The 57,134-nt window shown below is 47.1% G+C and carries 58 protein-coding genes and 2 pseudogenes (2 of these 60 only partly in view); 36 read left to right on the top strand and 24 right to left on the bottom strand.

The annotated features are described in order from the left end of the window. The 5 genes from BQ5591_RS08380 to BQ5591_RS08360 all read left to right on the top strand — a co-directional run. Positions 1–143, top strand: partial view of a hypothetical protein gene (locus BQ5591_RS08380; protein WP_007215944.1) — the final stretch only. It extends 160 nt beyond the left edge of the window; the window shows 143 of its 303 coding nt (coding positions 161–303); its start codon lies off the left edge, out of view; its stop codon occupies positions 141–143. Next, positions 127–384 (top strand): hypothetical protein, encoded by a 258-nt coding sequence (locus tag BQ5591_RS08375; protein WP_022209415.1) that lies wholly within the window; start codon positions 127–129, stop codon positions 382–384. Before BQ5591_RS08380 ends, BQ5591_RS08375 begins: the two co-directional genes overlap by 17 nt. Before the next feature lie 788 nt (positions 385–1,172). Beyond that, on the top strand, positions 1,173–1,556 hold the full coding sequence (locus tag BQ5591_RS08370) for a single-stranded DNA-binding protein (protein WP_005807219.1): 384 nt from the start codon (positions 1,173–1,175) through the stop codon (positions 1,554–1,556). Between the two features lie 355 nt (positions 1,557–1,911). Continuing rightward, entirely contained in the window at positions 1,912–2,226 is a 315-nt protein-coding gene (locus tag BQ5591_RS08365; RefSeq protein WP_032529489.1) for a hypothetical protein, read from the top strand. 28 nt (positions 2,227–2,254) lie between these two features. Beyond that, on the top strand, positions 2,255–2,536 hold the full coding sequence (locus BQ5591_RS08360; RefSeq protein WP_005807216.1) for an LPD11 domain-containing protein: 282 nt from the start codon (positions 2,255–2,257) through the stop codon (positions 2,534–2,536). A 356-nt stretch (positions 2,537–2,892) separates the two neighbouring features. On the opposite strand, the gene BQ5591_RS08355 is transcribed toward BQ5591_RS08360, so the two are convergent. Next, a complete protein-coding gene (locus BQ5591_RS08355) occupies positions 2,893–3,507 on the bottom strand; it encodes a recombinase family protein (RefSeq protein ID WP_008781633.1) in 615 nt (204 codons plus the stop codon). Positions 3,508–3,745: 238 nt separating this feature from the next. Here BQ5591_RS08355 and BQ5591_RS08350 point away from each other — a divergent pair, with 238 nt between their 5' ends. The 7 genes from BQ5591_RS08350 to BQ5591_RS08320 all read left to right on the top strand — a co-directional run bounded on the left by BQ5591_RS08350 (position 3,746) and on the right by BQ5591_RS08320 (position 10,236). Next, complete coding sequence (locus BQ5591_RS08350) at positions 3,746–4,786, top strand: hypothetical protein (RefSeq protein WP_071148971.1); 1,041 nt, start codon at positions 3,746–3,748, stop codon at positions 4,784–4,786. 18 nt (positions 4,787–4,804) lie between these two features. Continuing rightward, the gene (locus BQ5591_RS08345) at positions 4,805–5,251 is read left to right on the top strand and encodes a hypothetical protein (protein ID WP_005815981.1); all 447 of its coding nucleotides are present in this window, start codon (positions 4,805–4,807) and stop codon (positions 5,249–5,251) included. 13 nt (positions 5,252–5,264) lie between these two features. Continuing rightward, positions 5,265–5,666, top strand: a complete 402-nt coding sequence (locus tag BQ5591_RS08340; RefSeq protein WP_005807212.1) for a hypothetical protein — start codon at positions 5,265–5,267, stop codon at positions 5,664–5,666. 74 nt (positions 5,667–5,740) lie between these two features. Beyond that, complete coding sequence (locus BQ5591_RS08335; RefSeq protein ID WP_225678910.1) at positions 5,741–6,235, top strand: hypothetical protein; 495 nt, start codon at positions 5,741–5,743, stop codon at positions 6,233–6,235. A 1-nt stretch (position 6,236) separates the two neighbouring features. Then, positions 6,237–7,082 carry a helix-turn-helix domain-containing protein gene (locus BQ5591_RS08330; protein WP_005807210.1) on the top strand — a complete coding sequence of 282 codons (846 nt, stop codon included), beginning with the start codon at positions 6,237–6,239 and terminating at the stop codon, positions 7,080–7,082. Positions 7,083–7,301: 219 nt separating this feature from the next. After that, on the top strand, positions 7,302–8,759 hold the full coding sequence (mobV, locus tag BQ5591_RS08325) for a MobV family relaxase (RefSeq protein WP_071148970.1): 1,458 nt from the start codon (positions 7,302–7,304) through the stop codon (positions 8,757–8,759). 52 nt (positions 8,760–8,811) lie between these two features. After that, the gene (locus tag BQ5591_RS08320) at positions 8,812–10,236 is read left to right on the top strand and encodes an OmpA family protein (protein ID WP_008781640.1); all 1,425 of its coding nucleotides are present in this window, start codon (positions 8,812–8,814) and stop codon (positions 10,234–10,236) included. 92 nt (positions 10,237–10,328) lie between these two features. Here BQ5591_RS08320 and BQ5591_RS08315 read toward each other — a convergent pair whose 3' ends face one another. After that, on the bottom strand, positions 10,329–10,502 hold the full coding sequence (locus BQ5591_RS08315; protein ID WP_005807207.1) for a histone H1: 174 nt from the start codon (positions 10,500–10,502) through the stop codon (positions 10,329–10,331). Between the two features lie 425 nt (positions 10,503–10,927). Between BQ5591_RS08315 and BQ5591_RS08305 the strand changes: the two genes are divergently transcribed. The 6 genes from BQ5591_RS08305 to BQ5591_RS08280 all read left to right on the top strand — a co-directional run bounded on the left by BQ5591_RS08305 (position 10,928) and on the right by BQ5591_RS08280 (position 14,479). After that, positions 10,928–11,509, top strand: a complete 582-nt coding sequence (locus tag BQ5591_RS08305; protein WP_005807206.1) for a hypothetical protein — start codon at positions 10,928–10,930, stop codon at positions 11,507–11,509. A gap of 426 nt (positions 11,510–11,935) precedes the next feature. Further along, the gene (locus tag BQ5591_RS08300) at positions 11,936–12,421 is read left to right on the top strand and encodes a hypothetical protein (protein WP_005807200.1); all 486 of its coding nucleotides are present in this window, start codon (positions 11,936–11,938) and stop codon (positions 12,419–12,421) included. Between the two features lie 85 nt (positions 12,422–12,506). Continuing rightward, complete coding sequence (locus tag BQ5591_RS21795; protein ID WP_071148968.1) at positions 12,507–12,701, top strand: hypothetical protein; 195 nt, start codon at positions 12,507–12,509, stop codon at positions 12,699–12,701. A 52-nt stretch (positions 12,702–12,753) separates the two neighbouring features. After that, on the top strand, positions 12,754–13,044 hold the full coding sequence (locus tag BQ5591_RS08290) for a hypothetical protein (protein WP_071148967.1): 291 nt from the start codon (positions 12,754–12,756) through the stop codon (positions 13,042–13,044). Between the two features lie 194 nt (positions 13,045–13,238). Continuing rightward, on the top strand, positions 13,239–13,676 hold the full coding sequence (locus BQ5591_RS08285; protein ID WP_071148966.1) for a DUF2867 domain-containing protein: 438 nt from the start codon (positions 13,239–13,241) through the stop codon (positions 13,674–13,676). Between the two features lie 41 nt (positions 13,677–13,717). Next, positions 13,718–14,479, top strand: coding sequence for a class I SAM-dependent methyltransferase (locus BQ5591_RS08280; protein ID WP_071149386.1), 762 nt, complete (start codon positions 13,718–13,720; stop codon positions 14,477–14,479). A 121-nt stretch (positions 14,480–14,600) separates the two neighbouring features. Here the strand turns inward: BQ5591_RS08280 and BQ5591_RS08275 are convergent, their stop codons facing one another. The 16 genes from BQ5591_RS08275 to BQ5591_RS08200 all read right to left on the bottom strand — a co-directional run bounded on the left by BQ5591_RS08275 (position 14,601) and on the right by BQ5591_RS08200 (position 30,332). After that, complete coding sequence (locus tag BQ5591_RS08275; protein ID WP_071148965.1) at positions 14,601–16,289, bottom strand: zincin-like metallopeptidase domain-containing protein; 1,689 nt, start codon at positions 16,287–16,289, stop codon at positions 14,601–14,603. A gap of 5 nt (positions 16,290–16,294) precedes the next feature. Then, positions 16,295–16,906 (bottom strand): hypothetical protein, encoded by a 612-nt coding sequence (locus tag BQ5591_RS08270; protein WP_071148964.1) that lies wholly within the window; start codon positions 16,904–16,906, stop codon positions 16,295–16,297. 79 nt (positions 16,907–16,985) lie between these two features. Then, positions 16,986–17,177, bottom strand: coding sequence for a hypothetical protein (locus tag BQ5591_RS08265; RefSeq protein ID WP_005815998.1), 192 nt, complete (start codon positions 17,175–17,177; stop codon positions 16,986–16,988). After that, entirely contained in the window at positions 17,174–18,724 is a 1,551-nt protein-coding gene (locus tag BQ5591_RS08260) for a glucosaminidase domain-containing protein (RefSeq protein ID WP_071148963.1), read from the bottom strand. Before BQ5591_RS08260 ends, BQ5591_RS08265 begins: the two co-directional genes overlap by 4 nt. A 4-nt stretch (positions 18,725–18,728) precedes the next feature. Beyond that, on the bottom strand, positions 18,729–21,113 hold the full coding sequence (locus tag BQ5591_RS08255; RefSeq protein ID WP_071148962.1) for a MutS N-terminal domain-containing protein: 2,385 nt from the start codon (positions 21,111–21,113) through the stop codon (positions 18,729–18,731). 25 nt (positions 21,114–21,138) lie between these two features. After that, entirely contained in the window at positions 21,139–22,935 is a 1,797-nt protein-coding gene (locus BQ5591_RS08250; RefSeq protein ID WP_071148961.1) for a hypothetical protein, read from the bottom strand. Positions 22,936–22,942: 7 nt separating this feature from the next. Continuing rightward, on the bottom strand, positions 22,943–23,227 hold the full coding sequence (locus BQ5591_RS08245) for a hypothetical protein (RefSeq protein WP_025068803.1): 285 nt from the start codon (positions 23,225–23,227) through the stop codon (positions 22,943–22,945). A 23-nt stretch (positions 23,228–23,250) separates the two neighbouring features. Beyond that, positions 23,251–24,081 carry a M23 family metallopeptidase gene (locus BQ5591_RS08240; protein WP_071148960.1) on the bottom strand — a complete coding sequence of 277 codons (831 nt, stop codon included), beginning with the start codon at positions 24,079–24,081 and terminating at the stop codon, positions 23,251–23,253. Positions 24,082–24,105: 24 nt separating this feature from the next. After that, positions 24,106–24,771, bottom strand: coding sequence for a hypothetical protein (locus tag BQ5591_RS08235; RefSeq protein ID WP_008781610.1), 666 nt, complete (start codon positions 24,769–24,771; stop codon positions 24,106–24,108). Between the two features lie 12 nt (positions 24,772–24,783). Next, positions 24,784–25,467 carry a hypothetical protein gene (locus BQ5591_RS08230; RefSeq protein WP_005816003.1) on the bottom strand — a complete coding sequence of 228 codons (684 nt, stop codon included), beginning with the start codon at positions 25,465–25,467 and terminating at the stop codon, positions 24,784–24,786. A gap of 11 nt (positions 25,468–25,478) precedes the next feature. Further along, positions 25,479–26,174 carry a hypothetical protein gene (locus BQ5591_RS08225; protein ID WP_005807186.1) on the bottom strand — a complete coding sequence of 232 codons (696 nt, stop codon included), beginning with the start codon at positions 26,172–26,174 and terminating at the stop codon, positions 25,479–25,481. Continuing rightward, complete coding sequence (locus tag BQ5591_RS08220; protein WP_005816004.1) at positions 26,155–26,643, bottom strand: PH domain-containing protein; 489 nt, start codon at positions 26,641–26,643, stop codon at positions 26,155–26,157. Before BQ5591_RS08220 ends, BQ5591_RS08225 begins: the two co-directional genes overlap by 20 nt. Positions 26,644–26,655: 12 nt before the next feature. Next, positions 26,656–27,807 carry a toprim domain-containing protein gene (locus tag BQ5591_RS08215; protein WP_005807184.1) on the bottom strand — a complete coding sequence of 384 codons (1,152 nt, stop codon included), beginning with the start codon at positions 27,805–27,807 and terminating at the stop codon, positions 26,656–26,658. 4 nt (positions 27,808–27,811) lie between these two features. Continuing rightward, complete coding sequence (locus tag BQ5591_RS08210; protein ID WP_005807183.1) at positions 27,812–29,311, bottom strand: hypothetical protein; 1,500 nt, start codon at positions 29,309–29,311, stop codon at positions 27,812–27,814. Positions 29,312–29,336: 25 nt separating this feature from the next. Beyond that, complete coding sequence (locus BQ5591_RS08205; protein WP_005807182.1) at positions 29,337–29,561, bottom strand: hypothetical protein; 225 nt, start codon at positions 29,559–29,561, stop codon at positions 29,337–29,339. Between the two features lie 12 nt (positions 29,562–29,573). Further along, the gene (locus tag BQ5591_RS08200; protein WP_005807181.1) at positions 29,574–30,332 is read right to left on the bottom strand and encodes a DUF4099 domain-containing protein; all 759 of its coding nucleotides are present in this window, start codon (positions 30,330–30,332) and stop codon (positions 29,574–29,576) included. A gap of 236 nt (positions 30,333–30,568) precedes the next feature. Between BQ5591_RS08200 and BQ5591_RS08195 the strand changes: the two genes are divergently transcribed. Further along, positions 30,569–31,219 carry a M23 family metallopeptidase gene (locus BQ5591_RS08195; RefSeq protein WP_005807180.1) on the top strand — a complete coding sequence of 217 codons (651 nt, stop codon included), beginning with the start codon at positions 30,569–30,571 and terminating at the stop codon, positions 31,217–31,219. Here BQ5591_RS08195 and BQ5591_RS08190 read toward each other — a convergent pair. Further along, positions 31,214–32,053: a phosphoribosyltransferase gene (locus BQ5591_RS08190; RefSeq protein ID WP_005807179.1), complete on the bottom strand. Its 840-nt coding sequence runs from the start codon at positions 32,051–32,053 to the stop codon at positions 31,214–31,216. The genes BQ5591_RS08195 and BQ5591_RS08190 overlap by 6 nt on opposite strands. Positions 32,054–32,416: 363 nt before the next feature. Here BQ5591_RS08190 and BQ5591_RS08185 point away from each other — a divergent pair, with 363 nt between their 5' ends. From BQ5591_RS08185 to BQ5591_RS08170, 3 genes are all read left to right on the top strand, one after another. Further along, positions 32,417–32,641 carry a DUF7688 family protein gene (locus BQ5591_RS08185; RefSeq protein ID WP_005807178.1) on the top strand — a complete coding sequence of 75 codons (225 nt, stop codon included), beginning with the start codon at positions 32,417–32,419 and terminating at the stop codon, positions 32,639–32,641. A gap of 99 nt (positions 32,642–32,740) precedes the next feature. Then, positions 32,741–33,382: a hypothetical protein gene (locus BQ5591_RS08180; protein WP_005807177.1), complete on the top strand. Its 642-nt coding sequence runs from the start codon at positions 32,741–32,743 to the stop codon at positions 33,380–33,382. A 430-nt stretch (positions 33,383–33,812) separates the two neighbouring features. Then, the gene (locus BQ5591_RS08170) at positions 33,813–38,798 is read left to right on the top strand and encodes an N-6 DNA methylase (RefSeq protein ID WP_071148959.1); all 4,986 of its coding nucleotides are present in this window, start codon (positions 33,813–33,815) and stop codon (positions 38,796–38,798) included. A 300-nt stretch (positions 38,799–39,098) separates the two neighbouring features. Here BQ5591_RS08170 and BQ5591_RS08165 read toward each other — a convergent pair whose 3' ends face one another. The 3 genes and pseudogenes from BQ5591_RS08165 to erm(F) all read right to left on the bottom strand — a co-directional run bounded on the left by BQ5591_RS08165 (position 39,099) and on the right by erm(F) (position 42,132). Beyond that, positions 39,099–40,385 carry a retropepsin-like aspartic protease gene (locus BQ5591_RS08165; RefSeq protein WP_068690204.1) on the bottom strand — a complete coding sequence of 429 codons (1,287 nt, stop codon included), beginning with the start codon at positions 40,383–40,385 and terminating at the stop codon, positions 39,099–39,101. A gap of 184 nt (positions 40,386–40,569) precedes the next feature. Next, positions 40,570–40,781, bottom strand: a pseudogene (locus BQ5591_RS21790) (mobilization protein); the annotation flags it as partial. A gap of 550 nt (positions 40,782–41,331) precedes the next feature. Next, complete coding sequence (gene erm(F), locus BQ5591_RS08160) at positions 41,332–42,132, bottom strand: 23S rRNA (adenine(2058)-N(6))-methyltransferase Erm(F) (protein ID WP_004359035.1); 801 nt, start codon at positions 42,130–42,132, stop codon at positions 41,332–41,334. Between the two features lie 193 nt (positions 42,133–42,325). Between erm(F) and BQ5591_RS08155 the strand changes: the two genes are divergently transcribed. The 9 genes from BQ5591_RS08155 (at position 42,326) to BQ5591_RS08110 (ending at position 48,574) form a co-directional block, all read left to right on the top strand. Continuing rightward, positions 42,326–43,306: an IS30-like element IS4351 family transposase gene (locus BQ5591_RS08155; RefSeq protein ID WP_005794072.1), complete on the top strand. Its 981-nt coding sequence runs from the start codon at positions 42,326–42,328 to the stop codon at positions 43,304–43,306. Positions 43,307–43,592: 286 nt separating this feature from the next. Next, on the top strand, positions 43,593–44,006 hold the full coding sequence (locus tag BQ5591_RS08150) for a DUF4313 domain-containing protein (RefSeq protein WP_068690200.1): 414 nt from the start codon (positions 43,593–43,595) through the stop codon (positions 44,004–44,006). An 804-nt stretch (positions 44,007–44,810) separates the two neighbouring features. Further along, on the top strand, positions 44,811–45,224 hold the full coding sequence (locus BQ5591_RS08140; protein WP_005807140.1) for a single-stranded DNA-binding protein: 414 nt from the start codon (positions 44,811–44,813) through the stop codon (positions 45,222–45,224). Positions 45,225–45,458: 234 nt separating this feature from the next. Continuing rightward, complete coding sequence (locus BQ5591_RS08135; protein WP_071148958.1) at positions 45,459–46,214, top strand: ParA family protein; 756 nt, start codon at positions 45,459–45,461, stop codon at positions 46,212–46,214. A gap of 7 nt (positions 46,215–46,221) precedes the next feature. Further along, positions 46,222–46,476 (top strand): hypothetical protein, encoded by a 255-nt coding sequence (locus BQ5591_RS08130; RefSeq protein ID WP_007215995.1) that lies wholly within the window; start codon positions 46,222–46,224, stop codon positions 46,474–46,476. A gap of 22 nt (positions 46,477–46,498) precedes the next feature. Further along, positions 46,499–47,119, top strand: a complete 621-nt coding sequence (locus tag BQ5591_RS08125) for a CatA-like O-acetyltransferase, family 2 (RefSeq protein ID WP_071148957.1) — start codon at positions 46,499–46,501, stop codon at positions 47,117–47,119. A 2-nt stretch (positions 47,120–47,121) separates the two neighbouring features. After that, positions 47,122–47,661 (top strand): GNAT family N-acetyltransferase, encoded by a 540-nt coding sequence (locus tag BQ5591_RS08120; RefSeq protein ID WP_007215997.1) that lies wholly within the window; start codon positions 47,122–47,124, stop codon positions 47,659–47,661. Positions 47,662–47,681: 20 nt separating this feature from the next. Then, positions 47,682–48,080 (top strand): SRPBCC family protein, encoded by a 399-nt coding sequence (locus BQ5591_RS08115; RefSeq protein ID WP_007215998.1) that lies wholly within the window; start codon positions 47,682–47,684, stop codon positions 48,078–48,080. Beyond that, on the top strand, positions 48,077–48,574 hold the full coding sequence (locus BQ5591_RS08110) for a GNAT family N-acetyltransferase (protein WP_071148956.1): 498 nt from the start codon (positions 48,077–48,079) through the stop codon (positions 48,572–48,574). Before BQ5591_RS08115 ends, BQ5591_RS08110 begins: the two co-directional genes overlap by 4 nt. Before the next feature lie 105 nt (positions 48,575–48,679). Here the strand turns inward: BQ5591_RS08110 and BQ5591_RS08105 are convergent. Together BQ5591_RS08105 and tet(Q) are read right to left on the bottom strand one after the other, a co-directional pair. After that, positions 48,680–49,654: pseudogene (locus BQ5591_RS08105) on the bottom strand (hybrid sensor histidine kinase/response regulator); the annotation flags it as partial. Then, a complete protein-coding gene (tet(Q), locus tag BQ5591_RS08100; protein ID WP_071148955.1) occupies positions 49,654–51,579 on the bottom strand; it encodes a tetracycline resistance ribosomal protection protein Tet(Q) in 1,926 nt (641 codons plus the stop codon). The gene tet(Q) and the pseudogene BQ5591_RS08105, both read right to left, overlap by 1 nt. Positions 51,580–51,988: 409 nt before the next feature. On the opposite strand from tet(Q), the gene BQ5591_RS08095 reads away from it, so the two are divergent. The 5 genes from BQ5591_RS08095 to BQ5591_RS08075 form a co-directional block, all read left to right on the top strand. Further along, positions 51,989–53,245 carry a transposase gene (locus BQ5591_RS08095; protein WP_071149385.1) on the top strand — a complete coding sequence of 419 codons (1,257 nt, stop codon included), beginning with the start codon at positions 51,989–51,991 and terminating at the stop codon, positions 53,243–53,245. 312 nt (positions 53,246–53,557) lie between these two features. Continuing rightward, the gene (locus BQ5591_RS08090; RefSeq protein WP_007216000.1) at positions 53,558–53,815 is read left to right on the top strand and encodes a hypothetical protein; all 258 of its coding nucleotides are present in this window, start codon (positions 53,558–53,560) and stop codon (positions 53,813–53,815) included. A gap of 45 nt (positions 53,816–53,860) precedes the next feature. Continuing rightward, a complete protein-coding gene (locus BQ5591_RS08085; RefSeq protein WP_071148954.1) occupies positions 53,861–55,591 on the top strand; it encodes a ParB/RepB/Spo0J family partition protein in 1,731 nt (576 codons plus the stop codon). Positions 55,592–56,013: 422 nt separating this feature from the next. Further along, the gene (locus BQ5591_RS08080; RefSeq protein WP_022209715.1) at positions 56,014–56,457 is read left to right on the top strand and encodes a JAB domain-containing protein; all 444 of its coding nucleotides are present in this window, start codon (positions 56,014–56,016) and stop codon (positions 56,455–56,457) included. 531 nt (positions 56,458–56,988) lie between these two features. After that, positions 56,989–57,134, top strand: partial view of an RNA-binding protein gene (locus BQ5591_RS08075; protein ID WP_005807124.1) — the 5' portion only. Its footprint extends 133 nt past the window's final position; only the first 146 of its 279 coding nucleotides appear in the window; it begins with the start codon at positions 56,989–56,991; its stop codon lies off the right edge, out of view.

The raw sequence follows: 57,134 nt of genomic DNA, 5'->3' as shown, positions 1-57,134 counted from the left end.
GAAGTGAGGCTTTGCGTGATACTTCCGAGCTTTTGTTTCCCGAAGAAAACGATGGTTACTCGACTATTGAGATTTTCAACCAGGAAGGAGAATCTATCATGACTAATGCACTAAACGAAGACAATTATGAACGTAACGATTGAACACCCTTTTTGCCCTTACTGCAGCGAAGTGACAAATCTATATTTCAGAATTATTAACACGCTTCTTTTCTCAAAAGACGAAAACGAACTTCGCACAAGCATGGAGAGTCTAAAGAAAGAGACCCGGCTTGACGAGTATTTCACGTTCGGCTATGGGGCACACCATCTTTGGATATGCCAACGAAAACCGAGCGACAAAAACAAAATCTTTCCACACCGCATCATGATGATCCAATTCTGACATGGAGCCTCTGTACTATACGGACTGGAGTTGAATATTCAGTTCCAGCCCGTAACTTCATTTACCGCAATAACCTTTTATATCCAAAACTTCATTGAGACGCAGATGGCCATTGGCCAGACAATGATTTTTGCCGGATTATCCATTTATATTCTCTTTTGGCTGCGCCATATCCCTTTATAAAATAGAAGCTGAAACTCGCATAACGCGCCCGTTCCGCTTTGTCTCCCAATCGGGCTTCAGCCCTTTTTTCATTTTGCCTTCTTTTCCCTCATTTCTCTTGCCGGATAAAGGCTGCAACACCGATACGCCAGCACCCCTTTGCCAATTCTTCGTCTTACGGCCTTTCCCACGCCGCAGCTTATACGCTTACTGCCAGTACGGCATATCATCCTTGCCGCTTCAAATCATGAGACATGGTGCTGTTTCCCGCCAGAAGCTCTTCTTCCTATGCCAGCCGAGAGTTGAAACCAATTCGTGCCCATTGACAGCACCGTCCGTCTTTATTATTCCTTTAACCAGTTGCCAATTGTTTTTCCTCTTCTTTTTCGTGACTGCTTTCTATTGAAGTCGCCATATCGTTTTTCGTTGCAAAGTTAGTATGCAGCCGGGCGCGACCCATGGTCTTGACCAATGGCGTAACAGTACAAATCTTCCTTTATCAAGCCTCCGGTTTGGGAGAACCCCAAAATAAAGAGTATTTATACGTTATCCTTGGTGCATCCCTTTACTGCACCTACTTTTTATGCACCGTAAAACTGATTTATTAACTTCAAAAAGCAATCGAAATGAAAAAGTACGAGAACAATTTCGCAGTAACCGGTTATGTCGCAAAAGACGCCGAGGTTTATCAATTCACCAACACAAGTGTTGCACGTTTCCCTCTGGCTGTTGCCCGCCAGGAGAAGATCGGCGAAGAAACCAAGCGCATATCCGCTTTCATGAACATTGAAGCGTGGCGCAAGAATGAAAATTCCGGGTCGTTTGACCAGCTTACCAAAGGTACGCTGCTGACCGTGGAAGGCTACTTCAAGCCTGAAGAATGGACTGACAAAGATGGAGTGCAGCACAACCGCATCGTGACGGTTGCAGTCAAATTCTATCCGGCTGTCGAGAAGGAGGAAGAAGTTCCTTCGAAACCGGCAAAAGAAGCGAAAAAGGGCAAGAAGTAATCCCTGTTTTCCTGACAAAGCGGCTTTCGGGCCGCTTTTGTTTTGCTCGAAGCCTTCCGTAATATAGCCTTTTGTATTTCACGTTTTCCCCTTTTATTGCAATGCCTGAAATTCCCTACACGCCTATTTCGAAAGCCCGGTTATTTATTCTGCAAAGTTTGATTGCCGGTTGTTTGTCCTGTCAAGGAACGCTTATGCTTGCTGCTGAAAAATCTTCCTTTCCGACATGTCGGAAAGAGTATTTTTCGCATCCTCCTTGCCTGACAGACCGCCAATCTTGTGGGCAGAAAAATAATCAACCTTCCGATACAGGATGTATCAGAGGGAAATAAAAACAACTAAAAATTTTAATGATATGACATTCAGAGCATTTATGGCAGAGAACGGGTATAACGTACAGACTACTTTTTGGGAAGATTTTTCAGCGGCCGACATTTTCGGGTTATCGGCTATTCAGGACACTTTCAACCGTGCCTTTGAAGAGTGGAAAGGCAACTGCAAGTACCTTACGGAATTGGTGTTGGTATTGAATCACAAGATATGGCAGCACTATAAAACGAAACCGAATGTGGCGGCGTTGTATGATACACTCTGGAGACAGGCAGACCAGTATGCGGTTGAGAATCTGAAGGACGAAGAGTTAAGCTATTATTATGACGTAACGGACTGATTGTATAACAAGTTAATGTAAATTGAGTATGAACACGAATAACAAGCCAAGCACAGCAGGAAGGACAACGGCTGATGATATATTGCAACGAGACGCACGGTTCAGATATATGCTGTTAGCCAGGATGCAGTCAGATTGTGAGTATTATTTGGATTACGGAGGCAGAGACCCCAAACGCCTGTGGGCAGGTGATGAAGAACGGCAAATCGATTTAATGATAAAGTTGCACGACAGCTTCAAGGAAGGAGAAAAGCCGCAGTGGCTGACAATGGACAAGATTTTGGAATACAAAAAGGAAATGAATAAATGACACCAAGCCCCCTAAAAGTCAAGCAAAACCTTTGGGGGGCTTATATTGATATAACGAGGACGCTATTCATGACGCAGTTTTCCTCTTTTAGTTTTCCTTTTTTACTGTTCCCTTGCGTGAACAGTTGGCAGCAATGATTATTTATCATGACGGAAGCTGCTTTTGCTGAATCCGCCGAATATGCCCTTCACGATTTTGCAAAAGACATAAAGTACCAATACTACGACTATAATTTCTCCCATATCCTTTTTTATATTTAGCGTTACAAATTTCCAATAAGGGTCAGAGGCTTCCCTAAATATACTTAAACTGACAGGCAAATCCGTCACTAATATGGCATCGGTTGCCTTGACTTCCTATTTCCGATTTCCAGGTACGCGGCCAGGTTTCCTGCTGAGTGCCACATTGTACTTGCCTAAAATTTGGTACACAGTACTTTTGCTCTTGACATTGCAATGCGCCATGATTTCATTGACTGAATACCCGTTGTTGTACATGTCCACAGCTATTTTATCCCGCTCGGTCTTGCTCAACATTTTGCTCGTCTTCACCGGTACACTGATACTCTGTTGCAGGCGTATCACCCGGTCAGATGACTTGCGTAATACAGCCACTTCTTCCGGAAGAGATCCGAACATGGTCAGCACCTCCGCCGCCGTCGTGTCCGGAAACAATTCACCACGGGAGTCAATCTTGTCATGGATGGAAATAATGCGGACCACTTTGATCCGGCATAACTCTATCAATGCGGCCAACTCCCTCAAACCGCGCACGGCGTTACTGAATTTCGAGACAACCAGTTCGTCCCCTCTCTCAAGATTTGTCATGAGCTGTTTCCAGCGAGGTCTGAGCGTCTCGTGCTGGACTGATTCCTCTATCACTTGTACACAACCGTACTGGCACATCCATTCCTTGTCCGCATCATATTCATCATACGAATTTGCCTTAAATATATAACCAACTTTTGCCATGTCAATATCCAATACAAATGATAACAAGTGCAAATATACAAGTTTTATTTGAGTGGCCAAATCAAACCATTATAAAAATCGAACTATTTATTTTTTCGTCCTTTTTCCTTTCACTTGTTTTCATTGATAATCATACTATTAAGTACGATATTGAAAAATGCACAAAATACAGTTCCAATGGTATTAAGTATAGAAAATTATATATAGTTTTGCGTGAAATAGTACGAAAACATATAGTATGAAAATTCAAAAAACGAACCTTAAAGCATCAAGTTTTTTACACATGATAGCTGCCGCTTCAATTACGGTATGCATGTTCACATCATGTAATGGCGGATTGACTGAACAGTCCGAAAGCGATCCTGCCGGTACATACAGAAATTATCTGCTCGAAGTAAGGAAGATGAAATCTATTTCATTTGAAGAGCTGTCAGAAAACCTTTGCCAATGGCAAGCCATAAGAGATTCCGTTTTTAACCATGTCCGGCAGGACACGGTTGGGACCCATGGTCAAGACCTTCGTAAAACATGCGAAGGCATACATGATTCCCTACGCCTGGAGTTCTCGCGTCTGGCTTTGTCAAGGCCACGTTCCTATCAGGAGTTATTCCTATTGAAAAGAAAACTTTCATCTAATGACAAAGACAATGGATTAATCCGGACCGTGGAAAAGATCCGTCCATTCTTTGAGTCATTAGATAAACGCCCAATCCATAAGGGAGACAGGAAGCAAATCATTTCGGATTATCGTACTTTGCTGGCCAACACTCTCCGAAATGGCATACACGGGACAGATGACATGACAGAGTTCATCGGAAAAGAGGATGCTATTTTTCGGGCGTTCTTGCCATATCTGTGCAGCATTGGTGATGAAGACATTTCCGATATAACGCGTGATACGGAAAAATGCTGTTTGCAGATTTTGTTTGCCGCCGAACGTAAAGAGATACCTCACCAGGATGCCCTCGTTTACCTGGCCATGCGAACCAATCGCAGACTGATACTTAATACCGGAACCTGCATCAATGACATTCATAATCAAAAGGTCCAAACAAAAGCACAAGCCTACGCATATATCTGGATGCTTATGCGCCCATACGTTTCTATGGACAGTTTCCACCTGTCGATGCTTTCTTCCAAAGACCAGGAACAGCTTGAACGGTTTGCCGCACAGACACCGGCCATATTTGAGATTTTGTGCCGAATCTTGAACTCGGGAGACAACCGTCTGGATGAATTACCCGGAATGCTTATGGAGATTTACATTCACACGCTATAAACATAAAATCAAATGAATATGCTACGACACTTTCTGAAAGACTTTATGACGTTTGTCCCCCTTCAGTTGCCACAGCTGCTCGATGTAACCACTATGGAGGAGCCGCAGTTTTACGGGGACTATGTCCTGCTGACTTTTCCATTACATGATCCTTATGACCTGGAAGAAGTGATGGATATGCTGGAGGATGATATGGAACTGATTGTGCTTTATCATCACATTCCTATGCAAGACGAACCGTTCGGCCATAGTACATGCGCTTACTCCAATCCATCTTTCGGCCAAATGTTCAAGGTGAACGCGAAGACTGATTCCGATGGCAAGGTCCATACCGTCCTTGTAACCATATATGATTCACTTGAACAAATGTACGGGGATCTCTGCCTTGACTTGCAACTCCATTCTAAAAGCGGAAAGCTGAAATACCAGAAGAACAAGGAGGACATACTTATTGACTTTTTATAAAAACAACATCATCATGAGAAATACATTATACAGGCAGATGGTCTATTGGATCAATGCCCACCGAACATGGATAGAGGTCGCAGACGACAACCTCTATAAAGAACATATCATCTCAAGAAGTGACAGGACGGACTACCTTGTCTCCCGAACTTTGGTCCTGCGGGCGTTCAAGACAAACGGAACATACCTCGAAGGTACCACATGGGCCATCCCTGAACATGAACTGAACAAAGCTTTGGCTATCTATCGCAAACAGGACCGGTCATTCAAGCAGCGAATCAAAAAAGCTGCAATGAACCTCACGGCCGTGGATGCCGAAACCATTATCCGCTTGGCAACTTATGATATTGTCCACTTGGAACTCAGAGCAACACCTATACACGTACCCGAAAAACCATATTACTTATGTTACTGAAAATATTGCAACTCATCTTTTGCGTGACCCCTCTTGTACTGTCATTGATATTGTACAAAAAGCCATACCGGTTTATGGCAAAGTTTCACGCTTCCATGAAACAAAACATCAGAGCCCGCAAACTTTATACACGGGTGATTCTGTTCCTGCTACTGCTTTTCCACTATGTCTATGCAAGTGGACATGCTGGTGAATTCGGCATCCTGGTATCAACCGTTATCTGTGCCGCTATGTTCTCGTTCAAGCTGGCGGACAGGTGTCTGAGCCGTTTGCATGATTCCATGGGTCTGTTTGCCGGCATCAGTGCTATAACATTGGTCAGCTGCTTTGAACCGTATCTGTACACTACTACCGTAACTGCGTACTATATTCTTTTGGCAGCCCTGTTCTATCCCTCTGCTCCGGTCACAGCCGAATGCGATGATGAAGAAAAGGCTGAAGGAACGACAACGCATCCTGAAACGATATCCGAAAAGAAACACGATAATCATCACGCGATGGTGTCTTTGAAGCGGACAAAGGCAGCATTTCAGAAACTCCGCACTGTAATAATCATTAAAACAAAGTAAAATGGAAAATAGTCAAGAGAATACGACCTTTATATTGGCAGATGTCAAGGTGTTCGATTTCCTGAAGGAGAAAGCCGGAGACCGTAAAACGAAGACGGAAGCGTATTGGGACCTGCTGGACAGATCAATGGCAGGTTTTGTTTCTCCATTTGTAAGAAAAGTGGAGCGAAAACTTCTTCCCAACCAATGTCATGTGACAATCTCCGATCTTGCGGAATTCTGGCATTGGCATCGTGCCACTGTCCGAACCTTTCTGGATGCTCTGGAATCTTTCGGGCTACTTGAACGCACAAAACTTAATAAAAGCGTCATCATCACCATGACCGTGCAGTCTGGAAAAAATGCAATAGCCGGAACTGAACAGGAAGAGCCGGACTTTGCCACACGAATCGGCAGTATATTGTCCGAATGGGTCATCGGCAAAAAGACATCGGAGGATGCCGGTCATTCATGTGGTCAGGCTCTTTGCCAGGCATTAGCCGCCATTGCCGGTAAAGATAATTCTCAGGCTTCCGGCAACGGCACCGATACGGTATCGGCAGAAGTCGTCAGACAGGAAGAAAAACTAAGGGAAACAATATTAGAGTGTATTGCCAATGCCGCTCTCCAGCGTGTGTTGCGTAAGTCAAGATTCGATAACAGTTCACAATTGTCGCAGTTCTTCACCCTTGACCTCGGCGGTGAATGGGGCGCGTTTATCGAGACCGCCAAAGAGCTTGCGGAGCTTGTATTTAATCCCGAAACATCCGGCGCAGGTGTTGATATGGACAGGAACAAAGAACTCCTTAAATCGTTCCGTATTCCCTTTTTATCGCTTGCGGCAAAAGCCCAGACATTGTCGGACTGAACCGGGAAACGAAAATGAATTGTATAACCAGGAACAATCCATCCCTATCTCAGTCCTGACATCCTTCCAGTTTTATGAGGCAAGTGGGCTTGCCCACATGCCACGAAACAGAGGGAGTGGGTAGCCTAATACCCCTGCCGACTAACGTCGCAGGGAGGCATGTCCGAACAAGCAGCAAGCTGGGACATGATGGATTGTACAAAACAACACGGAAACAATATGGCAAATGCAAAACAGGTACTTGACGTACATGTATCCAAAGGGATAACAGTGGCTCAGAGTAATGAACATATGCGCAATTGGACAGAGAAAGGTTGGAAAAGGGCTACTGACCTTGGTAATTATGACACGACACGTGAACACCTGAATTTTGAAGTCGTATCAGGAGGTAAGATCCGTCCTATCGACAAAGGCCGGAGCATTCCTGAGCGAATGGCTGAACTGTTGCATAAACGAGGCATAAAGGATCCCAATGAAGGTTTGGAAGAACCGAGATTCCGTACAGTCGTAAATATCATTTTTGGGGGCTCTCGCACACGGATGCAGGAACTCGCATTTGGCAAGCAGGAAGTCGATTTTGAAAAAGGTGCGGACAATAGACACATAAAAAGGAAGAGTGAGATTGAACGTTGGGCAAAGGATGTCTATTCATTTGTCTGCGGCAGATATGGTGAACAGAATATTGCCGCATTCATTGTACATCTGGATGAGTTGAATCCACATGTGCATTGTACTTTGCTGCCAATCAAAGATGGGAAGTTTGCGTACAAGGAGATATTTGCCGGTAAGGACAAATATGAATTCAGCGAGCGCATGAAACAGCTTCATACGGACTTTTATGCAGAAGTCAATAGCAAATGGGGCATGTCCAGAGGCTCAAGTGTTTCCGAAACGGGAAAGAAGCATCGCAGTACAGAAGAATACCGTCGTATGCTGTCAGAGGAATGCTCTACAATAGAAGAGAATATCAGCCGCCATCAGCAAGTCCTTTCCTCTCTCCATTCGGACATCCGGATGGCAGAGCGCAGGGTCAAGGGCTTGACTTCAATGGTGGAAAACTTGAAAAAGGAGCAGGCCGAAAAAGAAGCCCAATTGTCGGCACTCAAAAATGATATGGAAGCCCGGAAAGGTGATGCACAGACTTTATCTGCCGAGAAAGAAAAGCTCGAAAATGAGCTGGCCGCTATCCAGAATAAATTGGCAGACAAACAGGAGAAGCTACAGACCGCTGACCGACAACTTTCCGAGCTCAAGGAAAATATGGATGCCATTCAGGAGCGGACAGAAGAACTGAAGGAAGAAGCATACAAATACTCGCGTGATGTACATTCCAAAGTGGACAGTCTGCTCAAGGATGCCATGTTGGAGAATATGGTCAATGAGTGGCGGGAAATGTCGGCACAGATGAAGCCTTCCGAACGGCAACAGTTCGATGACACGCTCCTGTGTTCCGTGGCGGAACGGGGGACGGAAGTCATGCGCTGTGCGACAATGCTGTTTCTTGGAATGGTCGATGATGCCACAACATTTGCCGAAACACATGGCGGCGGAGGTGGCGGAAATGACCTCATGTGGGGACGTGATGAAGACGAGGACAACCGTGCCTGGGCTCTCCGGTGCATGAAGATGGCAAGTCGCATGATGCGTCCTTCCAGTGGCAAAAAAGCCAAACGATAAATGGCAGAAATGTATTATAATCAAAGTTATAACAAATAAAAATCATTTGAATATGACAAAACAAATCATTCTTATCTTTGCCGTTCTCTGCTCCGTGCAGGTACAGGCAAATTCACGATATACAGAAAGAGATACTGTACAACATGAGTTCTTCCATGATGCCACAGAACTGTTCCAACCCCTCCAGCCGGTCTATCTTGACGGTGTGGTAGTGCCAAGAACCGGGAGTGGCAATTGGTTTGTCAGTGTCACCGGAGGTGCAACCGCTTTTCTCGGAACGCCTCTTGGCTGCGAAGATCTGTTCGGACGTGTGAAACCCTCGTACAACCTTGCCGTCGGAAAATGGTTTACTCCTGCCGTTGGCGCCCGCATACATTACAGCGGTTTGCAATTCAAAGATGCCGGGTTATCCACGAAAAATTACCATAGCGTCCATGCAGACCTGCTATGGAACCTGCTTGGTTATCGGTATTCCGGACAGGAGCAGACACGCTGGGGACTTGCCCCATTTGTCGGAGTCGGACTGATACACAATTCCTCCAACAAGACTTCTCCTTTCGCCTTCTCATACGGTATTCAGGGACAATATCGGATTTCAAAACGGGTAAGTGCAGTACTGGAGTTCTCGGGGACAACAACCTCACAAAAATTTGATGGCTATGGCCGAACAAACCGCCTGGGTGATCATATGGTATCACTGACAGCCGGATTCACCTTCCATCTCGGGAAAATAGGTTGGAAACGAGCTGCTGATGTCACGCATTACATCCACAGGAATGAACAGCTCATCGATTATTCCCGTGCCTTGTCCGAGAAGAACAGCCGCTATGCCGGACAACATGACCGCGACAAACGAACGCTTGCTGAACTGAAGAAGATTCTGGAAATCGAAGGTCTGCTTGATACCTACGGGCACTTGCTGGAAGATGAGAAGAATGGACAACAAAGATATCCTGTAAACAATTATAGTGGGTTGAACTCATTGCGTGCAAGACTGAAACACAGACATTGGGACGGAATATCTCCTCTCGATACGGCATTCATTCATAACAACAATAACAACAAGGACAAACAGAATCCGGATTCCCTGGTATCGAATAAATTCATAACGGCTGAAGGGCACAATCCCATGGTTGTGAATCATGTCTCGGATAGCTGTATCGGAGCTCCTGTATATTTCTTTTTCACTCTTAACACGGCCCGCCTGACAGATGTTTCACAGAAACTCAATCTGGATGAATTGGCAAGGGTCGCAAAGAAATATGACTTGCATGTAAGAGTTACCGGGGCTGCGGACAGTTCTACAGGGACATCCGGCATCAATGATTCATTGAGCCAGTCAAGAGCGGACTTTATCGTTTCGGAACTGAAACAGCGCGGCATTCCTGCAGAAAGGATCACAAAAATCAGCAGAGGTGGAATTGCCGACCATCAGCCGACCGAAGCCAACAGACACACGAAAGTTGAACTGTTTTAGCCATAGAGAATCTATTATTAACCAAAAGCCTCTCCGCTGTGAAGCGCAGAGGCTTTTTACTTGATACCTGGTAGTACGTATTCCGAAAGAAATCATTTGGAGGCTTCCAGTGATTCTTTTCTGAACTGTTTCAGAAGCTTTTCAAGTTCAAGTGACGCTTTACGGGCACGCATTCCTGCTGCCTTATTGCCTTTTTCAATCTGAAGTTTGGCATTCTCTGAAAACTGAGCGAACAATTCGCTGATCTGAGCAAATGAATTTTCCATATTACAATACATTTATATAATACAATACGTTGGCAAAGATATTGAAATATATCATTCTTTTGTCAGAACGCGTTCTGTTATATCATGAATAGCATGATAATGCCATTTTTATACCCATTTCTATATTCAATAAATTGATATTCTCTCTCATCACCGGCTTTCCTTGCCGGAGAGATTTCATATGCAAAGGTACAGCGACGGACGGTCGCCAAGTACCGCTGTGCTAACGGCTCCCGGATCTTCACGGCAGCCTTCCACAAATCGAAGATTTGGGTATTCCGCTTTATCCCGTCACTGTTTACTTGTCTTGTTCGTCCTATGCTCGCTGTCTGTCCTGCATAAAAATCATTCCCCGACAAGAAGCCGGAAGAGCTTCGATAAGAGGGATAACAAAAACAATGTTCAACAATTAAATTATTACGATTATGCCGAATTGGTGCAGTACTGCGTATGTGATAGATGGCGACGCAAAAGAAGTGAAGCAACTGTATGAGTTGATGAAAGGACTGGAAGAACGTAAGACACCTTCAGTAGAAAACGGATTTGGGACTACTTGGCTGGGATGTCTCGTGGATGCTTTGGGTAAGGATTGGAACGATGTACGTTGCCGTGGCTCTTGGAACGGACTTGAAATGGACGGTGATGTATTGAAGTTTTCAACAGAAACAGCGTGGGCCCCATGCAGTGAGACATTTGACCTTGTGAGGGAAGCGTTCCCCAATCTTCGCTATTACTTTCAGGCGGAAGAGCCAGGCATGGAAGTATATGAAACAAACGATGAATTTGGTACATATTTCAGTGACAGGTTCTTCTTGGACGCATGTTCCCCAGAGGAAGAGTATCTCAGTGAATATTTCGAGACCCAAGAAGATGCGTTCGCTTGGCTTGAAGAAAAATGCGGAGAGCCGATAAAGTCAGCAGAGGATGTCAAGGCACTTGACGAACGCTGGCAAAGCAAGAGCGAAGATGCCTTCTGCTACCTGCATGAATTTCAAATAGTAAACTAATTCAATCCGACATCAGCAAATGATTCCCGAGCATTATTTGTTCGGGAGTCTTTTCTATACTTTTATAGACCGCCTGTTTTACAAAACTGCGCTGGAGGTGCATACCCTTTATATTCGGCCAGATTATTCCTCTTGTAAGAAATATATGATTTCCTACCTGCCGGCACTTTCTTGTCGGAGAGATTTTATATGCGAAGGTACAGCGACGGACGGTCGCCAAGTACCGCTATGCTAACGGTTCCCGGATATTCACGGCAGCCTTCCGCAAATCATAGATTTGGGTATTCCGCTTTATCCTGTCCACTGTTTACTTGTCTTGTTCGTCCTATGCTCGCTGTCTGTCCTGCATAAAAATCATTCCCTGACAAGAAGGCCGAAAGGCTTCAAGAAAAGGGAAATAAAAACAACAACTTAAAATTCAGAATTATGCACAGCAGAGTTTTTCAAATTTCAACAACGCAGATAGACAAGGAAAACTATCTGAACGAAGACACCCTCAATCAGGGCGACAACAGTTTTTACGATTATTGTGCCGACATCAGCGATGAAGAGCGCAAGGAAGAGATAACCAATTTAGTCAATTCCATCCTGCCGAAAGGAATGTTCGAACTTGTATCGGAAGACACGATACGTTATACAGGTGATGGCATGGAACAATGGAAAGAGAAGTATGTTGCAGAAATCCGGAAGAAAGCGGACGCCATTACTGTCGAAAATATGTTTGAGTGGAGTTCTACATATTACCTCAAGCAGGCAATAGATAATCCGCTGGATACCGGCTATCATTTTTATCTGAATGGAGACGGATGCCAGTCATTTGCCGAGCCATCCTTTGAGTTCATGCTGTTTGTCAGCTCTCTTGAACCCGGCACTTTGCTCTATGTCGGAGGCGTCATTGATTATCACTTCTGACGGTATATGTCGTATAGCCACCCGCTACCATGCGGGTGGTTTCACCCAACTCATTTAATGAAGTACAGCAATCGAAAGTATTACAATGAAGACAAAAACACTCCATAGTCAGGATGCAAAAAAAGTTGGCATCAGCAGTTTTCCCAATTTTCACAAGTCAGGAAGCATCAGTGGAATGAAAAAAGCCTATTATGGACAGGACGCCCTGCTTGTGCGTTGTGGCAGTTATATTTACAATGTGTCAAGTGCCCCTGAAATATACTACAAAGTAGCACATTAGTATTTTAGTAAAGTAGTAAAATAGTAGAATAGTAAATAAGTAAAATAGTAACATGAAGACTTGCAGAAAAGATTTTCAAGGCAGGAAAAGCACAGCGGTTCTTAAATTGCTTTGCCGTAATATAGCTGCCGGACGTTTTAACTGGCGGAGATACTGTACGCCTCAGACTTATTTCGGTCAGGAGATTTGCGTTACACCATTGCACTGTTCCTATGGCCAAATCGGCTACACCGTGCATTTCCCTTACTCCAACATGCCGGAAGTGGAATATGATTGGGAAATGGGAAAATTGACAATAGATGAAGAAAACTGGAAAGAATATTTCCGACATAGCGAACAATGACAAGGGGCTGGCATTTTCTCCAGCCCTATATCCTTTTCTCAATCGTTGTATTCCTCTTATAGCTTTTTCTTGGCTTTTCTATATTGCTTATCTTGTTAATTGTCCCTCAAAAAGGACGCAATATCATAAATTATAGCGAACTTTGTAATTAAACGGTGAAAATCAAAAAATGTAAACTGTTGAGATAATGAATTATGAGAAACAATAAGAGTTACAATTATACAGATGAGTTTAGTGATATAGTCCATACTGCAAGATTTATAAATGCTGCAGAGTTGTCTGGGCTGTTCTTTTCTGCACCAAAGTGGATAACCCTATTGATGAAAATTCGTAATGCCATTATGAAGCCTTTTGGACTAAAAAGAGGAAAAGATTTATCGGATTTGGTGCATATTGAGACTGAGAATTTGGCAACTATAAGTAAAAATGACAAGCATCTTGATTTGGAAATTGCTTTTATGACTGAGCGTGTGGAATGTGACAGTCAACGCATATCTGTAAGTACAAAAGTCAGATTCCATAATCGTTTTGGAAAATGTTATTTTGCCATAATCAAACCGTTCCACAATTTAATTTGCAAAACACTCTTGCTACGAGCAAAAAACAACATTGAAAAATCTGTTTGCAGATAAGCATTATAATGCACCTGCAATCAATAAAGAAATCAAGGAATATGAATACAGATTATAAGGTCGGAGATTTTATCTATGATGCAGATATTTATGATGGACTGAATAAATTTCTGTCCGATTTAGAGTTTTACAAAAAATGGTTACCCAAAAATAAAGAGGCCAAAATACTTGAACTTTGCTGTGGAACGGGAAGACTTACGATTCCAATAGCAAAGGATGGCTATGACATTAAGGGCGTTGATTATACTTCATCCATGCTTGAACGGGCAAAGGAAAAAGCGCTTCAAGCCGGATTAAAAATAGATTTCATTGAAGCGGATATAAGAGAACTAAACTTGGGAGAGAAATTCGATCTTATTTTTATTCCGTTCAATTCTATTCATCATCTGTATAAAAATGAAGATTTGTTTGAGGCGTTGAATACTGTAAAAAAACACCTGAAAGATAACGGTTTGTTTTTATTGGACTGCTTCAATCCCAATATCCAATATATTGTCGAAAACGAACGGGAACAACATGTTATGGCTGAATATACTACAAATGATGGAAGAAGTGTATTGATAAGACAAAGTATGCATTACGAAAGTGCATCTCAAATCAATCGTATAAAGTGGCAGTATTTTATTGACGGTACATTTCACTCAGTCCAGAATATGGACATGAGACTGTTCTTTCCACAAGAGTTAAATTCATATCTTCATCAAGCGGGATTTAATGTTGTCCATAAATTCGGTGATTTTACAGAGTGTGAGTTTAATGACAATTCGGAAAAACAAATATATATACTGGAACTCAAGAAGTAGAGATGAGCAATAGAATTATACCATCTAAAAATAACCTGCACTGTTACGTATGTCGTAACCTGAAAATGATTATTGTATAGCAAAGGGGCTGGCATTCACACCAGCCCCAAATCCTTTTCATTCATCGTCGCATTCCACCGCTATATTCGGCCTCCTGCTGTTCCTCCCTGTATTCTTCCAGGTCGTTCAGTTGCTCATTCACGCCCTGGAGATTGGCATCCAGTGTCATGTTGTGGTCATAAGGGTAATGATGCTTCACGGTCATGCCCGCGTTGGTCATCGTCCCCACATCCAGCGAGTCACTGTCCCTGTTGTAATTGACATGCAGCACGTCGCCGTTCGGCATTTCGAAGACCGGCATCTTGTGCCGCGTCATTTCCGCAAACTGTTCTGCAGCCATCTCCCTCGCCAATGCCTTCACATCCTCGCTGGCCCTGTCAACTCCATATCTTCGGATATGGTCTCGAACTTCCTGTTCGGTGTATTTCAGCATCACGTCATAAGTTCCTCCTACACTACCGTTATACACGACAGCGAAATGCTGGTCTTCAATCAGCAGGTCATCGCCACGGTTCTGCAAAGGAGAGGCATAGGTGTACTGTTCATCCATTCCGTTCCCGTCGTAATACTCTTTCGCAAGAGTGAGCAGCCCGTTGTAGTCCCCTTTGTCTTTCAGTGCGTCAAGTCGGTTGGTATCGTCCGCCATTTGCAGATAGGCTACAGAAGCATAATATACCTTTTCCTTCGGGGTTTCCGTCCGTTCCTGATTTTCGGTCTTTTCCCTTTCTATATCCCTGGCTATCTGGTCTATTTTCTGCGTGATCATGGATGATGCCTTCTTCACGTCCATAAGTACGGTCTTAATGTACTGGGGTGACTCCTTCAGGTTATCCAGCCACGATTTCAGATACGGACAACTGTCCTCTTTTATATGTTTGGCCATTCCGTAGCGTTGGGAGATCAATGCACCGCACAATTCGGCCACAAGTTCTTCATCGCTATACTCCTTTGAACCGAAAGAGGTCGGTTGGAAACGGTTTAGCACACCTTCCGCACCAGTTGAATGTCCCATCTCATGGAACAGTGTTCCGTAAAATGCTTCCCCGTCCTTGAACTGCACCTTCTCCGGTACGGTGATTTCATTCTTGCTAATCGAGTAAAAGGCATCATCCTGATGTTTCACGTTGATGGGACATATCCATAGATTGTCGCGTATCATCCTATCCACCGGTTCGAAACTGAACATTTCACCTTCATGGACGAATGGACGGCCGTTTTCCTTTTCCAGCTTCTCCCACAGTTCAGGACGAGCCTCTTTCAGATTCGTCTGGGCGACGTTGAACACGCGGAATACCTGCATCTTGGGATACACGTTATACTCTTTCTTTTCGTCCTCGGACAAGTTTTTGTAATCGTCATACTTGATCTTCTCCTTGGTCTCCTTGTGGATGCAGGTAAATGTGGTCAGCATGACGGGAAACGATTTCTCGCCTTTCAGTACCGATACCCTCGGCAGTTCCTCGCCGTTCTTGCCCGGTTTGTTCAGTCTCTGCACGCAATCAAATGTGCAGAACCTCGGAATAGTGTATCCTTCCTTTTCGCAGTGCAGCATGAGCATAAGCGCATTCATACCGTTGTATTCGCGTCCGGACAGATTGCGTGGCCACTGAAGGCTGCCCTCGGTGAACCAGGGCTTCTTCCAGTCCTTGCTGATAGTCTCCAGCTTTTCAATCATCATTTCCGCAAAGAGGTCGAGAGCCTTGTCTTCGCTGTTCGGCCCGTCTGTATTTTGTCTCCTGTAGCCTGCCATAACCGTTACTGATTGGAGTTAGACGAATCTGCGACACATTGTGTAAGTTCCTCTACACGGCAGGATACATTAGGCTTACCGTTATGGACAGTCAGGCCCATCTCGCCCTTGGCATCGATCTTCACACCAGGCTGGAGCCATTCTTCACGCTGCCTGTTGAAGCAGAAGAAACGTACCCATTGGTACTCAAAGCCGTCAGCGACTTTCTCCGTGCTGAATGCCGAGAACATCGTGTAGGACTGGTCTTTCTTGTCCTTCTTTTCCTCGATGTTCTTTCCGACCTTTCCACAGAAAACCATCTCTCCTTTGAGAGTATTGGCCGCATCGGCAGCCACATCGCGGATCTCGTTTGCGAAAAGGTTGAAATAGGTCCTGTCGCCCCTGTGCTTCAGGTACATCGTACCGTCAATCTCGACACGTGAGCCTTTCCCGTAGCAGGAGGCTTCCTCCTGACCGCCATCTTTGCTCACATCGATCTCGACAGGCTTTTCCTGACCATCAGTTGCAGGAACCATTATCTGGAGAGGGAACGTAAAAAACGGTTTTCCCTCCTTGTTTGTGCGTGTAGTAGCATCGCGGTTGATAATACCGCATACAGTAACATTACATTTAATCATAACTCGTTTTGTTTTTAGAATGGTACATATCATCCGGCAAATGCTGGTTATATTGATGTTGAAGGTCTGAGAGCATATTCTAATCGGGCGCACGGATCATCGCCCAGACAAGCCATCCGGCAACGAGCAGCTGCACTCCCACGATAAGGAATGTTGCCGTCAAGCCAAACAGCTTGTAGCAGGACAGGACATACAAAGCCAGGTAGGATAATCCTGCCAGATACTTGCATAGCTGTATCATCACGCATTTTATCATATCGCCATGCTTCATCTTTTCAGATTTTCCGTTTGTCCTCGCTGCTCGGACATGCCCTGTTCGAAATTCTGTGAAGCCATTTCCGAAAGGATGGCAGTATTCAGCAATCCCGTCACGCGCATCCGCTTGGCTTCATCCGTAAGGGTACTGTTGTTCAGCACGGCCGACAGCCGGCTCAATTCTGCGGAACTCAACTCGCGCGATATATGCTGTTCGCCGTTATCCGCCTGAAGGACGGCTTTCCCGTTCTCTTTCATGGTCAGACTACAGCTTTTCATGTCAGGCAGCAGTGGTTTCAAGTCGATCTTTCCGCTATCCATGGCCCCCGAAACGGCGGCTTTCTGCTCTTCCTCGTTCTTGCTGTCAATCTGAACGGCCAGCACCATCAGTGAGGTAAAGGCCGTCATGGCCATCTCCATGACAGGGTCATTGCATCCGGACATGCCGACGCCACTGTCCTCCGAGGACAGCAGCTTTTTCATCCAGTCTTCGGTAGAAAGAGGTTTCTCGATTTTGGGTTCTTCTGTACTACGGTATTTCGCAAGCAGGTCATTGCCGTTGTACAGCACCTGCTGCTTGATATTGCCTTTCTGCGCAATCTCGGCCAGATATGCAGCCGGGTCGATGTCACGGCGCGTCCCGTCCGAATGGATGTTCACCACCCCGAAATGCAGGTGCTCTCCCGTGGTCCGTGTCCCCGTGTTGCCCGAGGTTCCAAGGCGTTGTCCTGCCTTGACACTGTCTCCCGCCTTGACTGCGATATCGCCAAGGTGCATATAGGTACACTGCACCTTGCTTCCATCCGGGCGGCTGTATTCGACGGTTACACTCTTGCCTCCGGCAGAGTTGGCATTGCCGTTTACCGAAACGACCTTTCCGCCGTTTTCCGTGGCCAGCACCGCATCGCCTTTGCATCGTATGTCAAGCCCCTTGTGCATCTGCTGCTTTTCTTTGTCCATCGGGTCCTGACGCATTCCGAAAGCAGAAGTGACAAAGAGGAATTCCTTGCGTTCCACCGGAAATGAATAGGCTTCTGCCTTTTCTTTCTCCTGGAGAGGATTGCTTTCCAGACCGAACTGCTTGCCCTGCGCGGCCATTTCCTGCATGACCTGATGGTCGTATTTGTCCAGGCCGTTCTGCTCGATGATCTTCTGCAGAGTCCCGGCATAGTTGCCCCCGGTCGCGTAACCGGCTTTGGCTATACCTTCCGTCCATCCCTTGTAGTCATCGGGACGGAGATTGAAACATTCCGCGTAGCGGCTGTTCTCCTTAAGGAACCTCGAATGGTGTTCATAGGAGTCTCCTACGTTATCATAGCTGCAGAATTTCTCGTTCGGCTTGTCATCCGAATACAGGCTGTACCGGCCGCCTTCCGCAATCCATGACTGTGTGGCCTTGATGCCGAAATGATTGTTTTCCTTGCGGGCCAGTTCACTCTGTCCGTTGGAACTCTCAAGGATCCCTTGTGCAAGTGTTACCGAAGCGGGGATGCCATACCGGCGCATCTGCTCCATGGCGTACTCTGCATACTTGTCTGCATATTCTTTATTTTTTCCTGCCATATCATTACCTCCTCATGCTTGAACGCTGTTCATTTTCTTCCGGCTCAATCCTGCGTTCGGACTGTTTCTCCTGTGCCGTATCAAAGAGAGTCCGTGTCTGGCCGTTTCCGGCTGTCCTTTCTGTTATGCCCGTTGTTCTGTTCCGGGCATCCGCGAGTCCTTCTGCATCCCGTATCACCACTCTTGCACCGCTTCTCGCAAGTTTCTGAAGGAAAGTATCGAGCTGGCTGACTGGGAATGTCACGGAAGCCGTAAAGCCTTTTTTCATGTCAGCCTCGTGCTTCTCCATTTTCAAGGCAAGCGTTTCCGTTACCTTGACGGCATCCTCGTTATAAGCCGTATAGTTGTCACCGGTTCTTACAAACTGGATAGCGTCCGGGTGTTTGGCCTTTATCTTGTCCCAAGCCTCTCTCTGCGGACTGACGGATTCAACGGTACGCTCTTCTCCATTCTGTCGGCTGACAGCTTCTCCCTGCCGTATCTCGGTTTCCTTCTCCTGCTTTTTCCCGGCGTGTTCCTCCTGCGACTGTCCCTTTTGCAGTATATCGGCAAACAGCGAGGCAGCCAGGTGCCGTTTGTAGCTGTCACGGTCTTCCGCCACCCACATGCGCTGCCATTGTTGCGGTGATACACTGCGCGGCTGCAGTTTCTGCCCGTCAATCGTTACGGCACACAGTACACCGTCCTGCTTGGTTTTGAATACGGACACACGCTGTATCCGGTTCAGGTCCACGTCCTGTGTCCCGCTGTTGAACAGATCGACTTTCAGGTCGGGCTTGATTTCAGCAAGCGCGTAATATTTATGAGCCAGTTCCATGCGGACCTTGTCTATATTATCCATGGACTGCTTGAGTGTGGAAAAGAAGCGGTTTATGTCTTCCTTATCGGGGTATATGCTATAACCTCTCTGATGCTCCGGCTTTATATAGAGAGCCCATCGGTTCTTGTCGTCCTGAATCATCTGGATCTTGTCAAATCCTACTTCGTTGGCCCGTTTTACTGCAGGGCTCACGTTCAGGGTCGAAAGCACTTCCAGGGCCCAGTTGTTCAACCGTGCCAGAGAGACCTGTTTCTCGGCAAAATACTTGTCATCAGGTCTGTAACCCAAGGCTCCGTCCGGATTGAAGAAACGCACAGTCTCGATGCCTTCCCGACGTAAAGCACGTCCGATACGGGCTTTGTTCATGCCGGGAATCTCGTTGTCCACCTCCGGTGATGCCCCGGCGGGAAGGATCACATCAGCCGACTTTGATACGGGATCTATGACAAGGACAATGGTTTTCTTGTCCTTGTCCGGACGTTTCCGTAACTCATCGGCCACGAAATAATGCTTGGGCAGCTGGTCCTGCATGTCAGATGTCTGTTTCCTGTTCCGCAAGGTGGCATATTCGATTTTCTCTCCACGTTCCGCTTTACGGATAACTTCGAGAGCATTGTTCACGTCACTCTCGAGGGCATCTATCATATTCGGGTTCTCTTTGAGTTCCCGGTCCCAATATTCCACCAAACTGAGACTTTCGTCGGACAAGCGGGCTGGCAGTCCCAGCTCCAGCATCTTGATTCCCGATGCTATTTCCACGACCAGCCGTTCCTGTTTGACGGCATCGTCGGAAGGCGGCATACCGTTTTTCATCACCATTCCCTCGCGGGCAAGCCGCTGCTGATGTCCGGTGGCACTTACTATCTGGCGCAGGGTTTCCTGCACATAATCGTTGTAATGGTCAAAGTTCTTTTGGCGGGGCATATAGACGGCATCTTTGTCCGTTTCATAATGGGGCATTCCGCTGCCATCGTAACGGACCGGCACAAGGTTGTCACGCATTTTCAGCAAGAAATCATTGAAGCGGATATGCATACGCCGTGTGTCTGCCTCCGAATATCCTCGTTCCATGGCATTCCCATCCTGTTGCAGAACGGCCCTGTAAGCCTCTTCGTCCACATGGGGAAATGTCGTCTGGTCTATATTGAACAGAGTGCGTATCTCTCTGTTATGTACTCCCTTATATTGTTTCTTCTGCTCATCGTCCAATGTGAGGTAGGTTCCCCGGTTGATGAACTCTTCAGGATTGTTCCTGTGGACATATTTGTTCCAGTTATAGTACAGGAACGGCACACCCTGTTCATGCTCACGTACCGACGTGCCTCGGGCCTTGGCATCACTGAACAAGGTGAACAGGTTCGTATTGCATCCGTTCCGGTCGGAATGCAATGCCATGAACAGTGCATTGAACGGGCTGGCCGACACGCCGTGCGGGTACAGCCTCGGATACCTCTTTCCAGAAGCGTTGAGCCAGTAACCATTGGCCTTCGAAGCCTCTCCCAAAGCAGTGGAAAGCAGACTGATTTGCCTTTCCTCTGCATTTTTCTCTATTTTGGATTTTTCTTTCATACAGTATATGTTTTGGGGTTATATGCTACTGGATACCTCGTGTACGCACGATAGTCTCCTGTTGGCCGTTGTCGTAATTGTCCGAGGCCCTTTGACGGAGCTGTTCGCTTCTGGCGAGTACGGCGTTTGCCAGCGTGTTGAGCGGTAAGGCTCCGGCCCGGTATGCGTCAGTCACGGTCTGCGATAATTGGATAGTACAGGGTACACGGTCAATTGTCGCGACAAGCATGTTGCCTTGAAGTACGGGATTCGTGATGCGGGGATTGAGCGGTTCGTCAGGATAATGGCGGTATTGGGCTGCACCTCTATTGGCCGTGTTCATTTCGCCTTCTGACCGTTCACGCAGCACTTCATGCCCGGCCTTGTTCAGCAGGTTCGCCCCGCCGAGACCGATAAGGAGCATCTTCAGCAGCGGATTCCGCACAAACATACCGGCCACTATGCTGGCTATAGGCAGCAGGTTGTCCTTGATGTTCAGGGACTGTGTCTTGCCTGTAAATACTCCCAGCAGAATATCCGGCAGCATCGCCATCACATAGCCGAGATTGCCGGCAATGTCTCCCATGCCGCTCAGTCCAAGGGTGCCGAGCAGATCTTCCCATCCGCCCGTGTTGCCGTTGGATGCCGGCGTTTCAGACAGGTCATTCACGGGATGTACCCCTGTTTCCTGCATGACCTCCGGCTCTTTTTCCGGTTGTACCGATTCCTGATGTACCTGTTCCGGCTCTTCCGCATCCGTTTGTTTCTTTTCCTCCAGACTTTTCAGGTAGGCTTCTTCCTGCCCCGGTGCGACGACCAGCGGCACATCCTTGTAGCGTTCCGGCCGTTCCTGTTTCAGCTTGTCCTGCAAGCCTTTCAGGAACGGGAACGGCTGCTGCTTCTTCATCCAGTCCGTAAAGTTGAAATTGCAGACCGGTATCTGTTTCTTCAGCTGCTCATTGGCGGTCGCCGTGAAACTGTCCTTGTCTGCGGTCATGGTGGCTGCTTCACGCCGGAAATCTTCAAACACATTGTGTTCGCTGCCGAATACACCCTGGCTGATACATTGTTCGACTGAAATCGACTTGGGGTCTTCCGGCTCCAAATGTGCCATGGTGGCGGAGACGGCAGCATCCACACCGATGAATCTGGCGAATGCCGCCCATGAGCCGGCACCGCCCAGCATGACGGTATCCGCCGAGGCACCCAACAGCCATCCCGCACCCTGCTCAACTTTGCTCGGCCGGTAAGCGGCCTCGCCACGCTTCTCGATCTCCTCGGCAAGCGGGGAACGGCTCAACATCTGCGGCAGGCCGAACAGGCTTGATTCCGCGGCCTTGCGGATGATATAATCAGCCGAAGACTTGGGCATACGGTCTTTCACCAGTTTGTCTATCATCTGCTGTTCCAGACGATAGTCCATGTAGGCATAGGCGAGATCGCCGCCAAGCTGTTCCGACAGTTCGTCGTACCGTTCGCGGCCGATTTCCTTCACGACTGCATCACGCCATTGCCCGGCCATATACGCAAGGTCGTGCTGTATGTCTTCCGAAGCGGCGATTTTCTCCTTGCACATCTCTACATAATCTTCCGTTGTCTTGGAGTTCCATTCGCCGGTAACTTTGAGCAGCTGGTACGGGTCGTTCAAAGGTTGGGCTGAAGAAGCCATCATGCTGAGAACCCCGCCAAGGGAGGTGGAATATTCCTTCATTTCCTCACCTTGTTTCCGGGCAAGATAATCTCTTGTCTCATCCATGACGGAAGCAAGGTGGTAACGGAAATAGTCATCCGAAAGACGTTCCAGTTCCGCGAATCGTCTGCTTTGTTTTATAGTTCCGTCCATAAGTATCCTATATCATATTTATCTGTTTCAACAGTTGTTCTTTTGTCTGTTCAATCGCATTGTGGTACACTTCCATCTGTTTGGGGAAGAACTCCTCCAGCCATGCGTCTTTCTCGATGTTGTCATGGATGAAGCGTATCGCCTGTTCACGCTCTATCTCCACGGAGGCTTCACCTTCCTCCCGGTTGTTGAACCATGCCTTTGTCCACCAGCGGACACCGGCCCGGTCCGGATATACCGACACGATACGCGGTATGTCGAAGCTCTGGATGTCGATGTCGAGTTCAGCCAGCGGATCAATGATGCCGCTGTAGCTTACGGCTTCGTCATGGAGTTTTTTTTTATGTCTCCGCTCATGGTGGAGAGGTACACGTTGTGACGCAGGGCCAGGTAATGCAGGAAATCAGCGATGAGCAGGTTCTGTACCTTGCTGACCAGCGGAATGGATTTATGCCCCAGTCCGAGAGGATTGGCCATGCTCGGCATGTTCTCGTAGAAATATTCTCTCATCGCCCCCATGGTGAAGATGTGGCGCAGGGACTGCTCCGTGTGCTCGGGCAACACGTAGGCTCCGCGTTGCAGATCCTCCATGTAGTACGGCAGGAAACGCAGCATCAGTTCCTCTATTTCCCGTTTGTCCTTGTCGTAATCGGTCTTCACGGTCATTTCCAGATCCGGGAATGCCGCCGTTTCATGTCCTCCCGCCTGACGAAGCGCACGGATGTTGCCGTAAAGCATGGTCAGGAACTCCAGCGGATTCAGTTCCTCTCCCTTGAACCGGGCTTCGATGTGCAGCCTGTCACCGCTCAAGGCCACAGTCTGACCGGCTTTCACGCGTTGCCCGAACTGCGCAAAGACATTTGACAGGTGTCCGTATGTCACCTCATATTCCCCGTACCGGATAGTCTGGCATATCCCGTGTACCGGATCATTGCCGACCCCTGACACGATTCCGCTCGCGACGGCAGACAGCCTGTAATATCGGGCGTTGAAGTCAATGCCATGGTGGAAAAACGGCTTGCCCGTTCCCGGGTCGGTCTGTTCGCCGTAACCGAGAGTCATTTCCACCTCCTTGCCCTGGGGCTCCTCGAAAGGCATACAGTAGCCGCTCTCGGAGTGAAGTATCATTTCTTCTGTATATTTCATTTCGTTCTGTATTGGTTCATAATGTTATCTTCTCATTCCTCCGTTATAGGTCTGTTCCTCGCTCTGGCCGGGGGAAGCCTGTGTCCTTGCCACGCTCTCCGTGTTCGTGTCACGGAAGACGCCGGCATTGTTGCCGATGAGCATCATGCCGAGGAAAGCCCCGGCGATCTTGCCCAACCACCCGAAACGTCCGAAAATGAGAAAAGCGGCGGCTATAAGGCCCGCGATACTCAATCCAGATACGTTGCCATGGCCGAGGTTACGGACAAAATTGCCGAGCATGTTCATGCCTCCGCCACTCGAAGCCTGCCGCAGGAAATTGGATACCCCGTCAAGTTTGGAATCTATTCCCGCCACAGCTCCGCTTAACGTGCCGACGGCTTCTCCGGCCTTGTCCGTCAGTCCCCGTACATCCTCGGCGGTATCTGCCAAGGCATCCGTGGCCGGTTCTCCGATGACCGCATCGCTCACGATGCGCACCACGCTCTTGTCTGTCGTCAGCTTTTCCCAGCCGACATAACCGATCGCACCTCCGACGGCGGCAGTCTTGACGGCTTGTCCGGCGCCCCGTAACGTCTGCGACGGATGAAGTGCCGCTTCACCCACGTTTTTCCCGGTTGCCAAAACAGCCTTGCCGGTACCTTTGGCCGCCTTGCCGCCATACTTCAATATTGTACTCCATACTCCCATATCTCGTTCTTTTTAAGGTCTTACATTTTTTCCGATCTGCTTCCATCTTCGTTTGGCGGCTTCCACAATGTCGCGTTTGTCCGCAACAGGGCGTGCGCCTTCGTCGATTTCATACCAGATGTCACTCATAGTCGTATATTTCACGGCCTTGGTCAGCCGTTGCAGCTTGGTGTTCATCAGCTTGAGCTTCGGCCTGATCCCGAAGACTATCTCCATGCGTTCCCTTTCCGTCATCTTGTTTTCCGCAAGACAGGCCATTCGTATGTCATTTACTATTTCCACACTGCCAAGCATCAGCTCCCGGTAAATCCTGTTGCGCTCCGTGGAAAGGGCTACTGCCAATGCGTTGGTCGTGCTCCGGCTAACCTGCCTGGTAAAATCTTCCATATTGTCCGTCAGCCTTGAGATTTCGTGATAAAAGCCATAAATCTGTGCGGCATAGCAGACGATGGACCGGAAAGAATCCAGATACTTGTTGAACTCCCTTTGCAGGTCGGCCGTAGCCTGTACTTCCTCTTTCGTCCATATATGTCCGGTAGTCTGCAGCATCATCACCTTCTCCTGGTTTTTCAGCTCTTTCTGCGCCTTGTCCGTGTAGAGCAGTATCATTCCGGCCAGAACCGGATCGTTCTGTGCCTGTATCTTGCCGATACAGATGCCCGTCAGCAGCATAACTATCAAAATCGTCCGTTTCATCGCGTCATTCTTTATCGTGTCAGGGAGGCTGCCCGGCGCCAGCGTGACATGGCCATGCGGGCCACTTCACCGTTGTTGCGGTCAAGCATACCTGCCGTCACATTTCTCCATACATCATTGAAAGTATAGTACCGGATGCTCAGGTAGAGCAGATGCAGCTTCCGGCTGAAAGCCGACAGCCTGTCATTCAGCGCCCATAGCGTAGTGCTGCGCTCCGCACCGGTCAGCATATTCTCTTCACCGCCTTTGGCAACGGCATCGTTCAGCAGTGTATATACGGAGACCAGTTCCGTGGCCGTCTCGATATAAAGGTTGTTCATGCCCATACTGGCAACGATACCCTGCGGGTTGTCCTTTATCGCTTTGCCCAGTTTACCCAGAGTCAGGAAGATCCGGACCCCGTCGTTATAGAGATGCGTACAGGCTTTCAGTGACGAAGCGTATCCGTTCACCGTCTTCAGGTAGCCGTTGTACTGTTTCTGCCATTCATGGATGCGGTTGAATTCGGCGGCGATGCTGTTCTGCAGGAGTGCCGTCTGCGTCTGTCCCTTGATCTGTTTTTCAATCTGGCCGTTTATCAGCTCGTTGCCCTCCGCCAGAGCAATCCACTCCAGCGGATTGGAAGCCGCTATCTGGGCTTTGGACACCTGCGGCAGAAGCAGGACGGCAACGAGGGCCAGACTCCAGTTAATGATTCGTGATCTCATATATTCCCTTTTTTCTTTTGTTGTATTCCACCCGTTCGCGGACAAGTGTTACTATGTCATCCCTGCGCCGGATACCGGTCAGATCAAGCCTGGGGGTATTCCGGTCCATCGAGAAAATGCTCACCGTCTTCAGCCCGCAAAGCTGCTGCAGCAGGCTTTGATTTTCCGTGAAGTCCACGATACGGTATAATTCCATATAATCTGTCTTACGCCAGATGATGCCATGCTCGCACACGAGCTGTTCGGACCCGATGCGATAGCGTATGCGTCGTAGATAGATGAACCTGTACACCAGGAACAGGGAAAGCAGAAGGGCGACCCACATGGACAGAGTCGTGAACGGCAAGCCGTCAATTCCGCCAAAGACCCATCCTGCACAGCATAACACAAGAATGGGCAGCTCGTTGATGACGAACTGTCCGGTGTGGGGCACAAACACATGAGTGCGGAATAAACGGTCTGTCTGCATGATGTTTTCGTTTTATCTGTGATAACTGGTCTGCCGTTCTTCCTCGTCCTGTCCTGAATGCCGTACTTCAATCGGATTGACCAGCCCCTCGGTCTCTTTGAGATACTCGGGATTGGTCTTGCCAAGCAACGCATCGTTCCAGTCCTTGTAGCAAGGCAGAATGGGAAATTCTCTGATATTTTCCGGGGAAATGTTCATCTGTCCGGCTATTGCCTTGAACTTTTCCACGAACAGCCGTCCGGCGGCATCATTGTCGAAACAGAGGTAATGGTGTGCCTCCGGTGTGGCGGCAAGCATACCCTTGATCTGACCCTCTGTAGGGGTACCGCCGGTAGATACATACACGCTCTTCCTGGATAGGTCCGGGTTGCTCTTGATCTGTTCCCGGTTGAGCTGATAGAAGGCCATCGCGTCATAGGCACTTTCAAACCATGCCACTCCGCCGACGGAATCCAGGTCACCCTTAAGGTTGGCTATCCACAGCCCCTCGCTTGAATTGCTGCCCTCAGCCTTGCCCTTGTAACTGCCGCTGCCGTCCGGACGCGGGCGGCCTCGTTCCTCAAGGCCGACAACCGTCCCCGGGTCTTTGGGCAAAGACATCGGAAAGGCAAGGTTCGTGTATCGGGTCCCGTCTTCACGGACTTTTGTCGCCAGGTAGAAATCTCGGTGGAAGGCATACTGTGTGTAGAGGTCGATTCCACGGTGTTTGAAGAAAGGATAGAACTTCTTCTGCGTATCCCTGTCCTGAGGGTTGAACCTGTGAATCTCGTAATCCGTTATGTCGAACGGTTTCACGTCACGTTTCGGCTGGATAATCCGTGTACTACGTTCCTCGATGGGATGGTTCAGCAACCGGTTGCACACGAGATTGACAAGCCGGTCCGGAGATACTCCTGCCCGGTATTCCGCGAAAAACTGCGGGTATTCCTTGATGAAGGATATGATGTTATAGACTTTCTGTTCCTGTGCCTTGAAACAGCACTTGCCGTTCGGCATCACGATGAACTTGTCGCCACGGATACGACGGCCTTCGCTGTCCATACGCACATACGACGGATAACGCAGACCGTCACGCTTGTTCAGATGATAGCCCGCGTCAATGAGTATGTCCTGAATGTTCAGTCTCTGTAGAAAATCATCGTATGTAAGGTCTCCGTTCCTCATAAGTTTACCTCCCCATTCTCATATCACCGATTTCCCGGTTCATCTGTGCCTCGAAATTCCGGATGGCAACATCCCTCGGAGTGTCAACACCGGGTTTGAAATAAGGACGCGGCCCATGGTAATGTTCCTCATAACACTCTGGCCCGTGATGGCATCTGAGATTATGCACGACCTCAGAAACCACCACGGCACCTGCTGAAAGGGCCGCAAGAATTTTTATGCCCAGTCCTTTGCTTGTTTCCGGACGGGGGCGCAGGTCTGCCTCGCTGAAGATCTTCGCGAAAAGTTTCGTCCGATGGTAGTCGTCCGTGGCGAGAAACTTGTCGTATTCCTTCTGGGTAATCTCGTGGCTGTAGGTCTGCCCGTCGATGACGGCGGTCATCCTGTACTTTCCCTCTTCCGGTCCGGGTTCCACGGCAATCTGGCTTATCTCGGTTCCATGCCCGCCGATCTCATCCGACAGCTGCAGGCTGTTGCCATAGTCTTCCGTCTGCCCGTTCGCCTGTGCGTATTCCTGGTAATGTCTTGCGGCCAGTTCCTCGTGCACTTCAGGATGGAGGCCGATGGCGATATGCTTGTCACTGTTCAGATCATCCAAGGTCACTTTATCCGCGAAATCTCCGGCAATGACCCCGTTCAGGAGCTCCAGACGTTGCTCAATGGAATGCTCTTCAAGAGAATTCGATGTAAGCGTTTTGATTTCCTCTTCCGTCAGGTCATAGACCATGTCCGCGTTGACATTCTCGGACTGCACGGTGAGGGTTCTGTTCTCCGCATCGACAATAAGCCCGTGCGAAGCAAGGCACTCCGACCATTTTTCGTTCGAGAAATAGACAGGCGAAGCGACAAGCTCCCTGTACGGGCGGGCAGGTTCCTGGCTGCGGGGACGGCTGACCATCGGTGTAATGGCAGCCTGCAAGTCCTGCAGGACATCACGGGGCTGTACGGGTTGTTCCGGCTGTCCTCCCTTGTAATAAAAGCCGTAGCCTCCGGACTGCAGCTCGCCGGGCTTCATGCGTCCGTCAGGACGTTCGGGGACAATGGGCGCTCCGGGGAAAAAGAGCTGTCCGCCGACCCTGCGCAGATGAAAACCGCCCTGCTGGCGCGGTGTCCATCCGAGTATGGGAGGAAACAGCCCCCAACGGCCTGTACGCCCGTATTCACCCATTCCGATACGGTAGCCGTGCAGACCCATCGCCACACGTCCGTTAGCATTGCGGGCATGGACAAAGTTCTTGGGCAGATAGAAATCCTTTGCAAGGATGCTTGTGAGCACATTGTAGGCTTTCTTGTTGGCAGTGTTTGTTCCCCAGTCCGTAAGCGCCAACAGTTGTTTCTCGGTAATCTGATAGGTCAGCAGCGGCGAATCGTGTCCCTGTACGATCAGCTTGTAGCCGCCACCGTCAAATGCGATATGGGCTTGAAGCCCGTTGCGCATCAGTATGTCGCGCATTTCAGGCTGCAAGTCCATCGCTCTGGGGTTTGTATTGGTTCGTATTGCCATAGTCTGATGTTATGATTGTTATCCGCTATGCGTTTCCTTCCTCCATCGCCGCTTCCAGCTGTTCGTCCTTGTAGCGGACAAATTCGGCGGCAGAATCATTCCCGATAACGAGGTTGCGTTCCTCACAGTAACGGGCATATTCCTCCTGCCACTCCGCGGAAAAATGGTTCACATAGTCGAGCCAGCCGTATTCGCCGCTCTGCATTTTCTCTATCAATACCTCTTCGGGATAATACTGGTGCTGTGCCATATCAATCGGTTTTTATTTGTGAATAGCTGCCGAGCGGTTGCGTTCCCCGGCTTTTTTCTGTTCGTTCCACAACTCTTCGGTATATTCCTCTTCCGGAACATAGTCGAGGTTTCCGTCATCTTCCATGACCCAGCAACCGTAACAGCCGAACGTGTATTTGTCCCATTCACGCTTGGACTGTTCCCTCCATCGCTGCTCGTCGCCGGAACAGAAACGGATACCGGTCTTGGAATGAAGGTCAATACCTACCGTGACGGGCTCATCGTCCACGACCAGCGTCAGCGGATCTCCGTGCTGCATTCCGTTCACCTCTGTTGCACCGAGATGCAGCTCCTCGGCCAGCACCTGCAGATTGCGCCCGATGATGGGCGTGGGAACATACATGACCTGCTTCGTCCCCGTGTCAATCTGGACGAAAGCCTTGTTGTGCCTGCCGTCAGCGGTTTCCACATCCGCGATGATGGCCTTGCCCTCAAGCAACTGTTTCTGCTGCGTTTCGTCAAAGCGTTCCAGCGGCGAAGATTTCAATGCCGGATAGAAGACCACGTCCGTCTGGCCACCCTCCATGCGGATAAGAGCGAATCGGGTACGGCTTTCCACCGTTTCTCCGTGCTCGTCGGTGACACGCACGGGAAGAACGGGCGAATGGCGTCCGTTGTAAATATCATCAAGGACGTGCATCGGCAGATCCTCGATCATCTCCTGCGTGAGCCCGAATCGGGCAAGCGTCGAAAAGGGAATCTCTTCAAATTCAAAATGCGCCTTTTTCATACTATATCAAGTTTGTAAAATTATGTTCGGCAAATATAGTATGACCTTGTAAATTCAAACAAAAACACAGATATATAAATGATTATAATATACCATTTTTATAACATTAGTACGATTTTCTTTGAATAATCGTACTAATTGCGATAAAATATGCAAACTAATAGCAGAATGCATGGCCGTTCATGTCGAACATAGACAGACCATGCTAATTTTGCAGCATGAGAAAAATTTTATGGATGATTATATCAGGCATTTCGCTCAGTCTGATACCGGCAATGGCACAATTCAATACAGTTTCCTCCGCTTCCGATTACTATCGGGAGGAAAGTGTGCAGGCGGCCACCAAGGACAAGGAAACAGCTTCAGACAATACGGGTTCCGGGAAAGGTGTATCGGAAAACACCGGCAAATCCGGGGCTCGCGGCGATGTGCAAAGGCAGATGGTGGTTGAGCGTTACCTGAGTGTCAGTTATCCGTTACCGAGAATCAAGGTAACTTCTCCATACGGTTACAGGAAAGACCCCTTTACCGGCAAGCGTAAATTTCATGGGGGAATCGATTTGCAGGCACGTGGCGACAAGGTGCTGGCGATGATGGCGGGAACTGTCGTAAAGGTCGGGCAGGACAAGACTTCCGGCAAGTATGTTACGCTGCAGCACGGGAACTGCATGATCAGCTATTGCCACCTTTCAAAGATTCTCGTAGCCAGGGGAACAGCCGTCCGGCCGCGTGATGCGGTCGGTATTACCGGCTCTACAGGGCGCAGCACGGGAGAACACCTGCATATCACCTGCCGCCTCAATGGCAAGAGTGTCGATCCCGCAATCCTTTTTGAGCATGTCAGGAGAGTACAGCAGGAATGTGTTTCGGCACTGGCCGAACTATGACTTTTTTCTCCCTTTGATTGCATGGCTGATACTGTCGCCCCATACCGACATCCGGACGACGGACATCGGCGGCATGGAAAACGTCTTTCCATAGAAAATGGCGGCAACCACCTTGCCGCCGTGCCTTTCTATTTCCTCCTTGTAGTCGGACACACTCTGTCCGGTCGTCAGCACATCGTCAATGATAATGATTTCTTTTCCCTTTATATCACCGGTAATCTCGTAATTCCGCTCAAGGACACGGCTGTCCGCTCCGTCCGCTTCATGTAGGCTTTCCCGGGCATCGCAGATCACCGTATCGTACAGTCCTGATGTCAGATCCGGCCTGTGCTTGCCCATATACCAGTTCAGCCGCTTGAACCGCTGTTCATACTTTATCCAGTTGCTGCACGGCATGAACATGATATGATAAGGCTTGCCGTCCGCCTGTATGGCGGTCATACATGCCTTGAAGAACTCGATGCCGTGTATCTCTCCCTGCTTGAACCGGTAGATGGAACGGCAGAATGTCCGTTGTGCTTCATTGAGAAAATCATTGTACCGTGACGGATAGTAATAGTCGTAAAATGCAATCCGGATTCCACGGAACTTGAACGGTTTGAGCGGATGCCTGTCGTCGAACCGGTCGGGATACATGCAGCAGAACATACGGCAGGCGTCTCGATGTCCGGCCATTACTGCCATACGGCAATAGCGGCCTCTTTCGTCTTCCCGGCTTGCGCTCCGTGCGGCTGCATACGCCGCTTCACCGGCTTTCCGTCGCCAGAAAGCGATGACATGCAACATCCCGACCACTATGCCGAGCAACACCAGGAGCACAAGTTTCTCACTCATATTGAACCTTTTTACTTTTGCAAAGTAAGCAAATTATCGGTGCTGGCCTTGAAATGGAACCGGTAATTTGTTCGATCCCATTATATATCCTTCTTGCCGTCCCCTTTTACAAGTCTCTTCCTTTTTCCTATGGGGCTTCCTTTCTCTTTTCGTCGGCGAATATAGGACGAAGCGTATCAATGCCAAACCGCATTCCATTCGGATGACGAAAACAGACTGCTGCACAATCGGTTTTCTATCCGGATTTGGCTTATGATACCAACTGCTTCATCCTCCTTATGCCTCAAAAAGTTGAAAATACAGCCCTCAGTTCAAAAAGAGGGAAATAAAAAACAGATTTTCAAACAATTAAAACGGAAAGAAATGAAAGAAGAAATCAGACAGGACGGCAGGACAATACTGTCAAGTGAAGACGGATTCAGCATCCGCATGTTTTTCAACAACCTGAGCGGAAAGAACTTTTCCGGAAAGGAGTACCGGGACTATGTCAGAAACATAGCCTTCGGCGAAATGGGATTCAGACCGGGAACAATCGAACTCTATTGCGACGGGAAGAAAGTCAGGACAGGCACACTTCCCGAACTCTGAACAGCAGTCAGGGGCAAAAGTCAAATTTCGTGAGGATAACTTATAAACGGGAGCCCAAGCGGTTCCGGCTAAAAGAATGAACAACTAAAAAATACAGGTATGGACACAACAGCAGCAACAATGCATCCGGCAGAAGAATATCTCCGTAACGAACAGAACCCACCGGTCTTGTATGTCAGGATTTACGGGGAACGCAGGAAATTGTTTATCAACCGTGGCGGGGAGAACGTCATCGGTATTATTGCGAAAGGGAAACGCAAACATGGCTACATCTTTTCAGACTGGAACAGCATCGAAAAAATCTATTATCCGTCACAGGAAAAGGAAGACGAAAAGGATATGGACAGGAAAATGATTCTCAAATACCAGAAGCTCGCACGCCTTGCCACGCATACCAACGACTGGCTCCGTAAGATTGCAGCAGCAGACCTTGAGAAGTCCCTGTACGAAAACCGTATCACCACGGGAACGGCTATTGACGGAAAGTGCATCCGACTCTCCACGATTGAGAAGTATTGCGGAAGCTGGGACATGCAGCGGTTCCGCCAGGCCATGAAGAATAAGGAGAAATTCTCGACGCTTCGTTTCGACTTTTGCGGTTATGACGGTACGCTTTGGTGCGAGCCGCGGGACAATGGTGACATGGCTGCAGGATTCAGCAAGGAGTACCGGAATTGCGGCAACGGCTATTACTATCTGCTAATCAATGACGAGTTTGTGATTGGTTACGATATTGACTGATAATCCACGGACAGACCTTACCGGGGCCCGGCAGGGTCTGTTTCGGCTTCGGTCTGCCGACGGCATAGTCCCTTTTTATCGACGGCATGGCCATGCGCCGTCCCTTTTTTACCTCAGATCTTCCTTTTCTATTTTTCCATCCGCCTGTTTTCAATCCTTTTCTATCCATCCCTCTTGTAGCTGCTCTTCCGTTCTCCGCCGTGCGACCTCGGGGGATTGGATTTTTCAGCAAAGGTAACCGCCGGTTTCCATTCCTGCCAATGCCGGCATTCTGCCCGTGGGGTCTCGGAAAAATCTTCCTCTCCGGCTGTCGAGCGTATTTTTCCTTACCGGCCATGGCGGATGTCCACCGCCACCTTTCAAGGCAGAAAAATAATCCCTGCGGCCGCAAACGGGCCGAAAAAAGGGAAATAAAAAAATAGGTTAAATCATGGGTTACAACAAATTGACATCATTATCGGCCAACATCAAGGCCATAGAGACAGCAGTAGCTATCCACTCGCAGGGCAGGACAGCCACGCAAGAGGAAAAACAGGTATTGGCGCAGTATTCAGGTTTCGGCGGTATCAAGGATGTACTGGACTTGGGTACGGACAAGCCGCTTGACAAAGAGGTTGCCGGGCTTTTGAACCGTCTGCTGGATGCGTTAAGGACACTTGCAGGGGGTGACGAGGCAGCTTGCCGTTCACTTGTTGAAAGCATCAAGTCATCTGTATTGACAGCGTTCTATACGCCGCAATTCCTGATTGACGCAGTGGCGGCACAGATACACAAGACCTTTTCTGCCAACGGCTTGCAGATGCAAAGTTTTCTTGAACCGAGCGTAGGCATCGGCGGTTTCCTGCCTGTAGCCATGCCCGGCACACGCAGCTATGCTTTTGAGAAAGACACCATTACAGGACTTGTACTTTCGCTGCTGCATGAGGACGCAACCACCGTAACGGCAGGCTTTGAAACGATAGGCACACAGGAGCTGGAGCATCGGAAATTCGATGTCATTGCCTCAAACATTCCTTTCGGCAACTTCCGTGTCTTCGATGCCGACCTGTGGAAAAAGGGCGGTATCTACGAACAGGCCACAAAGACCATTCACAACTATTTTTTTGTCAAGGCTATGGAACTGCTTTCCGAGGGCGGTCTGCTTGCCTTTGTCACTTCAAGAGGTGTGGCCGACACGGCAGGAAATAAGTTTGTACGTGAGTATCTGGTGAACCATGCCGACCTTATCAGCGCAGTACGTTTGCCTGACGCTCTTTTCATGCAGACAAGCGGTATCGAGGTGGGCAGCGACCTGCTCATATTCCAGAAACATACCAATAAGACGGCACTCTCCGCACGTGAACAGATGTTTTTGCAGGTAGCCAAGGAAATGTACGACATGAACGGAACGATGACTGAAAACGCCAACAGGCTGTTTTCCATGCCGAAGACCGTACTGGCGACCGACAGCCGTATCGTGATGAACCAGCACGGCAAATATGTACGCAAACACCAGTGGCTCGGCTCTGATGCGGCCATGGCACAATACCTTTCCGCTTTGCTCAAATACGACTTTGACCGGTATTTCCGCAAAATACTTTTCGGACAGCAGGGCGAAGCGTCCGTGCAGATGTCGCTGTTCGGGATGCAGGAGACGACCGCACTCTCCGTAAACAGAGGACGGAGAGCCTACACGGAAAAACTCGAGGACTGGATGAAAAGCGGTACATTGGTAATGTTCGAGGGGCAGATTGGTACGGTCGTGTTCCGCAAATCAAGCCACTATGCCGATGTGGCCGTGGATTTCGTTCCGGTGAACGAGGGAAAGGTCAATATGGAGCGTGCAGCCGACTATTTCCCTGTCCGTGAAGCGTATTTCCTGCTTTCTACGAAAGAAAGGGATTTGCAGACTGAACAGACTGCCATACGTGAGCGGCTGAACACCCTCTATGATGCCTTTGTAGCCAAATGGGGATTTTTCCATGAGAACGACAACAAGGAGTTTATCATGCTTGACAGCCTCGGTGTCGAGGTGTTCACTATCGAAATGCAGCTTGGCGGCGATATAGTCAAGGCCGACATCATGCGTGAGCCTGTGGCTTTCACTAAGATTGCGACCGACCGTATTCTACAGCCGTCGGAAGCGCTGGCAAGCAGCCTCAATTTCTACGGCAAGGTGGAAATGGACTACATCATGCGCTCTACCAGCCTGTCTGATGAAGATGTAATCGCAGCGTTGCAGGGCGAGATATTCTACAATCCTGTTACGGATGAATGGGAACACAAAGGCAAGTTCATTGCAGGCAACGTGATAGCTAAATGCACGGAATTTGTTTCCTGCATTCCCGACCTTTCGGAAAGGCAGCAGCAATGGACGGAAATATCCGTCAAGGCACTGGAGAACGCAACGCCCGAACCGATACCTTATGAAGAGTTGGATATCAATATGGGCGAGCGTTGGATTGACCCGCAACTTTACGCCGACTTTGCGGCAGAACTTTTCGGGGTGGAAGCCGAAGTGATGTACTTTGATGTCAACGATACCTATGTAGTGCGTCTGAAAGGTTACTCCCCGGCAGCATACAACACCTATTCCGTGCGCAATTTCAACGGTGAAGACCTGTTTGTTCATGCCTTGCATGACACAGTGCCGGAGATAACCAAAGAAGTGTATCGCAACGGCGACAAGGTACGTGTGCCCGACGAGGAAGCCATTCAGGAAGCGGCCACCAAGATACAGGAAATCCGCAGCAATTTCAACCAGTGGCTCGATGCCCGTCCTCTGGAAGTCAGGGATGAACTGGTACGCACATACAACGAGCGTTTCAACTGCTATGTCCGTCCGGCCTACGACGGCTCGGCACAGACCTTTCCGCAGCTTTCCTTTGAGCAGTTCCCGTACAACGAACTCTACCCGTCGCAGAAAGACGCAATCTGGATGATTAAGCAGAACGGCGGCGGTATCTGCTGGCACGAAGTAGGCACAGGCAAGACCATGATTATGTGCGTCTCGGCCTATGAAATGAAGCGTCTGGGATTGGTACAGAAGCCTCTGATTATCGGCCTGAAAGCGAATGTACACGAAATTGCCGACACGTTCCGCAAGGCATACCCGAACGCAAAAGTCCTGTACCCGGGCAAGGAAGATTTCACACCGGCCAACCGCAGAGAGGTATTTTCCAAAATCAAGAACAACAACTGGGATTGCATCATCCTGACGCACGAGCAATTCTCCAAGATACCGCAGTCCGAGGAAACCATGATAGAGATATTCACAGAAGAGCTTTACGATGTGGAGCGAAGCCTTGAAGTGTTGGAACAGTCCACCATGCGCTACCGTAGCCGCAAGATGCAGAAAGGGCTGGAAGTGAGACAGGAAAATTTGAAGGCGAAGCTGTCCGAGCTTCGTAAAAAACTGGACGACCGCAAGGATGATACCGTGGACTTTCATTCAATGGGTATAGACCACATCTTTGTCGATGAATGCCACATGTTCAAGAACCTCATGTTCCAGACACGCCACAACAGGGTAGCAGGTATCGGCAATACAAAAGGCTCGCAAAGGGCGATGAACCTGCTGTTTGCCATCCGTGACATCCAGCACCGAACGGGCCGTGACCTTGGGGCGACTTTTTTGTCCGGTACGGTGGTGGTAAATGCGCTGACAGAGCTTTATGTGATGTTCAAGTATTTGCGCCCACGTGAACTCAAGCGTCAGCAGATTAGCTGTTTCGATGCCTGGGCGGCCATATTTACCAAAAAGACAGCCGACTATGAGCTGAACGTGACAGGGGCAATCAAGCGCAAGGAGCGTTTCCGCACTTATATCAAAGTGCCCGAACTGGCGATGTTCCTGCGTGAAATCACCGACTACCGTACAGCCGACATGATACATCTTGATGTGCCGGAGAAAAATGTCCGCTTCCTCTCTCATGCGCCGACAATCGAGCAGGAAGAAATGATCGGACGCCTCGTTTCCTTTGCCGGTAGTGGAAACTGGGAAGACCTCGGGCTTGATACGATCGAGCCGGACAACCTCGACAAGGCAAAGATGCTCATTGCTACCAATGTGGCACGCAAGATGGCTCTCGACATGCGCCTTTTGGGTGAGAAGTTCAGCGATGATGCAGGTAACAAGGCTTCCATCTGCGCCCGAACCATCTATGACTATTATGTACGCTCGGCGGCCAATAAGGGTACGCAGTTTGTCTTCAGTGACCTTTCCACTTACAAGCCGAACGAGTGGAACATCTATACCGACATCAAGGAGAAGCTGGTACGCCTCGGCATCCCGGCTGATGAAATCCAGTTTATCCAGTGCGCCACCACGGAGAGGGCAAGGAAACGCCTCTTTGAAGACATGAACAGCGGCAGGGTACGTGTCCTCTTCGGCTCTACGTCGATGCTCGGTACTGGGGTCAACGCCCAGCAGCGGGCTGTGGCGGTGCATCATCTGGAGATACCATGGAGACCTGCCGACATGGAGCAGCGCAACGGTCGTGCGGTACGCAAGGGCAACACCGTGAAACTCTGGGGCGGTAACGTGGTGGACATAATCATCTATGGAACAGAGAAGACTTTGGATGCCTACAAGTTCAACCTGCTCAAGAACAAGCAGATGTTTATCAACCAGATAAACAACGGCACTATTGCCGTGCGCCGCATCGACGAGGACTGCATGGACGAGGACAGCGGAATGAACTTTGCCGAGTTCGTGGCTATTCTTTCAGGAAATACCGACCTTTTGAACAAGGCCAAGCTCGACAACAAAATCATGCAGCTGGAGAAAGAACAGGCCATATTCAAGAAAGAGCGCATCCGTGCGGAGCGTAAGATTGCGGCCAACACGGAAGCTGTCGGCAAGGCAGAGCGCATCGTGGCGCAGGTCGAGCAGGATATGGAGTATATCGCATCCTATAGCGGCAACAGGGAAACGCTGTTGCTCAATCTGCAGCAGGCTACCCGGGAAGAGACAGGCCGTGAACTGCACCGCATAGCCAAGACATACAGGGGCGAGGCTTACCGTACCATTGGCAGCTATATGGGGCTGAATCTGCTTGTCCGCAGCGAGTACACCCTTTCCGGCTCGTTCGACCGTAACGCTTTCTTTGTAGAGGGCGTAAGCGGACTGAAATACCGCTGTGGCGTGTCGGGTGCCCTGCCGTTGGGATTTGCCGAATCGGCACGATACCCGCAGGCCGCACTTGAAAGGATGCCGTCTTTGATAGAGAAGCAGCAGAAACAGATAGCCATGCTGCAGCACGAAATACCGACCTTGCAGGAAATCACCGCCCGGAAGTGGAGCAAGGCGGAAGAACTGGAGCGGTTGAAACAGGGATGTAAGGAATTGCAGCAGCGGATTGACGAGGCACTCAAGGAAGCCGAGCGTCCGCAGTCCGAAGTTCCCGAAGAAGAAAATACTGTCAGGGCTGCCTGACCGTGATTCATTGATTTAACCTTTTGCCTGTCCGGTCGTGATGATCGGGCAGGTTTTCCTGTGTTCCGACCTGCCGGGGCCCGTCTGACTTTTATAGGCTGGCATCTGCCTTTTTTATCCTCCTTTTCCCTTTTTATCTGTAACAAGCACTGAAAATCAGAAAATTGCAAGAAAATTACCCTGTTTTACACCCAAGAATGTAAAGCTGGGTGTTTATTGAGAGAAACAAAAGAAAAATAGGATAAATATTTGACAATAATATCCTATTTCTTAATTAATAATATTATGATGGCTTTAATATTATTCTCCACGTATAAACATATTCTGATAGTTAATCACAAGCCGTTTGAATGACAATACGAAGTCTGCTCCCAATGAACCTGAAAATAGCTGGCTGCTGGATTCTGTCTTCTTAACGACTTCCGTATCATATAATGTTACCGTAGTACCTGCTACCTTAAAACAGAACTTAGGCAATGTGACTGCTGTTGTCTGAGATATTCCACCAAAGCCTCCACGTGAGGTTGTATGTTCTGCAAGCCCCTCAATGGCATGAGGAAATATATCTGCGAATTTGTTCCCCAAATCTGACTTTACGTTTCCGGTATCAAAAATCAGATCAAAAGGTTTCTCGTCATAATTTATTCGTACCTGTGGTGTGTTTGAAGACAGATACATATTCGGCTCTCCGTCTGACACTTTGTGGGGAAAAAGATACTTGCCAGCTTCATTGTCTATGATTATTTCCCGTGCGTCCCTTATAAAGTTATAACCAAGCACTCCGTCAAATGTAAATACAGAATCTATTTCATTGTCGGGAGGAGCAACCATAAAAACAGGATTATGATATACCAGTTCTCCGATTTTCATAGAATCTGCCGTGGCGAGTCTCACAAAACCAATCTCCATACCTGATACGGGAATAGAATCTGCCACGATTTTCAAACCTGCTTCTTTCGCATATTTCTCTGAAACGAAATTGCCGAAAGAACAGCCTGTGTCGAAAATATAGTTTTTTGTTATGCCGTTTACTTCCACGGGGATATAAATATGCTTGCCTCTACCTACGGTTTCAACACTCATCAACACAGTAACATCTCGATTGGGACGTTCAAGATAAGGCTTTGGTACATTGGCAAGGGCTTTGCCTACTTTTTCTATAAACACAAAACTATAAAGAGATTCAAATGGTACAGATTGTTTAAGTGCATTAACCAAATCTTCTCCAACTTTTCCGGCTTGTTCGTACATTCCTAAATTTAAAAGATTCATACCCTGTAAAGCTGCCATTCCTATTGAGGTTTCTGCCCCCATTTCTTCTTGATGATATAACAATAGGCTATCAAGGGCAATAGCAGCATTATCCAAATTGTTGAATCCAATACCTAACTGTGTATCTGCTATAAGATTAAGCATCTTTATACTCACAGAGTCTCTTAATTTCGGATATTCATTTCTCAATTGGAACAAATCTCCGCTGTTCAGAATTTCCCCCATTTTCACATCAGCCTGTGTTTGTGAATAGACAGAATTATATCCGAACAAGATGGCAATAAAAATGAATGATAGTCTACTTGCAATTTTCATATTTATTATATTAAAGATTAAATATAAAGCAAATATAGTAAAAAAAAGTATGGGAAGGAGCTATCAAAATATATTTGATTACTCCTCTTTACGTGATTTGATTAATTTAACATTACAATTTGAAGCCTCTGTCTTTTTGCTCTTCTGTCGATCTTAGTAAACTATGCCGTCATTTATCAAACTGTTCTTTGAACATGGAAAACCATTTATACGCTTTTTCAAGTAAGGAGTTCAGCCGGGAAATATCCCTGTCTTTGGCTTCAAGTTCTTGACTGTGTATTCTTGAAGATCGCGTATCTGTTTGCCGTGCTATTTCTGCATTTGTTGCATCTTAACTTTTAATTCATCAATTTCTTTATCACACTTGGCAATTTCCTGACGCAAATTCCCATTGGTATTATCTATGATTAGAAATTGTATGATATTCTTGAATGTATAGGCTTGAGAGCCTTTTTATCGCCTCCCTTTATATCTTGAATTCAAATCACAGAGAAGTGAATAGACAGTATTACCCGACAGAGCAACTACGACAAAGCAATGCCATCAAAAAAAATGACAGCACACACAAAGCATAGACTGATTGTCTTGCCCTAAAAGATTGATTGGAATTTATTCAGGACTGCCTATCACTTAGATAGAAGTCCAAGGTCTGCTGAAATACATAATTCAAAAATTGAAATTGCTTGACTGCAAATTTAGTAACTTTGCTTGACAAATTAACGAGAAAGAAGAGAAAATGAAAGCCGACCGCATAACATCACCTATACGCAAGCAGGGGGTTCGTGCTTCGTAAGACAGGAAAGTGGTAAATTTAAAGTTCAGTTCATCGTAGGTAGCTTAGTGGTAAAAATCCCTGCCTGCGTATAGCTGCAAACCGTTATGCGGCAGCTTAAAAAAAGACGACACCAAACCAAAAAAATCATCTTGACAACCACCCGACTTTGAACTACGAAGGATGAAATTTTTCAGGGACAACTTCCAGCATTTCCAAAAAACAGTTTAACCATTGACTTGGAGACAAACAAACAATTTGAGCATTAAGGTTTAAACCGAATTTTTCCGAAATTGACCTGACCTGACTTTTCCTGAAAATCGACTTTAAAGCTGTTTTTACAGATAAATCAGGTTTCTCTAACAGACAGGAAATAAATGCTAAGTATTTGGCTTTAAACTTAAAATCAAAAAATAAGTGTTTTCTTTTAATGTTTAACAGGGCTGATTTGACAGTTGGCGGTGGCAAGAAACTTTCAGGACCTACCTCATAGACAAGTTTCAAATCAAAAAAAGTATGATAGAAAACGGTATATGGATTGTAAAGCTTCCTCGAAAATAACTTTTGTGTAGGTTCTAATTGAAGGATAATGGAACCTCCCAGAAAATTTCCAAGACTCTCAAACATCAGGATTTTGAAAATATCGGAAGTAATGCCATAAGGAATATTTGACACCACTTTGAAAGGAAATTTCGGAACTGCAAAATTCCTAAAATCACAACCGACAACTTGAACATTTCGGGCATCAGAAAATAATTTTCGTAAATGTTCAACCAAAGCTGTGTCGTTTTCAATAGCAACAACATTGTTGGCGATTTTTAATAAATGAACAGTAAGAAACCCCTTGCCTGCCCCAATATCTAAAACCGTATCCTGATTACTTATATTTGCTTGTCTTATTGCATCTTTTATTAGCACTTTATCAATAGTAAAGTGCTGACCCGTAAAACGAACGGGCAATTTCTTTTTTGTCATTAGTAACTTCTTACAGGTGAATACTTCTTGAGTTCAACTTATAAATGCAACTTTTTGGGTGCGGATAATAAGCAATAAAAACATTTATTTTTCAGAGAGGAAAGAGAGACAATGTCCCCCTTTCTCTCACTCTGAATGGATAAAGTTTGCTATCTTTGCTTTAATTGTCCGTCCAAAGAAAAAAAAGTTGCAGATGAGCAAACATATAACCGAGGAACAAAGGTATGCAATTTCTATGATGTTGCAAATACCGATGAGCAAAAAAGCAATAGCGGAAGCTATCGGAGTAGATAAAAGCACTGTTTACAGGGAGATAAAGCGCAATTGCGACGCCCGAAGTGGTAGCTATAGCATGGAGCTTGCCCAGCGAAAAGCAGACAGGCGCAAGCAGCAAAAACATCGCAAGGAAGTGCTTACACCGGCAATGAGAAAACGGATAATAAAGCTGTTGAAGAAAGGATTCAGCCCGGAGCAGATTGTCGGCAGGAGCCGCTTGGAGGGAATTGCGATGGTATCTCACGAAACGATATATCGCTGGATTTGGGAGGATAAGCGGCGGGGTGGCAAACTGCACAAATATCTTCGCAGACAAGGTCGCAGGTATGCCAAACGTGGTTCTAAAAATGCAGGGCGAGGATTTATCCCAGGCAGGGTGGATATTGATGAGCGTCCCGAGATAGTGGAACTGAAGGAGAGATTTGGTGATTTAGAGATAGATACAATTATTGGTAAGAACCACAAAGGTGCCATTCTTACCATTAACGACAGAGCAACAAGCAGGGTCTGGATACGCAAGTTGTCGGGAAAAGAAGCCATCCCGGTAGCTAAGATTGCAGTATGGGCACTGCGGAAAGTGAAAAACTTAATACACACAATTACGGCTGACAATGGAAAGGAGTTTGCAAAGCACGAGGAAATTGCGCAAAAATTGGAAATAAAATTCTATTTTTGCAAACCATACCACTCATGGGAACGTGGTGCCAATGAAAACACCAACGGGCTTATCAGGCAGTATATCCCAAAGGGTAAGGACTTTAGTGAAGTAACCAACAAACAGATTAAGTGGATTGAAAATAAACTCAATAATCGACCTCGTAAAAGACTTGGATACCTCACGCCAAACGAAAAATTTAAACAAATTATTAATCAGAATTCTGTTGCATTTGCAAGTTGAATTCAGCTCTGTCTTTCAATCCTTTTATATCTTTGTCCTTGCAGTCCGTCCTGACCTTCCGGCTTATTGTTCCGCGAAAGTAACGGATAACAGCTGCACCTTGCAAATCCTCACGGCCTGCGGTGGCCGACGGAAATCTTCCTTCTCGGGGAGAAGCGTATTTCTGTCGCCAGATTTGTCCGGTTGCCGTTATCACTTTCGTGGTGCGGAAAAATAAATCCGGCGAAGGTCTTTAAGGACCGAAAGCAGGGAAAGAAAAAAGTAAACTTAAAAAAACGATAGCATTATGGAAAATGAAATCAGAGAGAGAAGCGTGGAAGTGGACGGCATGACCTTGACACTGCTTCATAAGGACGGTAAATGGGTTTTCCCCCTTGTCACATATTACCAGCATGGACTCGGAACACCGCTTTGTCTGGCATTGTTGGCGTATGTAGAAGACAGTAACGAATTTGAGTCGGAAACCATCATCACGGTCAATCTGCCTGGTGCGGAACGCAGTGCCGGGTGTCAGTTCATCGACACGAACAACAACGGGGAAGAAGTTCTCGACTGGCTCATGCTTTACGGATTATGTACCCCTACCGGCAGATACGCCGTTTCGGGTTTCTGCAAGTATCCCGAGGTGGATTTTTATCAGAGCGAACGCTTCATGCAGCAGAAAGAGCTTTGCGACAGGTATTTCAACTTCGTTGATTGACAGGCAGGAGAAGGCGGTCATACGGGACTGCCTTCATGGCCTTGCCTGCCAGTGTCCTTTTATATGGATACCTTTCCGGTATTTCCTCCCTTTTCTATCCGGCTTTCCCCACCCGAAAATTAAGGTATGATGTCTGTGCCGCGGTCCGCCCTCCACTCCAAGGTACGGAAGGCTGTGCCCGATCAACGGCAGTCTGCATCATACCGCTTCATGCCGGAGCTTCGACATGTCGAAACAACCGGTATTCCGCTATATGGGCATCCTGCCTGATTGTTGCTCCGGCACATTCCGCCTTTTGTCCGCAGCTTTCCTTTCCGGGCCGACGGCGTCATGGGCAAACGGTGACACATTCTGCTTGTGCCGTCCGTCGTGTCTCCGGCATGTCACAATCAGAAAGAGTCCCCATTTTGTTTGCCCGGCAGACCGTTTTTTACCCGCCCAAGCCGTCATTCATCACTTTTATAAACATCCCCTTATATATGGGACAATTCTGCCTTTTATATCTGTATCGGGATTACCTTCTCTCGTCATACCTTGCCTGCCGCCGCGTAGGTTTTATCAGGTGCGAATGTAGGCTGTCGCGCCTGATTCTTCCGTTTTGAAGTGCATTTTGAAGGAAAATCTTCCTTGCCGGGCAAGAGTATTTTGCTTCAAAAAAACGTCGAATGGGCTGTACCGACATCCTTGTCATGCACCATAAAACCCCAAGGCGGTCCGGCAGAAAGGATCCGACCAGAGGGAAGAAAAAACAAAGTCACAGGTAATGGCAGGACTAACCACCTTGCCGCAAAACATTTTCAAATTATGCTATACATTCACACTATCGGTCGCATCGGAAAGGATTGTCAGGTTATCGAGGGTACACACGGTTCGTTTATTGCTTTTGACATGGCAGTAGATGACTTCTCGCACGGAAACGCCGTTACCACATGGGTAAGGGTACGCAGCAACAAGGAAAACCATATCCGCCTCTCCGAATACCTCACCAAAGGGCGCATGGTCCTTGTCGGGGGAACATTGTCAACTTCACTGTGGAAGGACAAAAACGGCGACAGCCAGATCCAGCTCTCCATCACGGCGGATGCCCTGGAGTTCATCAATACCGGTAAACGGGAAGGTACAACCTCCGAAGCCGACGGCCAAGCCGCAGCTGCCGATAACGCACCAGTTCCTCCGGCGGACATGCCACAGGACGGGGAGGAAGACCTTCCGTTCTGACATCTTCCGGAAAACGGTCACGGATGTAGTATTTACTAATTGTAGTAATTTAGGAGATTAGTAAATCCCGGGTTACGAAAAATAGTAGATACTACATTTAGTGGCTAAGTCTTTTAGTAGAGTAGTAAATACTACGATACTAAAATATGTTATAGTAGTAAAATAGTAAATACTAATTGTAGTGAAGACTAAAAATAGTATTATCTTTGTACCAGAACATTAAGACTCTGAATCATGACAAAAATTATAGCAGCTCTGAATCATAAAGGTGGGGTCGGAAAGACAACCACTACCATAAATCTCGCTGCCGCACTGCAGCTGAAGAAAAAACGTGTGCTCCTGATCGACATGGACGGTCAGGCAAACCTCACGGAATCCTGCGGCCTGTCCATCGAGGAAGAACAGACCGTGTACGGGGCGATGAAGGGCGAATACCCTTTGCCGCTGGTCGAACTGAACAACGGCCTTGCCATCGTTCCCTCGTGCCTTGACCTGTCGGCTGCCGAATCGGAACTTATCAACGAACCTGGCCGGGAACTGATACTGAAAGGGCTGATTGCGAAGCTGCTTGACAGCCGGAAATTCGACTATATACTGATTGACTGTCCGCCATCGCTGGGACTGCTCACGCTCAATGCGCTTACCGCATCGGACTTCTTGATTATCCCGGTACAGGCACAGTTCCTCGCCATGCGCGGTATGGCAAAGATTACGAATGTGGTTAAAATCGTCAGGGAACGCCTGAATCCGGGACTGAGCATCGGAGGTATCGTGATCACCCAGTTCGACAAGCGCAAGACGCTTAACAAAAGCGTGTCCGAGTTCATCAACGATTCTTTCTGCGACAAGGTGTTCAAGACCGTCATCCGGGACAACGTGGCTCTGGCGGAAGCTCCTATCAAGGGTCTGAACATTTTCGAGTATAACAAAAACAGCAACGGGGCCAAGGATTATATGGACTTGGCGCTGGAGGTACTGAAACTAAAGTAAAAACAATATGGGCAAAAGCGATTTATTGAAAGACGGTATGAAAAGCGGCCTTGACGGGCTGCTTTCATCAACCAAAAAATCCCCGCAGAAAAAAGAAACGGCTCCGGCCAAGGCGGAAAAGGAACCGGCGGTGCATTGCAACTTCGTCATTAACAAGAGCATTCATACCAGGATGAAATACCTGGCCATCGAAAAGAACATGTCTCTCCGTGACATCGTCAACGAGGCCATGAGAGAATATCTGGAGAAGCATGAAAAATGATTGAAAATTTGAAAGACGCACTATGAGAGAAATAAATCCCAAAGAAACCACCCGTGCATACGCATTTGAGCTTTGGATGAAAGCCCCGATGCCGATGGTTACATTTTTCAAGACTTTGGATGTCAGTCGTCTGGTCAAAATCAGCAAAAAGTCAGGTATGAAATTCAATATGCTGATGTGCTGGTGCATCGGCAAGGCGGCAAGCGGTATCAAGGAATTTTATATGCTGCCTGTCGGAGACAAATTGATGCAATATGATGCCATTGCGGTTAATACCATTGTTATGAACAAGGACAATGAGGTCAGTTCATGCGATGTGCCCTTTTCTGATGATTTGCAGCTATTCAATGAAGATTATCTGAAATTGACAACGGATGTAGCACAAAGCTGTGAGAACCACGACTTGACTGAAAGCATGGTAATAGGAACTTCCGCACTGGCCCAATATGAAATTGACGGTGCGGTAGGTATGTACAGCGGTATCTTCAACAATCCGTTTATGATATGGGGCAAGTACCGTAAGGGGTTCTTCAGGACGACACTGACGGTTTCATTCCAATTCCATCACACTCAAATGGATGGGGCACATGCTGCAAAGTTCCTGGATCGCTTGCAGCAGGAAATCAATAAATTACTTGTATAGCGATGAATATGGAAACACAAAGATTGATACTTCGTCCCTGGACAGAAAACGATGCAGAGTCTCTTTATAATTATGCCAAAGATCCTGCTATCGGCCCCATTGCCGGATGGCCTCCTCATACATCTGTGGAAAACAGCAGAGAAATAATACGCGATATCCTTTCTGCACCCGAGACATACGCTGTAGTATTGAAAGAAACCAATGAACCGATAGGCAGTGTCGGAATTATGTTCGCTGATGGCGTACACAGTGCGGAGATGCAGGATGGAGATGCAGAAATAGGATATTGGATAGGTGTTCCTTATTGGGGACAGGGACTTATACCGGAAGCCGTACAACGTTTGTTGAAGCGTTGCTTCGTCGAACTTGATGTGAAACGGGTCTGGTGTGGACATTATGACGGAAACATCAAATCCCGCAGGGTAATGGAAAAATGTGGATTCAAGTACCATCACACAGAAGAAGGAAAGACTTCTCCGTTAGGAGATATCCGTACAGAACATTTTACTTTGCTTACCAGAGAGGACTGGAAAAAACGGTAAGAGAAATATAAAAATGTCCCATGATAAGAACTACGATAAAATCATTTATACAGGCTGATTTGGAATCTGTCTGGCATTCTGTCACTTCACTTTACGACTATTCATGGCGAAGTGACATAAAGGACATAGAAGTTTCCGACGAGCGCCATTTCAGGGAGATAAGTAATGAAGGCTATGTCACCTGTTTTACTGTTACTGTTATAGAGCCTTTTCTAAAATATTCATTTCTTATGGATAATGTGAACTTTTCCGGGGAGTGGACGGGACATTTCAGACAGGCTGAAAATGGAACGGAAGTGATTTTTACAGAGTCAATTAACCTAAAGAAATGGTGGTTATATCCTTTTGCATTGTTGTATTTGAAATTACAGCAGAAACGGTATATAGCTGACCTGAAAAGAAAATGTGAACAAGAATGAACGGATCGGCCAAGTATATAATACGCCATTTGCAAGGTAGTGAGAACCATTTGCTAAGAGAATTTCTTTACGAAGCGATTTATATTCCTGAAGGAGTCAAACCGCCCTCAAAGGACGTGGTGGATTTACCTGAACTGAAACTGTATATTGAGGACTTCGGAAATAAAAAAGATGACTTTTGTCTGGTCGCAGACAGTGAAGGCAAAGTGGTTGGTGCTGTGTGGGTACGTATTATGAATGATTACGGACATGTGGATGACAGGACCCCATCGCTCTCCATATCCCTATATAAGGAATACAGGAGTAAAGGCATAGGAAGCCATCTTATGCGTGAAATGTTTCGATTACTTGAGAGCAAAGGATATAGTCGCGTCTCTCTGTCCGTACAAAAGGCGAACTATGCCGTCCGAATGTATCTAAAACTTGGATTTAAGATCATCCATGAGACTGAAGAGGAGTTTGTCATGCTTAAAGATCTCTCACTATCCTACTAAAGACGGACAACCTCTTATATATGTCATCTTCTTCAAGAAGACATCTCCCTATTATAGATTACCGGTAAATTATCGGTAATCTTTTTCTTTTATAGTTCCATAGAACATCAGTCCGGCATAACCCGTTATTGCCGTCAGTGGTGTACGTAATTCATGGGTAATGGTATGAACGGCTTTCTTGCGAGAGGCTATCAGTGCCTCGTTTCGCTTTGCCATTTGTTGCAGTCGCTCAATTAAATCTGCGGTTTCCTGTTTATATCGCTTGATGCGGTTGGCATTTCGGTGTATGATGATATATGATATGACCAGTAGCAGTATAACGAACCCTGTCAAGCCCCCAATCTGAATGAACGACCGTTCCCGCATGGCTGTTATCTCGGCTTCCCGCTTTTGTAGGTCAGTTTGTACTTTCCCGTCTATTTGAACAACCAGTCCTTGCAGTTGCCTGTTAAGTTCCGCATTTCGTGCGGCAAGGCTATCGGCATGAACCGATAAGCGACGGCTTTGCGCCTGTTGTTCGGTTCTCATATTCCGGTTAAAGGAACGGTGCATCGTGGTAGTCACAGTTGGTTTCGCTTCTTCCTTTTTGCCGAAGATGCCCAAGAATCCTTTTCGTTTAGGTTTCTTGGGTTGTTCTTGCACACTTTTCTGCGCGATTACGGGTACTTGACGGGGTATCTTATCGTTGATGGCTTGTTGCTGTTCAAGTATCTGCACGATTTGGCACATCTGCCGTTCCTTATCTTCGAGAAGATGGCGTACGCTGTCTATACGCTCTGCCGGATAGGTAGCTTTGAAACGGCAGAGCATACTGTCCATTGCCATACGCTGTGCATGGTAATGTTCGATATCTTTATCGTTCCATTCCAGTATTGTTTCACCAAATAGAGAGAATTTTATCATTTGAATATTGATATTGTTTATCTCTTTTCGGAACTCGTCTATTTTTTTATTGTCAAGTTCTAATGCTTCTATCTCCTGCCATTCATAGAAGCTATTATATGCTATACATCCGATAAGAACGGAGATAAGTATATACCCCAACCGTATTGTCTTATAGAAATTCCTGGATCGTTCCATTATTTTGATGATACTGATTTTTCAAACATGAATAAAAGTTTATCCTTTTCTTCCATACGGGTATTATCAGAATAACCGCCTTTTGTTATTTGATACCCACACGGCTTAACCATAAAAGTGCCTAAGCCTTTAGTGTATGAACTTACTTCTGAGGCATAGTCTTTACTTGTATTTAATGGAACTTTCCCTTCAATAAGACACCACTCATTATTACAACTGATACCTTTAATCTCAGACATCATTTTTTGCAGATCTGTAATAGCTTTGGAACTTGCTACTTGTGGTATCTGTAACTCAAAATAGAGCATCGGTTCGAGAATATCCACTCCTGATTGTTGCAAAGCCAGCCTGAAGACATAAGGGGTCAGCTGTCTGAAATCAGCAGGTGTACTTACCGGGCTATAATACTCGGCTTGAGTAAAAGTTACTTTCAGATCTGTCACTTCCCATCCATGTAAACCAGATTGGCAAGACATACGAATCCCTTCAAAAACGGCATTTTGAAAAGAATGGTTCAGATAACCATAGGAGATGTCACTTTCGATTTGCAACCCTGCCCCTAACGGTAAGGGTTCAAGAGTCAGCCCTATTGTGGCCCAGTAAGGGTTGGGTGGTACTTCGATCTGAATAATCTTATTGACCTTTTTTATAGGTCGTTCTTTGTAGATAGTCTTGATCTCATCAAAATGGACCTTTACGGAAAATCGTTCTTCCAGCAATGTTTGTATGATTTCTTTTTGGGTCAAACCATATAACGAGATTTCCAATTCATCACTATATGAGTTTATGGAAAAGGACAAAGACGGGTCTTCAATCCACAATGTATTCAGAGCGGATATCACCTTGCTTCTCTCTTCGGGCTTATTTGGCCGGACGGAGGATTTGAGAGCGGGATGCTGATGAGATAATCCTTGAATCAAACAAGGTTTAGCACCTAAATAATCTCCGATTCGAAAATCTTCTATATCTTCTACAATCGCGATATCATTGGCACCCACTTCATCAACATTTATCTCTCTGCCCTGATAAATAGTCTTTAGATTTTTAATCTTGATGAATTTTTCCGAATCGTTGATTCTTACAACGTCTCGAAGTCTCAGACTTCCGTCAATTATTTTAAGAAAACTTCTTTTATGCCCTTTGGGGTCATGCTCTATCTTATAGAGATAAGCTGAAAGTCTGTTTGAGACTGATGCCGGAGGAAGTATAAAAGAAGAAATGGCGTCCAACAACTCATTGATACCGATATTGAACATTGCTGATCCATGTAGCACCGGATAGACTTTGGCTTTTGCCACAAGAGCGATTATCGTATTCCAATAATCAGCCGGTGAAATTTCGCTATCCGCCAAATATCGTTCTAATATATCGTCGTCATGGTTGCATACAAATTCTTTGTGTTCTGCCCTTATATCTGTTGGGGTGCAAATCGGGTAAACGACTCCATCGACAACCGTTTGCATAAACAAGACGTCTTGCGACAGATTTGTTTTTATGTCCAGATATAAACGCTCAAGATTTACGCCGGCACGATCAATCTTATTGATAAATATAATTGTCGGGATTTGCAGTTTTTGCAAAGTCTTGAACAGCAACTTTGTTTGTGCTTGTATGCCTTCCTTTGCCGATAATATGAGGACTGCACCATCAAGCATTTTGAATGTCCGCTCCACCTCTGCAATAAAATCCATGTGTCCCGGAGTGTCAATGATATTGCATTTCACACCATTCCAAACAATAGATGTCGTAGAAGCCCGAATAGTAATTCCTCTACGTTTTTCTATATCCATAGAGTCTGTTATGGTGTCACCTTTATCAACACTGCCGCGCTTTTCCGTTGCTCCGCAGGCAAATAGCAGATTTTCGGTTACGGAAGTTTTTCCTGCATCAATGTGAGCAAGAATTCCTAAATTTATAATGTTCATTTGATTAAGCAATAATATACTACAATAGATGCATTGCCGAAACGCACCTTTTAATACCTCCTCGTAGCATGTAGAAAACTACAGGATTCTTAACTCGTATTAATATGTATATTATTACTGCCGCATAATTGAACGCAAATTTACGAAAAAAAAGTTCCCTGACAAAAGCACAAAGAACTTTTTTAACAATACTTAGTTAATTTTTAGTTTAGAGACTCATTTATAATATATTACGTCATATATACAGCACCTCTGACAGGAACTTGTACACCTGTCAGACAACCATAAACAACGAATCTTAAAATAGATGGGAATAATAGCCTGAAAGACTGAAAATAAGCGTCTAAAAAAATTGGCCAAGTCGCTAAAAATTAGTAAATTAGCAGTTGCCAGACAAACCAATTTGCTAATGGAAATTCAGCCACTTGACCAGCTCACCAAGATCATCAATGATGCCCTTGATGGCACTGCAAAGTTACGCAAAAGTTTTAAAACTTTCTTCGTCATTACTTCAATTCTTTTCCTAAGCATGACGAAACGTAAGAACTTCACCCAAATGGCGCTGTCCAGCGACTGCTGCGAGAGCCGTTTCAGACAGAACTTCCGGAAGAAGTTTGACTGGGTGGGATATAACCTTGCGTACTGCAGGGAGAAACTCCAGCACAGGATTGCCATCGCCATCGACCCGAGCTACATTCCCAAGTCGGGAAAGCACACTCCCGGCACGGGATACTTCTGGAGTGGATGCGCATCTGCCGCGAAATGGGGGCTTGAGATTCTGGGCATAGCGCTTGTTGATGCCGATGAGCGTGATGCCGTACATCTCAGGGCTGTGCAGACGGTGGACATCGTGTCCAGAGGCCGTCCTCCCAAGTACCTTGCGGGAATGGATGATCCAAATTCACTGCTGGCATGGTATCTTAAGGTCATTGCCTCTCAGAAAGATGCACTTTGGAAAGTCTGCAAGACGGTAGTTGCTGATGCCTATTTCTCGAAGAAACCTTTTGTGGATGGTCTCATTGCTTTGGGATTCAACCTTATAAGCAGATTCAGGAGCGATGTAAGACTGCGTTATCTTTATGATGGTCCCAAGACCGGCAAGCGTGGAAGACCTAAGGTCTATGGTGACAGGGTGGACATCAGGAATCTCGACATGAATGCGTTTGTGAGTGAAGACATCACCTCGGATGACAAGGTGGTAACACTCTATTCTGCGGTTGTCTGGTCGGCAGGTCTCAAGCGCAAGGTCAAGGTGGTCATTGTTGACTGCCTCGAGCCAGGCAGGAAGACTCAGGAGAGGAAGGTGTTCTTCTCTACAGACACCTCGATGTCTGCCAGAGACATCATGGACATCTACCGAACCCGATTCCAGATTGAGTACCTTTACCGCGATGCAAAGCAGTTTACCGGACTCGCCCACTGCCAGTCACGGAAGAGGGAATCACTGGACTTTGCGTTCAACATGTCGCTCTCCTCTGTCAACGTGGCAAGGGCTTTTGCCCGGAGTTGCGGCGTGCATCTTTCTGTCTCCAATGTAAAGACGCTGATTCATAATGCGGATATGATACAGAGATTTATTCGTATGTCTGGAAAGCACCCACACAGGCTATTAAATACCAACGATTTCAAAGAACTCTTATATTATGGCGTCTCGGACGCTGCGTGATTATCCAAAATTTAACGAACTATTGATAGAACATTTCTTTTATAATTCATCTTTTACCGCTTTCCGGCTTCATTCCCGCCGCACCGGCCTTGGTTTTATCAGATGCAAAGGTCTGCTGTCGCGCTTGATCCTCCGGCTTGAAGTGCATTTCCTGCAAATTCTTCCTTTCTGTGAAAGAGTAATTGGCAGGAAAAGCCGTCGTATGAAGCTGTACCGACAGCTGTAAACCGCATCCATAAAACCCCAAGGCGGTTCAAACGGGAAAAGAACCGACCAGAGGGAAATAAAAAACAATTCAAAATTGACATCGACATGGATAAAATAAGATTGGTAGTTTACAACGAATATGCACTGGGCTATATCATGCCCCAACAACCCGACAAGGTTTGCACATTGGCAGACAGGACTACGCTCGGCGCACCGTTTCGGACAATGCTTGAACCCTATTTCATTGGAAAGAACGATACCGTAAGGCTGGCTGGCAGGAAAGACTTCGACACGTTCCGGCTATCGTTCGAGGGATACGACAATACGCAGATGTACGAATATGACACCAACCAACAGGAATAGCAGTAATCAGACAATCAATGTATAACAAATCAAAATTTATGAATTATGGAAACAATGAACATTCAATCAGTAGCAGAGAAGAACATCGTATCAGTAGTTTTGGCAGATATTCAGCCGAGTAACTATAACCCACGCAAGAATTTTGATGTAGCAAGCCTTGCGGAATTGGCGGAAAGCATCCGTCAGCAGGGCGTCCTTCAGCCTATCGGGGTGCGCCCCATTGCGGAGAACCGCTTTGAAATCATATTCGGGGAACGCAGGTATCGTGCCTCGCTCATGGCAGGACTGGAAGAAATTCCGGCAATCGTTCTGAATGTTTCGGACGAGACCGCCGAAGAAATGGCGGTGACGGAAAACCTGCAACGCAAGGATGTAACCCCTATCGAGGAAGCAAACTCCTATCAGAGGCTGATAGAAAGCGGACGGCACGACATTCAGTCTTTGGCCATGCAGTTCGGCAAGAACGAGACCTATATCCGCACCCGACTGAAGTTCGTCTCCCTTATCCCCGAAATCGCAGAATTGTTGGAAAAGGACGAAATCACTATCAGCGTGGCAAGCGAAATTTGCCGATATGGCGAGGACATCCAGAGAGAGGTTTTCGACAAGCACTTGAAAGAGGGTATCATGTTTGGCAGTTGGCGAGGCATGAAAGCGACCGAGGTGGCAAAGAACATCGAGCGCCACTTCACGACAGACCTTGAACGTTACAACTTTGACAAGACCCTTTGCCTGTCATGCCCCCATAATACCAACAACATGACATTGTTCTGTGAGGGAACATGCGGAAAATGCGCCAACAAAGGCTGTCTTGATGAAATGAATGCCGCATTTTTGACGGAAAAGGCAATAGAGACCATTAAGACTTATCCTGCACTATCTCTAAGCCATGACGCATATTGCTATAATGCGGATGCGGTTAATCGCCTCAAGGAAATGGGCTATGAGGTTGTGGCACTGCAATGCAGATACAAAGACTACCCGACACTTCCCGAAGAGCCTGAAGCCGGAGAATATGAGACGGAAGACGAATATAAGGAAGCCAAGGTTGAATATGAGCAGGATATGAACGATTATATGGAAGAGGGCAAGGAACTTGTACGCAGGGCAGAAGCAGGCGAAATATCGCTCTTCGCACGGATTGGGAACGAAGACATTGTCAATTGTTATGTGGAGAATTCCATGATGAATGCCGTCAGTGGACAACAGGCAGGACAGGAACAGCTTTCCCCGATTGAAAAACTGGACAAGCAGGACAAGCGAAACAAGGAGATTGCCAGGGAAAAGACCGTGGAAGATACCAAAAAACAGATTTTGGAAGTGGATATGACCGAAACCAAGTTCGGGGCTGACGAAGAAAAGATGATTTATTTCTTCCTGCTTTCATCGTTGAGAAAGGAACACTTTGTCGCCGTTGGCATAGAGGGAGAACATTCGCCCTATCTGTCCAACGAGGACAAGACAAATATTGTGGCCAATCTTACACCAAAGGCAAAAGCCGTCATCCGCAGGGATTTCCTGATTGAGAATTTCAAGAACGCATACGGAAGCAACGCCATAGCCGACATGTTGCTTGAATTTGCAGGAAAACACATGCCGGAAAGACTTGCCGACATCGAGAACGGACATAATGAAGTTTACGAAAAAAGACATCAGCGCATCGAAGAAAAGAAAGCCGTCCTTTTGGTGCAGGAACAGGCCAAACAGGAAGCAGAGCAGACTGAAACCGATGCGGACAACGAAAAACAACCTCAATCCCAAGAGGTTGCTGCTTGACCATAATTCATAGTTGATTTCAGATGCAGGGCGGAGAAATCCGTCCTGCTTTTCTGTTGAGTGCCGGAGGCAGACCGGCGCCGCCTGACCTTTTTTATACACCTCACTGTCTTTCGGCAGTCTCCGTCTGCTGAAACAGTACGGACCGGGTTCTGGCTGATTCCTACAGGCCGCACGGGCGGTCTTCCGTCATCGGCCGGCCCGGATAACCTTTATAGCCGGACCTCTTATAATACCCCGGTAGTCTCAACATTTGTTTTCAGCGAAGTTACAGCATCTTTCCGGACAAACGCAAGATCCGGGTGAATTTGGGAAACAATCTCCAATCCTGCGGATAGTATTCTTTCCCAAAATCTTGCACGAAGTCCAGACAGAGCTGTGCACGGGCGAAAAAAATTGTTTCACCTTAAATCTTCGTTATTATGAATACATTTTCTTTCCCTCAGATTTCAGTAAATTACAAGGATGCCGATGCTGCAAAACGTATCATGGTAAACTCCTCCAGAGTGAGCTACGACATCTTCAAGGAGGCATACGATGAATGTATGCAGCATCATGAGGAATGCTGGGTGATGTTCCTCAATCAAGCCAACAGGCTTCTCGGACTCTCCTGCATATCAAAATGCGGCATCAGCCAGACCGTTGTGGATGTCCGTATCATCCTGCAGACGGCTCTTCTGGCCCATGCCTCGGGCATAATCCTCAGCCACAACCACCCGTCAGGCAACATGGTGGCCAGCTCCAGTGACAATGCCATCACAAGCAAACTCAAGAAAGCCTGCGAAATCCTTGACATCACTCTCCTTGACCATATCATCCTCTCGGATACAGGCTATCTGAGCTACGCGGACGAAGGGATGCTTTGACAGCATCTCTTTTCACGGCAAATCCCGTTATACTGCCGCCCTCATGTGCACCAGGCGGAGACTGTTATAAAACCTTCATGCACGACGGCAGCCCTGGGCTGCTGTAAGCACTCCGGTCCGGATCTGTGGCTGATGACGGAATCCGGCACGGGCCGTATTCTGCCATCGGCCGCTCCGGGAACCTTTATAGCTGCACCTGTTTTAACGCCGTCCGTCATAAGCCCCCGCCACCACCCTTATCCCTTTCTATTTCCCCTCTTGTATTGGCATGAGAGTCATTTCTTCTTTCGTCGTCCTTCTCGTCGCCGCGTGGACTTTACTGGTGCGAATGTAGGCGGTCGAGCCTGTTCCCTCCGTTTTGAAGTGCATTTCCTGCAAATTCTTCCTTTCTCTGAAAGAGTAATTGGCAGGAAAAAACATCGGGAGAGGCTTTGACGACCGTCTCTCGATGCACCGTAAATCCCGAAGCGGCTCCTCCGAAAAGGAGGCCGAACAGAGGGAAGAAAAACAAAATCGTTAAATATCAGAATTATGGACAAGGACATCAAAGAAAGCAGAGAGTACCGTCTCGCTAAAGACTGGGAAATGGCAGTCAACAATTACAGTTTCAATCCGGCTCGATTTGCAGCAGCAATACCGACCATGCACCCGACACTGCAGCAAAGCCTGTACAGGTT

Source organism: Bacteroides ndongoniae (genome assembly GCF_900108345.1).
Classification (GTDB): domain Bacteria; phylum Bacteroidota; class Bacteroidia; order Bacteroidales; family Bacteroidaceae; genus Bacteroides; species Bacteroides ndongoniae.
Note: the sequence above shows the minus strand (reverse complement) of the source record. Positions and strands in the feature narration are given on the sequence as shown.

Coding starts and splice junctions, on each gene's coding strand:
- BQ5591_RS08375 (WP_022209415.1), top strand. CDS start 127: ATGAACGTAACGATTGAACACCCTTTTTGCCCTTACTGCAGCGAAGTG.
- BQ5591_RS08370 (WP_005807219.1), top strand. CDS start 1,173: ATGAAAAAGTACGAGAACAATTTCGCAGTAACCGGTTATGTCGCAAAA.
- BQ5591_RS08365 (WP_032529489.1), top strand. CDS start 1,912: ATGACATTCAGAGCATTTATGGCAGAGAACGGGTATAACGTACAGACT.
- BQ5591_RS08360 (WP_005807216.1), top strand. CDS start 2,255: ATGAACACGAATAACAAGCCAAGCACAGCAGGAAGGACAACGGCTGAT.
- BQ5591_RS08355 (WP_008781633.1), bottom strand. CDS start 3,507: ATGGCAAAAGTTGGTTATATATTTAAGGCAAATTCGTATGATGAATAT.
- BQ5591_RS08350 (WP_071148971.1), top strand. CDS start 3,746: ATGAAAATTCAAAAAACGAACCTTAAAGCATCAAGTTTTTTACACATG.
- BQ5591_RS08345 (WP_005815981.1), top strand. CDS start 4,805: ATGCTACGACACTTTCTGAAAGACTTTATGACGTTTGTCCCCCTTCAG.
- BQ5591_RS08340 (WP_005807212.1), top strand. CDS start 5,265: ATGAGAAATACATTATACAGGCAGATGGTCTATTGGATCAATGCCCAC.
- BQ5591_RS08335 (WP_225678910.1), top strand. CDS start 5,741: ATGGCAAAGTTTCACGCTTCCATGAAACAAAACATCAGAGCCCGCAAA.
- BQ5591_RS08330 (WP_005807210.1), top strand. CDS start 6,237: ATGGAAAATAGTCAAGAGAATACGACCTTTATATTGGCAGATGTCAAG.
- mobV (WP_071148970.1), top strand. CDS start 7,302: ATGGCAAATGCAAAACAGGTACTTGACGTACATGTATCCAAAGGGATA.
- BQ5591_RS08320 (WP_008781640.1), top strand. CDS start 8,812: ATGACAAAACAAATCATTCTTATCTTTGCCGTTCTCTGCTCCGTGCAG.
- BQ5591_RS08315 (WP_005807207.1), bottom strand. CDS start 10,502: ATGGAAAATTCATTTGCTCAGATCAGCGAATTGTTCGCTCAGTTTTCA.
- BQ5591_RS08305 (WP_005807206.1), top strand. CDS start 10,928: ATGCCGAATTGGTGCAGTACTGCGTATGTGATAGATGGCGACGCAAAA.
- BQ5591_RS08300 (WP_005807200.1), top strand. CDS start 11,936: ATGCACAGCAGAGTTTTTCAAATTTCAACAACGCAGATAGACAAGGAA.
- BQ5591_RS21795 (WP_071148968.1), top strand. CDS start 12,507: ATGAAGACAAAAACACTCCATAGTCAGGATGCAAAAAAAGTTGGCATC.
- BQ5591_RS08290 (WP_071148967.1), top strand. CDS start 12,754: ATGAAGACTTGCAGAAAAGATTTTCAAGGCAGGAAAAGCACAGCGGTT.
- BQ5591_RS08285 (WP_071148966.1), top strand. CDS start 13,239: ATGAGAAACAATAAGAGTTACAATTATACAGATGAGTTTAGTGATATA.
- BQ5591_RS08280 (WP_071149386.1), top strand. CDS start 13,718: ATGAATACAGATTATAAGGTCGGAGATTTTATCTATGATGCAGATATT.
- BQ5591_RS08275 (WP_071148965.1), bottom strand. CDS start 16,289: ATGGCAGGCTACAGGAGACAAAATACAGACGGGCCGAACAGCGAAGAC.
- BQ5591_RS08270 (WP_071148964.1), bottom strand. CDS start 16,906: ATGATTAAATGTAATGTTACTGTATGCGGTATTATCAACCGCGATGCT.
- BQ5591_RS08265 (WP_005815998.1), bottom strand. CDS start 17,177: ATGAAGCATGGCGATATGATAAAATGCGTGATGATACAGCTATGCAAG.
- BQ5591_RS08260 (WP_071148963.1), bottom strand. CDS start 18,724: ATGGCAGGAAAAAATAAAGAATATGCAGACAAGTATGCAGAGTACGCC.
- BQ5591_RS08255 (WP_071148962.1), bottom strand. CDS start 21,113: ATGAAAGAAAAATCCAAAATAGAGAAAAATGCAGAGGAAAGGCAAATC.
- BQ5591_RS08250 (WP_071148961.1), bottom strand. CDS start 22,935: ATGGACGGAACTATAAAACAAAGCAGACGATTCGCGGAACTGGAACGT.
- BQ5591_RS08240 (WP_071148960.1), bottom strand. CDS start 24,081: ATGAAATATACAGAAGAAATGATACTTCACTCCGAGAGCGGCTACTGT.
- BQ5591_RS08235 (WP_008781610.1), bottom strand. CDS start 24,771: ATGGGAGTATGGAGTACAATATTGAAGTATGGCGGCAAGGCGGCCAAA.
- BQ5591_RS08230 (WP_005816003.1), bottom strand. CDS start 25,467: ATGAAACGGACGATTTTGATAGTTATGCTGCTGACGGGCATCTGTATC.
- BQ5591_RS08225 (WP_005807186.1), bottom strand. CDS start 26,174: ATGAGATCACGAATCATTAACTGGAGTCTGGCCCTCGTTGCCGTCCTG.
- BQ5591_RS08220 (WP_005816004.1), bottom strand. CDS start 26,643: ATGCAGACAGACCGTTTATTCCGCACTCATGTGTTTGTGCCCCACACC.
- BQ5591_RS08215 (WP_005807184.1), bottom strand. CDS start 27,807: ATGAGGAACGGAGACCTTACATACGATGATTTTCTACAGAGACTGAAC.
- BQ5591_RS08210 (WP_005807183.1), bottom strand. CDS start 29,311: ATGGCAATACGAACCAATACAAACCCCAGAGCGATGGACTTGCAGCCT.
- BQ5591_RS08205 (WP_005807182.1), bottom strand. CDS start 29,561: ATGGCACAGCACCAGTATTATCCCGAAGAGGTATTGATAGAGAAAATG.
- BQ5591_RS08200 (WP_005807181.1), bottom strand. CDS start 30,332: ATGAAAAAGGCGCATTTTGAATTTGAAGAGATTCCCTTTTCGACGCTT.
- BQ5591_RS08195 (WP_005807180.1), top strand. CDS start 30,569: ATGATTATATCAGGCATTTCGCTCAGTCTGATACCGGCAATGGCACAA.
- BQ5591_RS08190 (WP_005807179.1), bottom strand. CDS start 32,053: ATGAGTGAGAAACTTGTGCTCCTGGTGTTGCTCGGCATAGTGGTCGGG.
- BQ5591_RS08185 (WP_005807178.1), top strand. CDS start 32,417: ATGAAAGAAGAAATCAGACAGGACGGCAGGACAATACTGTCAAGTGAA.
- BQ5591_RS08180 (WP_005807177.1), top strand. CDS start 32,741: ATGGACACAACAGCAGCAACAATGCATCCGGCAGAAGAATATCTCCGT.
- BQ5591_RS08170 (WP_071148959.1), top strand. CDS start 33,813: ATGGGTTACAACAAATTGACATCATTATCGGCCAACATCAAGGCCATA.
- BQ5591_RS08165 (WP_068690204.1), bottom strand. CDS start 40,385: ATGAAAATTGCAAGTAGACTATCATTCATTTTTATTGCCATCTTGTTC.
- BQ5591_RS08155 (WP_005794072.1), top strand. CDS start 42,326: ATGAGCAAACATATAACCGAGGAACAAAGGTATGCAATTTCTATGATG.
- BQ5591_RS08150 (WP_068690200.1), top strand. CDS start 43,593: ATGGAAAATGAAATCAGAGAGAGAAGCGTGGAAGTGGACGGCATGACC.
- BQ5591_RS08140 (WP_005807140.1), top strand. CDS start 44,811: ATGCTATACATTCACACTATCGGTCGCATCGGAAAGGATTGTCAGGTT.
- BQ5591_RS08135 (WP_071148958.1), top strand. CDS start 45,459: ATGACAAAAATTATAGCAGCTCTGAATCATAAAGGTGGGGTCGGAAAG.
- BQ5591_RS08130 (WP_007215995.1), top strand. CDS start 46,222: ATGGGCAAAAGCGATTTATTGAAAGACGGTATGAAAAGCGGCCTTGAC.
- BQ5591_RS08125 (WP_071148957.1), top strand. CDS start 46,499: ATGAGAGAAATAAATCCCAAAGAAACCACCCGTGCATACGCATTTGAG.
- BQ5591_RS08120 (WP_007215997.1), top strand. CDS start 47,122: ATGAATATGGAAACACAAAGATTGATACTTCGTCCCTGGACAGAAAAC.
- BQ5591_RS08115 (WP_007215998.1), top strand. CDS start 47,682: ATGATAAGAACTACGATAAAATCATTTATACAGGCTGATTTGGAATCT.
- BQ5591_RS08110 (WP_071148956.1), top strand. CDS start 48,077: ATGAACGGATCGGCCAAGTATATAATACGCCATTTGCAAGGTAGTGAG.
- BQ5591_RS08095 (WP_071149385.1), top strand. CDS start 51,989: ATGGAAATTCAGCCACTTGACCAGCTCACCAAGATCATCAATGATGCC.
- BQ5591_RS08090 (WP_007216000.1), top strand. CDS start 53,558: ATGGATAAAATAAGATTGGTAGTTTACAACGAATATGCACTGGGCTAT.
- BQ5591_RS08085 (WP_071148954.1), top strand. CDS start 53,861: ATGGAAACAATGAACATTCAATCAGTAGCAGAGAAGAACATCGTATCA.
- BQ5591_RS08080 (WP_022209715.1), top strand. CDS start 56,014: ATGAATACATTTTCTTTCCCTCAGATTTCAGTAAATTACAAGGATGCC.